Here is a 57,671-nt window from a genome sequence, read left to right as displayed (position 1 = left end):
CCATCTGGCCGTTCTTCTGCATGTGCGTGAGCGGCTCCCCGTCGGCCCAGATCACCCCCCCGTTAATGCGCTCCAGCGTCATCAGCATGCGCAGCACAGTGGTCTTGCCCGAGCCGGAGGGGCCGATGATGCACACCTTCTCGTTGCGGGCAATGTCGAGATTGAGGTCGTCCAGCACTGTCAGCGTGCCGTAGCGCTTTGCGACGTTCTCGAAACGGACCATGGGTTCGCTCATGATTTTCTCGTTGAGCGCAATGTCGAGATTGAGTTCCTCGAGCACGCTATAGCGCGTCGTGACGTTCTCCAAGCGGACTATGGTTTCGCTCATGGCGGACCTCCTACTGCAGATGGTAACGGCGGCTGAGCCAGAAGCTCACCGACTGCACAATCGCGGAAGCGACCAGGCTGAACACGAGGTAGAAAAGGCCGGCCATGGTGATCGCCTCGACGTAGCGATAATTGTCACTTCCGAAGTTCTTCGCCTGCTGCAGCATCTCGAGGATCGCGATGGCCGCCAGGATTGGCGTGTCCTTGAACATGCCGATGAAGTAGTTGCCCAGGGCGGGCACGATGGGCGGGATCGCCTGCGGCAGAATGATGGCGCGCCAGGACCGCGTCCGCGACAGGTTGAGCGCCGTGCAGGCCTCCCATTGGCCCCCTTCCACGTTCTCGATACCGCCGCGGTAGCACTCCGAGCAATAAGCGGCGTAATGGATGCCGAGCACGCCGATGCCAACTGTCCAGGCAGGGATGACGATGCCGAACTGCGGTCCGACGAAATAGACGAAGAACACCTGCAGCAGCAGCGGCGTGGAGCGGATGAACTCTACGATCTCCGCCATCGCTGTGGAGATGTAGCGGTTCGGCGACTGGCGGATCAGCGCGAAGACCAGGCCCAGCACCAGCGCGATCGCGAAGCCGAGCAGCGTGGCCTCAACCGTGACAATCGCGCCTCGATAGAGATACGGGAACGCCTCCCAGACATAGGACCAGTCCCAGAGGCTCATGCCTGCGCCTCCCGCACGAAGCCACGCGAGAAGCGGCGTTCCAGCCGGCGCACGAAGGGCGTGATGAGGGCGCGCGCGATGACGTAATAGCCGAACAGAGCCACCGCGAAGAACAGCAGGTAGTTGCCGGTGGCGTCGGCTGCCAGCTTGGAGGCGGTGGTGAGCTCGGTAATGGTGATGAAGAAGATAAGCGAGGTACTCTTAAGCAGATCGATCAGCAGGTTGCCCCAGGCGGGCAGCATGGCGCGGATCGCCTGCGGCAGGAAGATACGCCGCATCGCGGTGAGCCGCGGCAAGTTGAGGGCAATGCTCGCTTCATACTGGCCGCGGTCGACGCCCTGGATAGCGGCGCGGACCAGCTCGGCGCCGTAACCGGATACATTCATGCCGATACCGAAGATTGCGACGGTCCAGGGTGACAACGCGACCCCGAAGATAGGCAGCACAAAGAACCACCAGTAGACCTGCACCAGCATCGACGTTCCGCGGAAGAATTCGATATAGGCGATGCCGAACCAGCGCAGCGGCCAAAGTGGCGAGATCCGGATCAGGCCGACGATCAGCCCCAGGACGATCGCTACCAGAGATGCCGCGAGGGTCACGACGAGGGTGATCATGACGCCCTTGGCGAGCGCCGCCACGCTGAAGCCGAGCGCGACGTCGCTCATGTCCTTCCCCCGCTGGGCGCTCCCCGGCCAGGGCCGGGGAGGTGGTGAGGCGCATGGATGGCAATTCCCGGCCTGGCTTCAACGCTTGCAGAGCTCGGCGGCCGTGGTGCCGTCCGGGAGGGTGGCTTTGGTGTAGCCGTATTTGCCGACCGATGCCATCATCTCGTCCGAACCGATATAGTCTTTCAGCACGGCATTAAAGGCGTCGACCTCCGCCTGCTGGTTGGGCAGGAAGGCGAGACCCGAATAATAGCTGTTACCTGCCGGGACCAGCTCGACGCTGTCGTCTTTGTCAGTGAACTCCTTCATAGTGAAGTAAGCGCCCGAACCCGCTGCCGCGCGGCCGGCCTTCACCGCCTGCAGGATTTCCGCCGGGCCGGCGACCTGCATGATCTTGTCGTCGGGGACGCCGAGTTTGCGCATGAGCTCGATTTCGCTGTAGCCCGCGCCGGTGACGAAGGTGAGGCCCTTGTCGTGTACATCCTGATAGGAGTGCAGTCCTTCCGGATTGCCAGCCGGAACAATCAGCGCGTCGGTGGCCTTCACGATTGGTTCGGTGAACAGCACGTTCCGACAGCGCTCCGGCAGGATGTACATGCCGCCCGTGATGATGTCGAAGCGACCAGCTTGCAGGCCGGGGATGAGCGAGCCCCATTCGGTGACGACCGGCTCGACCTTGGTCGTGCCCAGCTTCTTCAGTATATCGATCGTCATCGCATTGACAAAGCCGAGCGGCTCATTGTTTTCGCCAGGATAGGCCCAGGGAACCTCGTTGGAGAAGCCGATCCGGACCGCCTCTCCGTTCTTGATCTTATCCAGCAGCGACTGCGCCGAAGCCGACCCGGCAAACGAGGCGATTGCCATCGCTGTTATGCCGAGTGCGGCAATTCCCCTCAGGATTGCACGTCCATTCCTGTTTTTGAGGTGTTTCCACTTGTCCATCTGTAGTTCCTCCCAGCTCACGTTCTTGTTTCGCCGCTAGTCCCACGAGTATCTGAGACGACATTCAGCTCCACGCGCTCGCATAAATCATGATGCGGCAGTTCCACTTGTCATGCGGTTTCGGATTCGCGCCGCGATAACCCTTGAGGTTCCAGCCCAATGTTGATACGGGCCGCCCAGTGCCCGCTTCGTGAAGGTAGCATCATAAATCGGCTGCTTTTCGCGAACTATCCCCTCCGAACGCATAAAACCGGCGTTTTCTTGCTGTGGGCGCATAAGGCCGACCATTGGCGGGAGTGGGAGATTGCACTCTACGGTAATCAACGAAAATTGTGAGATATCTGCTTGGCACACCTCAAGCCACGAGCGTGTTCTCTACCAACTTGATCCAGAACGATGTCCCGTACTGGATCGCGTCGTCGTTGAAATTATAGGCAGGATGATGCAAGCCGGCGCTGTCCCCATTCCCGCACCAGACGAAGGCACCCGGTCGCGCCTGCGCCATGTAGGAGAAATCTTCCCCACCCAATACGGGCGGCGTCTCAAACACGTTGTCTTCACCGGCCACGTCCTTCGCCGCTCTGATCGCAAGCTCGGTCTGCATGGCATGATTGAAAACAACGGCATCGCTGGTTTGGATAGTAAGGTCGATCTTGGCGCCGGTTACCTGGGCGATGCCCGCGACCACCTCGCGCATCCGCCTTTTGACAAGCTGACGCACCTCCGGCCTCAGCGTGCGCATGCTGCCTCGCAGCTCCGCTGTCTGCGCAATTACTCTCTGCGTGGTGCCGGAATGGAATTCGTGGAACGAAATCCCCGCCGATTCCAAGGGATCGACATTCTGCGCCACGATTTGCTGTAGGGCCGTGATAAGCTGCGCGGCGACTAGGATCGAGTCGATGCATTGATGCGGCGTCCCGGGATGGCCACCGCGGCCTTCGATTCTGATCTCGATGCCGTCCGTCGCCGCCAGCACCGGGCCTTGCCGGATCCCAAAGGAACCAATCGGCAAGCCTGGAAGAGTGTGCATGCCATAGACCTGTTCGATTCCGAAGCGCTCCATCAGGCCATCCTCGATCATCGCGACCGCGCCCGTACCGACCTCTTCCGCAGGTTGGAAGATCAGGACTGCCGTGCCAGCAACATTCCGAGTTTCGGCAAGGTAGCGCGCCGCGCCCAACAGCATCGCGGTGTGGCCATCATGACCGCAGGCATGCATGACGCCCTTGTTCTTGGAGGCATAGGGCAAATCGGTTGCTTCCTCGATCGGCAGCGCATCCATGTCAGCGCGCAAACCGATGACCTTGAGGTTGCCGTTGCTCACGGCCCGCTTGCCCCTGATGACGCCGACTACGCCGGTCTTGCCAACGCCGGTCACGATCTGGTCGCAGCCAAATTCGCGCAGGCGCTCCGCCACGAAGGCCGAAGTGCGCTGGACGTCAAAGCCCATTTCGGGATGTGCGTGGATGTCGCGGCGCCAGGCCATGATCTCAGGGAGAAGTTCGGCGACGCGACTGACGATGGGCATGGGAGTTTCCTTTCTCGCGGTTGGAATAGGCTTGGTGCTGTCTCGCCTCATCGATGAGCGACCGCGTAGGACGAAAAGTCAATACTGAGAACTGCCTCATCGCCGCAGTCGCGGATGGACGACGCCGACAAAGTCGGCGCTGAGGACGGTGAGCGACACAAGGCCCGGCCACAGCACCAGTTGCGGGTAGGCATGCACATATTCGATCCCGTCATAAAGCAGCCGTCCTCAGGTCGGGAATCCCGCGCAAAGCCGAGCCGAAGAAACGACAACACGCCTTCCATGATAATGGCCGTGGCGATGCCGAGAGTGGTCGAGACCGGGATCGGCGACAGGACGGCTTCCGTCTTCGACCGGGTTCGTACCTGTGGACCAGTGAACTGCACTTTGTAAATCAGACCAAGGGTTTCGAATATGCCGCTCAAGCCCTGGATAAATGCCTTCTTGGCACTCGTGGCAAGGTCGGGCCCGTGCAATGAATGCTTGCAGCATAAATGGACCGCTTTGCGCGAATTATTCCCTATCAACGCAGGAAATCGGCGTGCTCTCGTTCTTTGCGCATATAGCCGACGATTTGCGGGTGGCAGATAGGAGATTCCTCGGTAGTCATTGGAACGATCACTCGCACAGCAAAGGATGCGCTGCCTTGTTGGCAGGCGGCAAGTCGCTTACGTCAATGTTTCTGTTTCGGTTGTATTGGGTCGGGCGATCGATGACCGCAGGCAAGAATGACGGCGCCGCATCTCCGCCGTCATCGCACGCTTGCGGGTTTCTTTATCAAGCACGACCTGCTGGTGCTGCAGTCATTCCCGCGCCGTGGACGGGCCCTTGCCTCAAACGCGTCTGCCCGTTCCTGTTGATCACCGTCGGCCGACGAATCTCCTACTTCCCATCAGCAAATCGTCAGTTTCTGCCGCATGCTATGGGAAAACGCGGTTTCCTGCGTTGATAGGGAATAATTCACGCAAGGCGGCCCATTCATGCTTCTACTTTCGCGAAGCGGGCACTTGAGCGTCCGACCCAAAAATAGCGAAGCCGACATCACGCGGCTAGTCCGGTGAGGAAATAATGATCACTGAACACCGCATATCGGTTGATGGTGTCGCGACATCTTATTGCGAGAACTGAGCCGCTGAGCCAATTGCATTCTCTGCATCTACGCGTGCTCTGCACCGAATAACCCGTGCAGATCATTCTCACACTACTTCTCCCAATCTGGGCTTCAAATAAGATCTGCGGAGCAAATTTTGCAGTACGACTACATCATTGTTGGCGGAGGTTCGTCCGGCTGTGTCCTCGCCAACGGCCTTTCCGCTGGTCACGCGCGGGTGCTGCTTATCGAAGCTGGACCAGACACGCACCCAGGCGACGGCCCACGAATGGGGGCGTGCGATCGGCCCGCTCGGGCATGCCGTCCGGCTCCTGCCGCCGGTCTATGTGAAGCCCTTTGTAAAGCGGCACAAGAACGACGTGGCTGACGCGGAGGCGCAATGCCGGACGATATTCTTGACGGCAATCCGACCCGAGCCTACTTCAACCCCCGATATCAATGGGCGGGCTTGGACGCCGCTCCCGTCGCGGGGGCCGCACCGGCTCTCTATGAGCAGGCGCGGGTAATAGGTGGCGGGTCGAGCATCAATGCAAGGTTGCCAACCGAGGCGCTCCAGCAGACTACGACGAATGGGACGCGGCCGGAGCGACCGGCTGGTCATGGCAGGACGTGCTGCCCTACTTCCGCGAGCTCGAGAGCGATGGCGACTTTGGCGGGGAGCTCCACGGGAAAGAAGGACCGTTACCAAGCTAGCCGAGTGGTCCGGCTTCATTCGTTCCATATGCCGATCGCATGAGACTGTGGGGCTTGTGTTTGGGCCGGATTTCAACGGGGCATACGGCGACGGTATTCTACCGTTCCCTTGACCAACAAGGACGGCCAACGTGTCTCGGCTGCCATGGCCTAACTGACCGGCCAGGAGCGCACACGATCAAATCTGATGGAGTGGATGCCCCCTGCCGACGGCATCGCGATGACTAAGCAGAGAGGGCATCCATGAAGCAAGTACCATCATTGGGATCGATCTCGCAAAGCGCGTCTTCCAGGTTCACGGCCCGGCCAGTGACGGGAAGGTTGTCTTTCGCAAGAAGGTGTCGCGCTCGCAGTTGCTGCCGTTTCTGGCCGGACGGCCCGGTGCACGGTGGCGATCGCGGAAGCGGCCTCCAGGCCGACAATGCGCTTCGTGGCTGTCAAAACCGAGGAGCAACAGGCACGGTTGATGATCTTCCGCACGCGCGCCTCCTGGTGCGCCAGCGCACGGGTTGGTCGTCTCTATCTCCAGCAGATCGCCGTCTACAGCGAGAAGATTGCCGAGCTCGAGGAGACACTCCGTCGCGAGGCCGCGCGGAGCGAGACAACGGCGCGCTTGCAAACCATGCCCGGGGATCGGACCCATCACCGCCATAGCGATCGAGACGTATGCGCCGCCGCCCGAGATCTTTCGACGTGGCCGCGACTTCGCCGCCTAGCTTGGGCTCGTGCCTTTGCAGAATCCACGGGCGGGAAACAGAAGCTGGGTCGAACCTCGAAGACGGGGCAGCGTGACATTCGGCGCCTACTAATCGTGGGGGCGATGGCGGTTGTCCGATGGGCGGCTCGTAAGGGTCCGCCTGAAGGATCATGGCTGGCGCGCATGCTGGGCGCAAACCCCTATGCTGGTAACCATTGCACTTGGCCAACAAGATGGCGCGGTCGGCATGGGCCGCGGACGAAGAGGGAGAACTACCGGGATCCGGCGGTGGCATCAGCTTGATCAACGATCGAGCCGTCGCTCGCCGGTCCGTCGGGATGTGAGGAGGGCAGTGAACAGTAAGGGCAAATGATCGACACGATCTGGACCAGGAAAAGCAGTCAAGCCTAAGGAGCCACGAGCTCGCAAATCTGATCCGCACCTGATCCGCGCATCTCCATACAGGCCCGCGGGATGTGAAGCGCCGCAACAGCGAGGCCTGACACATGACCGCACCCGATGACGTGCCCTCGACGTTCAAAATCCCTTGCATCAACGGGGGCATCAGCGTCCTGCGCATCGTATTCGATGGGCGGAAGGCCACCGGCGTCCGTACTCGCAATGCCGGCGGCGATCCGCATTCTATCGGAAGGGAGATCATCCTTTGTGCTGGAGCCATTCACTCGCCCTCGATCCTGATGCGCTCGGGGTCGGTCCAGCGTAGCATCTGCGCGATCTCGGCATCGCGATCATGGGGGACGCGAAGGGGATCGGCAGCGGCTTGCCGGAGCATCCCGCCGTGCGGTTTCGGCCTATCTTAGGCCGGAGAACCGGATGTAGCCTGACGTTTCCGGTCACATCCAGGTTCATGCACGTTATTCGTCAGGCCACCTGATTGCCCCTCGACCGACATGGCTAGTTCGGAAGTGGCGAAGTCCGCTTGGCATCCTGTGGGCAGGCGCTTGGGTTCTCTTTGGCTTGGGTGAATCGGAGCTACTCTGCGGGCTAGGTCAGGCTAGAGCGGAGTGGCTTTAAGCTGAGTCGAGTAAGGATTCCCAAATCAGGGGAAATTTGATTGAACTAAACCGCTGCCGCCATGGCCCAGATAAGCCCTCTGTGTCAGCGGATGATTGAAGATCTGACGATCCGCAATTTGTCACCGGAGACGCAGCGATCCTACGTGCATCACGTGGCGAAGTTCAGTGGTTTTTGGGACGATCACCCGATCAACTGGGATACGAAGAGGTGCGCGCCTATCAGACCCACTTGGTGGGTCGAAGGGTCTCGTGGGGCGCGTTGAACCAGACGGTTTGCGCCTTGCGTTTCTTCTACGGCGTGACGCCGGGTCGCTCTGATGACCACCTATGCGGTGGGCTTACGCGCCGCGGAGGCGGCGCGTCCGCAGGTGACGGACATCGATAGCAGCCGGAGGGTCATTCGCATCGAGCAGGGCAAGGGCGGCAAGGACCGCTATGTGATGCTGTCGCCGCAGCTGCTGGAGATTTTGCGCGTCTATTGGCGGTTGACCAAGCCGGGGCGATGGCTGTTTCCCTGGCGCGATGGCCGCGTCCCGATCCATCCACAGACTTGGGGATCGCCTGTCGAGCAGCCTGCGAGTTCCTGGGCGTTGAGAAGCGGGTGACGGTGCACACCCTTCGACACAGCTTCGCCACCCACCTTTTGGAAGCCGGCACGGACATAAGGATCATTCAGGTGCTGCTGGGCCATCGCAGCCTGGCGACGAAGCCATGGCCACGCTCGGCCCGATCCCGCGCAAGGCCCTGACCTGGCCAGACACCTCATGACACGCTGCGCACTGACACGCTCGCCCCGGCCATCCCGGCGTCTACTACAGTCGCCGCCGGGCCTTGCGCGCTGTAGTCAAAGTCGCAGCCCGGCTGTCGCCAGCAACGCTGCACCTGTCCTGCATCGCGACAACGGGCGACCGCTCAAGAGCGATCGGCGAGCCCGCTCCGGCGCCTCGGACACAAGGTCGAGCCCTAAATCCACATAGCCCGCCCGCCATCCCGCGGCTCAGTTCAATCAGGCTTCAATGTAGTCGCGACCCGTGCGTGTCCGCCCAATCGCGCCCGCGACTACACAGAACCCTCCAGATTCAAGATGCTTGCTGGAAGGAGGCCAGCATTTGATGAGCAAACCCTATTCGATGGATCTTCGCGAACGCGTGGTTGTGGCTGTTGAGGTTGAGGGCCTGTCGCGCCGGCAGGCGGCGGCGCGCTTTGGCGTCAGTTACAGCGCCGCGATCGCTTGGGTGAAGCGTGTACGCGAGACGGGCAGCGTCAAGCCCAGCCAGATCGGCGGCTATAAGCCGAAGAAGATCTCGGGTGCTTGGCGGGACTGGCTCCTGCAACGGTGTCGGGATCAAGACTTCACCCTGCGCGGACTGGTGGCTGAATTGGCCGAGCGCGGCCTTTTGGTCGACTACCGCTCGGTGTGGGCGTTCGTCCACACCGAGAAGCTCAGTCTCAAAAAAAGACGCTGATCGCCAGCGAACAGGATCGCCCCAACGTGGCGCGCCGACGATCCCAATGGGCGACGTATCAGAACCGGATCGACCCCTGCCGCCTGGTCTTCATCGATGAGAGTGTGCTGCAGAGCAGCGGAAGGAGTTCAACATGAACTAAGACCGGAGCGTAAAGCTGCGTGAATGATGGGGGACGGCCCTCCGGGATCGGCTTTCAGGAGCAGGTCTCAAACCAGTCCAAGCTGCTGCGGTAAAGAGCCGTGGTGGTGAGCGTTGGATGAAAAGTTCGGACGAGATCCGAGCAGGTGGGTGTCCGAAAGACGAACGAAAGTGAACCCTTCGAAGACGCGTCGTTATGAACGTAAGTGTCGCCGAAACCAGGACCGTCTCGTCATCCTGGGACAAGTCCGCCGGGTGCCTGATGACAGGGCGGGTGGCGACGGGCGTTGAGGGGGCGTGAGTCGGACACAGGCATTCGCGCGGAACTGCAGGAACCAGGCTCCTGATGCAAAGGGAGAAGCTCAAGCGGGCCAAACCGCAAGGCGAGAGTACCGATGCAGGAGACTGGGGCGGACCGGCCCGTATGAGCGTTGAAGGCCCTGTAATGGGGCCGGAGCAAAGGGGCCGGATCAGGTGGTCGTATTGTTTGGAACAACTGGAAACAGGATGACTTCGGAAGATACGACAGACAAGCCGTTTCGAATTGCGAAACGACAAGTGTACGAAGCTTACAAAGCGGTCAAAGCCAACCAGGGCGCAGCCGGGGTGGACGGGCAGACCCTGGAGATGTTCGAGAAGGACCTTGCAGGAAACCTCTACAAGGTCTGGAATCGAATGTCCTCAGGGACGTACTTCCCGCCGCCGGTTCGCGCTGTCTCCATTCCGAAGAAGAGTGGGGGCGAAAGGGTTTTGGGTGTGCCCACCGTCAGCGATCGGATCGCACAGATGGTGGTCAAGCAGATGATTGAGCCGGATTTGGACATCCTCTTTCTTCCAGACTCCTACGGCTACAGGCCGGGAAAATCGGCTCTGGATGCAGTTGGCGTCACGCGTCAGCGATGCTGGAAGCATGACTGGGTTCTGGAATTCGACGTCAAAGGGCTGTTTGACAATCTTCCGCACGATCTCCTGCTGAAGGCGGTCAGGAAGCACGTCACATGCAAGTGGGCTCTGCTCTACATCGAAAGATGGCTGGCAGCGCCGATGGAGAAGAACGGGGAAGTCGTCGAGCGCACACGCGGTACCCCGCAAGGGGGCGTTGTCAGCCCGATCTTGTCGAATCTCTTCATGCACTATGCATTTGATCTGTGGATGACCCGGACGCATCCTGACCTTCCATGGTGTCGATATGCGGACGATGGTCTTGTGCATTGCCGGAACGAGCAGCAGGCAGAAGCCCTCAAGGCGGAGCTTGGTGCTCGACTGGCAGCATGCGGGCTTCAAATGCATCCGACAAAGACCAAGATCGTCTATTGCAAAGACCAAAGGCGCAGGGGGGAATACCCGAATGTCGTGTTCGACTTCCTCGGGTATCAGTTCCGGCCGCGACGCGTCGCGAACACACAGCGAGATGAGTTCTTCTGTGGTTACACGCCTGCGGCCAGCCCAACGGCAATGAAGTCGATGCGGGCCACGATCAAAAGCTTGAACATCCCGCGGCAGACGCCGGGGACGCTGGCTGAAATCGCCCAACAGCTCAATCCACTCCTTCGCGGATGGATAGCCTATTATGGCCGCTACAGCCGTTCGGCCCTGTCCACTCTGGCTGATTACGTCAACCGGAAGCTCAGGGCGTGGATCATGCGTAAGTTCAAGCGCTTTCAGTCCCATAAGACGCGTGCCAGCCTCTTCGTGAGAAAGCTGGCGCGGGAAAATCCAGGACTGTTTGTGCACTGGAAGGCGTTCGGAACGAATACGTTTGCCTGATGGGAGCGGTGTGAATCGAGAGGTTCACGCACCGTTCTGCGAGAGGCCGGCAGGTGAAATCCCTCCGGCCTACTCACCCTTGGACCAAGACCAACATGGCGCCGCTCAGGGGATGGGCGCCACGCGGCCAGCGCGTTAAGGCCAAGGTGCCACACTGGAAGACCATGACCTTCCTGGCGGCACTGCGCCATGACCGTGTCGACGCGCCGTGGCTCATCGACGGGCCGATTAACGGCGAGCGCTTCCGGCTCTACGTCGAAGGTTCTCGTCCCCACCCTCAAGCCCGGCGATATCGTCGTCATGGACATGTGTGGACGCCCCCATCGATGCAAGAAGAATCTTCTACAAAGAGATCGGAGCGTGGTCGGGTGCTGACATGTGTCCGGCCTGTGGATGCGACGTTCGACATGCCGCGGGCCCGTATGGGAGTTCGCGGAGCGGGTCCAATTCAATCTCGCGTGCTCAACGCACGTATCCATGATCTGGTTTTCCCGATCCCGTCTCGTTGACCGTTGCGCCATACTCTCCGTTTGACCTTCTCACACTTTCGAGGCCTTCTGGCCGAGCGGAACTAACCCGCCACGGCTGGCGCCCGATAAGTTCCGCCTTTCGCCATCAGTGCCCAGACGATGCGTGCAGTTTTGTTGGCAAGCGCGACGATCACCAACATGGGCGGCTTGCGGCCCAAGATGCGCATGAGCCATGGGTCCGCAGATTTCCCCTTCCGCATTGCCCAGCGTACGGCCGCGCTGGCCCCTATGATCAGCAGCCTGCGTAGCGTTCGCTCGCCCATCCGAGACGTCTCGCCGAGCTTCTGCTTTCCGCCCGTGGAGCGTTGCAGCGGCGTAAGGCCAAGCCAGGCCGCGAAGTCGCGCCCTCTCTTGAAGGTCTGAGCCGACGGAGCCAACGCGGCGAGAGCTGTCGCGGTGATCGGCCCTATACCGGGGATCGTCATCAGTCGCCTGGCTTCCGTGTCTTCCTTGGCGCGCCGGGCGATCTCGCGGTCGAGCAAAGCCATCTTCTCGTCCAACGAGCGCAATTGCTCCACGAGCAGGCGCAGGATCGAGCGGGCGACTTCGGGAACAGCGGAACCCTTGTCCTCTATCGCGGCCAGAAGCTTGGCCACATGGAAGAGGCCTTGCGCGGCCACCATCCCGAATTCGGCAAGATGGCCGCGTATTGCATTGATGGTTTGGGTTCGCTGCCGCACCACGAGATCGCGGACGCGAAAAACAATGGCCGCAGCTTGCTGCTCTTCGCTCTTCACCGCCACGAACCGCATGGTCGGCCTCTGTGCGGCTTCGCAGATCGCCTCCGCGTCAGCCGCATCGTTCTTCTGCCGCTTCACGAAAGGTTTGACGTAGCCCGGCGCGATCAGCCGGACGCTATGCCCAAGGCCTGAAATCTCCCGCGCCCAGTAATGGCTGCTGGCGCAGGCCTCCATCGCAACCGTGCAAGTCGGCTGCTCGGCGAGGAACCGAAGCACCTGATCACGACGCAATTTCTTGCGGAGCAGGGCGATTCCCGATGCATCCGCACCGTGCGCCTGAAAAACGTTCTTCGCTAGATCCAACCCGATTATGTTAACTTCCAACATGGACGCCTCCTTCAAGTGATGATCAACGACACCACTTTGGCACAGCGATGCCGCCAGGGGGCGTCCACCCCATCAATCTCAGCTCGCACAAAGGCAAGGCCGTGCGCCGCGCCATCCGGTCAGCCGGCGCGAGGCTGTTCTTCCTGCCAAAATACTCACGCGACCTCAACCGGATCGAGAAGCTGTTCGCCAAGCTCAAGCATTGGCTGCGTAAAGCGGCCAGGCGGACCGTCGACGCCGTTTGCGACGCAATCGGTCAAACCCTCGAAACTGTCACTTCAAGCGAATGTCAAGCGAATGCCGAAATTACTTCATTGAGGCCGGGTATGACCGAACCTAAAATCATCCCGCTCTCTAAAGGACCACCGACCTGAGATCGAGCCGGAAGTGTGTTTCAACTGGTTCAGCGATAAGCGTGATATGGCGCGACTGAAGAATGGCATGGATTTTCTGGTGCGCATCCTTACTTCAGAACCGCTGGATGTTGCGATCGATCCTTTCCCTTCGGGCTGGAATGCGCGCACCAAGCGGATCAGCAAGATTTCGCGCCTGAATTATTGTATCACCGCGGCCGCCGATTGACGGCCCTGCCTTGCTCGCCGCGGCCTGATAGACAGTTTCATCACGCGAGGCAGCGGCTCGTCGACTTGGTCGCCGACGATCGTGCCCTGGAGAAGTACATCCGTAACCGGGAACTGGCACCCAACATCCACATGCCGCATGGGCGCCGCCGACGATCCGAGCAGCGTCACCAGCCCCGATGGCCGTGTCCACTCTGTCGACGACCCGCGTTGCCGACGCTTCCGTCATGCCGTTCTGCCCGAGAGCGAACACGAAAATTCCCACAATCATGGTCGCGGAAAAGATGGCGGATTCGATCTTGCGCCAGACATGACTAAACAGCACGGGGCCGATGGCTCTGCCGCAGGCACCGAACCAGCGCTGGGCGGACTTCGTGTCGGACATTCTGGCCGACGGCCGCCGTTCCATGTTCTGGTGGTCGTAGATGACTTCACCCGCGAATACCTGGCGGGTGGCACGTCGTATCAGCATGCGGGCGGTGCGGAAGCCCAATAGCCACGCCAAGCAGGAGACAGCCGCTGATGATCGTCTCCAGACACCGTCGCCTGCAATGGCGGAGACAACCGGGACTGCATCGCACCAGGCGAGCCGACCCAAAACGGCTCGCGGAGAGCCTGCCCCGAGCTCAGCGACGGATGCGTCGACGAGCATCTGTTCCGCGGGCTGGACACGGCACGGCATATCTTCAAGAATGCAGGATTGACTACAATCAGCCCGGCTGCATAGGAGCTTGCGAACAAGTTTGCAAACCGGCTAAAACGGCCACATGACAGAGTCTAGCTGTGAACGAGGGCTGAATAGGGCAGCCTCAGTGAGGCTCGCGGGAGGGCTGAACCAACGTATCTGGCCGATCCAGTGTATCAACATCGGGCGAAGCATCCACCGCTTCGCACAGGGATAGCCGATTTTGTGCGCGCGGAGAGCGGGAGATGCCGATCTCCCGCGTCTTTGTGGACAATTCGCGCAAACTGCTCATTCTACGCTGTTATATTTTAACAAGCGGCACTGAGCGTGCGACTCCGCATGTATAAGTGGCATGACGCGGTTTCAGGCTGCCAAAATCGAAGGAGTAGCACAGAGTGACCTGCTGAGGCGCAACTATCCGGAACGGAAGGACGTCAGGCACGAAGAACAATCCACACCGCACCAACAATCCACACCGCACCCACGTGCGGCGGATACTCAAGCGGCCCCGCGGTCGAACCCATGGACGTTGAGCAGGTCGAGCGGATTCCGAGGCTTGGGGCCTATCGCAAGATGTGGCGGGTGCGATCGGAGGTCTGGTTGTCGAGCTCGTCAGGACCATTCCGCGAAGATCGAGTACTGCGCCCGAGATTCGGTTGCGGCCACAAGGATGTTCCGGAGAAGTAGCTTGCGGCTGGGAAAGGGGATCATTCAGGACTTATCCCAAAGGGTCCGACTTACGCCACCTCCCGAGGCGTACCCAGCCCGGCAGCGAGCTTAGTCTCCTGCCGGGCTGGTTTCACTGAGTGGGGAACTCCTCGCTGTACAGCGATGTGACAAATCGAACATCAGCAAGGATCAGATTGAATGAGCAGTGTCGCGGGCGGAGACGCGGATCCAGCGGCCCTTGCGCCGCTCAACAATCGAACCTTTCGTTCGATCTGGCTCGCCACGCAGGTTTCGAGTCTCGCCTGGTTGATGCAGACTGTTGCCGTCAGCTGGCTGATGGCGACGATCTCGACTTCCGATCTGATGGTCGCCCTGGTGCCGGCTTCATCGACGTTGCCCGCTCATTTTGTCCGTGTTTGCCGGGGCTCGCCGACAATTTCAGCCGTCGCCGGGTTATGTTCGCCGGCCGGCGCCTAATGGCGATAGCATCTGCGATGCTGACCGCATTTGTGGCGATGGGCTTTGTCGATCCGTGGATGATCCTCGGCTTCAGCTTTTTGATCGCATGCGGCTCCGCTCTCAACGATCCTGCCTGGCCAGCCTCGGTTGGCGATATCGTGGACCGACGCGATGTTCCCGCTGCCGTTACTCTCCTCTCCGTCGGCTTCAACTCTGTCCGGACCGTGGGCCCGGCGCTCGGCGGCATCGTAGTAGCCTCGTTGGGCTTTTGATGGCTTTCGCCGTGACCACGCTGAGCTACCTGGTACCTCTGGGCCACTATATGGTGCTGGAAATGCAAGGTTCGCTCCTCACCTTTTCCGCGCGAGTCGATGACCACGGCGATCTATGACGGGCTGCGCTTCACGGCGATGTTTTCGGAAATCAAGGCTGCGATCGCTCGCGGAACCCTCTTTGGCCTGGCGAGCATCGCCAAACTCGCACTGCTGCCCCTGCTTCGCGATCAGCTGGAAGGAGGACCGCTCGCCTATAGCACGCTCATGGCCGGCTTCGGAATAGGGGCCGCGGCATCGGCAATAGTATGTTCAGACGGAGCTTGTCTCAAGAACGACTGATGTCGCTCGCCTGCTTCGCCTGCGCGGCATGCTCCCTCTCCCTGGCGCTGACCTCTTCGATTGCAGTGGCGGCAATAGCACTCGCCCCGGGCGGCGTGGGTTGGGTCACTGCCTGGTCCGGGCTTGACGTGAGTGTACAGCTGGCGAGCCCGCGATGGGTCGTGGGGCGAAGACGCGCCGATGCGCCCGCGCGGCGCGGAAGCCGCTCGATATAGACCTGTTCGATCAAGCCGCACGCAACGAACTCGGCCTGTCCGACGACTGCTCGCCAATGGCGTAGCCGGGGCCGAAAACCGGCCATGCTCCCGTCGTGAAACTGTTCGATCCGACCGGGCAGGAGACTTAGCTTCTCACGGAACTGCTTCTCACTGAACTCAGCCGACGGCGACACGCTTTTCATCCGGACGAGGATGGCACGGCCGCTGGTGGCGATGGCGACGCCTTTGCTACGACGAGCGTCCTCGCTCACTTGCTGGCGCTTTCCGACGACGATAGCTCGCGCGTTCTCATCGGCGTCATGGATTTTTCTCCATGCTGTCCTGCACCGCGCTGATGCTATCGCGAATGATTGACAGACCACGGCGCAGGTCAGCCTCAGTGATAGTGAGAGCGACAAGGAACTTGAGTACCTCGCTCCGCCCGCCACAGGTCTCGATCACCAAGCCGCGACGAAGAGCTTCCTGGGCGATTTGGACCGCCAATGAATGATGCTTTTGTGGTACAAGACCATACATCAGTCCGCGACCCCTTACAGTCAGGCCAAGGCTGGCGAAATCCTTTGCGATTGACTTGAGTTCCTCTGCTAGGATCGCGGACTTGCGAGCGATTTCCTCCTCGAATTTGGAGTCGGCCCAATAGGTCTCAAGAGCCGCGCGCGCAGTGACGAAAGCAAGGTTGTTGCCTCTGAACGTACCGCTGTGCGCGCCAGGCGACCAAATATCCAGTTCGGGCTTCAAAAGAACCAGCGACATCGGCGTTCCGATTGCCGACAAGGACTTTGACAAAGTCACAATGTCAGGAACAATCTTGGCAGCTTCAAAACTGAAGAATTGTCCCGTGCGGCCGATACCTGCCTGGATGTCATCGAGGATCATCAGGATCCCATGTTTTGCGGTGAGGTCACGCAGCCTTTTCAGCCATTTGAAGCTTGCAGGATTGATGCCCCCTTCCCCTTGAACTGCCTCCAGAATCACCGCGGCAGGCTTATCGAGGCCACTGCTTGGATCGTTCAGCAGCTTCTCGAAGTAATCGAGCGTGTCAACGGAAGCGCCAAGGTATCCATCGTAAGGTAAAAACGTCACGTGCGCGACCGGGAAACCTGCAGCACTGCGGTACTTCTTGTTTCCAGTCGCAGCCAACGATCCAGCGCTAACGCCATGGAACGCATTGGTAAATGCGACGATATTCGCCCTCCCGGTTACTAGGCGCGCCAGCTTCAGCGCCGCCTCGACCGCATTCGTACCTGTGGGACCCGTGAACTGCAATTTGTAAGACAGACCACGCGGCTTCAGAATATACTGCTCAAAAGCTTCGATAAATGCCTTCTTGGCACTCGTGGCAAGGTCAAGCCCGTGCACGATGCCGTCGCGCTCGATGTAATCCAGCAACGGCTTCCTGAAGGCGGGGTTATTATGGCCGTAATTAAGGGCGCCTGCCCCGGCGAAAAAATCAAGATATTCACGCCCGTCTGCACCTATGAGGGTAGTGCCAACCGCGCGATCAAAGAGGATTGGAAAGGACCGGATGTAGCCCCGCACCTCGGACTCGAGGCGCTCGAAAATTGCGATGCTTGCGTCGTTCCCAGGCGCGAATTTCTTGTTCATAGTGGAAATCTCCTTGTTCACAGGGGCGATCTCTGTCGAAGGCAGCCTGCGGCCGTGTCAGGTATGAGGGGCGGTCGGATGAGTGCCCGCTTCCTGAATGTAGCAGCGTCAGATGGACGGAGATCGAGTGGGCAACTATCACGAGTAGTGCCTCGTGGGAGCATGATCTCCTAAAAAGTGCGTTCGTTGAGTTAAAGATCCGAGATTTTCTGTAACAGTATTGTTTCAGGCGATCTGAGGGTACTTCAATTGGAGGGACGGCCATTGCACGCTGATGTTTCTGAAGTCACCACACCGAAGGAAGTTGCATACCTTGACGGGCGTTGTGGGTCGGCTTGCCCGAGTGTTGTCGGGATCGACTGCCGCAATCCGCAGGAACCCTAGTGGATGGAACCTAGCATTTGGTGCCCGCGTTTGACGGCAGCGATGATCTTGTCTGGATCGGCGGTCCAAGTGAAGGGTTTAGGTTGCTGGTTGTGCTCTGCAACGAAGCGGTTGATCGCCGCCTGAAGGTCGACGACGGAGTGGAAGACGCCGCGCCTGAGACGATGCTTCGACAGTTTTGCGAAGAAGCCCTCAACCGCGTTGAGCCACGAGCATGAGGTCGGTGTGAAGTGGAAGGTGAAGCGCTGATGGCGGCCGAGCCAGGCACGCACCTTGGGGTGCTTGTGAGCGGCGTAGTTGTCGAGGACGACGTGGATGGCCTTGCTGGCCGGCACCTCGGCATCGATAGCGTTGAGGAAGCGGATGAATTCCTGGTGACGATGGCGCTGCATGTTCCTGCCCTGCCAGCGCCACACGCAGGTCTTGGACTTACCAGTTTGCCGCATGATCTCGACGGTGCCCACGCCGTCGCTGCTCAACAGAATGATCTCGGCGCGCCAAACGTGCTTCTGCGGCGCATTGCGATCTCTGATCAGCGCGCCCAGACGCTGACGATCAATCGAAGAATCGGTGAGCAATATTCCTGTGCGCATGCGCCAGACTCGCATGCGCACTCACAAATTGCGAGGCGATCAGTCAGCCGCCAGCGCCGTTCCATGCCACGCCACGCGGCTTCATCGGCCCTCATCTGCTGGCGACTACAAGTTCTGCATAGCCCTCTTAACCGCTGGTTCAAATTCGAGGGCATCGAGCGTTCGACCTCGACGCTGGCCGACCTGGTCGGCTTTGGGACCAACCTGTGTGAACGCGTTGATTTGGTAAACTGATTCCCGATGAGCGAGGGGGAGTCGGGATGAAGCGGTTTGTCGAGGGCGAGGATCGCCGGCAAGCGACACTGCTTCCCGAGTGCTTGGCCGATTACGTGATGCAGGACAATCCGGTTTGCCGGGTCGTGCCGGAAGCGACCGGGCGGCCTGCCTATCATCCCGCGACGCTGCTGAAGATCTATCTCTTCGGCTATCTAAACCGGATCCAGTCGAGCCGCGGGGCTCGAGCGGCAGTCTTGGCGCGTGCCCGGCATCTCGGAACGTGAGGCGCTGCGGTAAGTTTAAAATAGTTTCGTAGAACTTTTGCAGTTGGCAGTCCGCGGACGGTGTAAAAGAGTAATTGCTCCGCTGCAACGTCGAAGGAAAGGCGAACAACTTGGTAGCGCATTTTCGCTTTGGCCAACTGCACAGAATACACATCAAACCCGTCATTTAGCCATACATGGAGGAATCCGTGACGCACCCTCAGCCCTTTCCCATAGGCGAATTCCGCTCCCGCCTCGCAGCATTGCGGGCCGTGATGGCCGAGCGACAAGTGGACTTCCTTATTGTCGATCAATTTGAACACGTGAAATATTTCGGAGGTCACTGGCCCACAGCGGCCATGTACCAAGCCTTGCTCATACCCCTTGATAGCGAGCCGGTCGCGGTAATCCGTGCTCTCGACGCTGCGGTTTTCAGCGAAATGAGTTGGCTCACTGATTACGTGGCAATCGGTGACAGCGACAATCCACTAAAGGTCGTTGCCGATACAATTCTAGCCCGCGGACACGGAGCGTCGGCTGTAGGCCTCGAGCGCGATAGCCATTTTTTGACTGTGAACCGGGCACTTGAGCTCCAAACACTGCTGCCCGGTGCCAAAATGGTCGATTTCTCTGGCATTATGTGGGAAATGCGGCAGGTCAAATCACCACTTGAGCTCGCCTGTCTCGAGGTAGCGGCGGAGATTTGCGACCGAGCCGCCGCCGAAGGTTTGAGCGCGGCTCTGGCCGGCGTTAATGAACGCGAGGTTCTCGCAGCTATAACTGTCGAAGCGTTGCGCAGTGGTGCGGACAATGCGGGCTTGGGTGTCGTGGTGTCGGGCCCGCGCTCAGCAGCCTTGCACGGGGAGTTAGGCCACCGCACACTGGCTAAGGGGGATATCCTGCATATCGAAATGGTGCCGCAGTTTCGCGGCTACGGGTCGCGGATAATGCGCCCGAAATCTATCGGTGAGCCAACCGATGAACAAATACAGACCGCAGAAACGATGATCCGGATCCAAGAGGAGCAGTTCCACGCCATGAAGCCCGGGGCGGAGGCAAAGGAGGTCGACCGCATCCTGCGAGAGGGCATATTGGCGGCTGGATTGCGCGACAGCTATACAAACGTCACGGGCTATACGCTCGGCCTCCTCTCCGTCCCGCGCGGCACGGATTTCACCCGTGCCTTCCTCGCCGACAGCGAATGGCAGTTGCAGCAGAACCAAGTTTTCCACATGTATACCTGGGCGGGTGGCATGGCCTTCAGCGAAACCGTCGTTGTCAAATCGGAAGGTGGGAAGCGCCTGACCAAGATGGACCGAAGGCTATTCTATTGAGTACGCCCGAACGTAACCAACAGAAGAGTATTGTTACCTACCACATACAATTCTTTCGATATCGCCCGATCGATCCTGAATTTCGTAGGCGACACGCTGTTTAGAGCAGACGATCCGGGATAGCCCATTTTGCTGCCTTGGACTAACGTCCCGTTTTGAAATTCAAGGATGAGCGTTTCGGCGGACGAGGTTTGCGCCCATTGCGGCGAGGATCACTGCGTGAGAGACGTCGATGCGCTGCTCGTAATCGCGCATAGGCGGCGCCGTCGGGTCGTCCAGGGTCCGCCCGACGACCCAGCGTCAGGCAAGACTTCGAAGCCCTTCTGGTCATCGGATCGACGGATGATCTCAACCAAGAAGTGCAGATAGGCGGCCTTGTCCATGAGCTTTAGCCGATCTTAGGCTCCGTCGGCGAACAGATGCTTACCCAGGGCCAGCGCTGGCGGATACCATCCAGGATCGCCTGAGCGCCGGAACGGAAATATCGGCCGGCGTCAGGTTGACCACCACCAGCCGCCCATCCGTATCGACTGCGATATGGCCGCTAGCGTCCGACTTTCCGGCGTCGTAACGCCTTGTTCCAGCTTGCGGAGCCTTGACCGATTGGCTGTCGATCACCGCCGCCGTCGGGCTCGCCTCGCGTCCGGCCCGCTCAAGTCCAGCATCGCGCCACGTCGTGGGAGGATTGGAACAGAAACGGCCGCGCCAGCTCTCGAAACCAGCCATAGACCGTCTGCCAGGTCCAAAGTGGATAGGCAGCATCCGCCAGCCGCAGGTAGCGCACCGTATTGATCAATCAACCTCGCGCGGACGGCCGCGACGCCCAGACTTGGGCATCAGCGGCGCGAACTGCTCCCACTCTTGTATCTGGACGGGAGGTTTTTGTGCGATGAAAGCGCTGTGCCTCGGGACGGATGGCCATCCGGCGCGAGGCATGGCGAAGTCGCCGTTACCCCTCCGGTTACACCGTGGATGAGCTTGGGATCTTCGCCAACGTCACGCACGACCGAATAGTCGCATGGCTCCAATCGTACGCACAAGGCAGATTACCGTGACCAAGACCATCTGTGGAATAGATATTTCGAAGGCCTGGCTCGACGCACATGTCGTGCCGAGCGGCGCGTGGGGCCGTTTCGGCAATGACGCGGCAGGCATAGCCGAGCTTGTCGCCTTCTGCCGGTCTCACGGCGTCGAGCTCGTGGTCATGGAGGCGAGCGGCGGCTACGAGCGTCTTGCCTACCTGCTTCTGTGGAGATGGATCAGCCCTGCGGCATCGTCAACGCGCGCAGCGTGCGCCGCTTCGCTGAGGCGATGGGCTATCTGGAGAAGACCGACAGGATCGACGCCGCCGTCATTGCCGATTATGCGCAGGTCAAACGGCTGCAGCCGACGCCGCCGCCGAGTGCGGCCCAGCAGCGGCTCAAGGCACTGGTCGCCCCGCTTTGCCAGGTCACGGACGATCTCACCGTTCAGAAGCAGCGCAAGAGCGCTGCCCCCGATGCCGAGACCATTGCCAGCCTCGATGAGGTCATTGCCGTGCTCAAGCGCCAGGGCCGCCGGCTTGAGGGCGAGATCGCCTCGCTGATCGACGACGATCCACTGTGGGCATGCCTCGACCAGGCGTTCCGCTCGCTCAAGGGCGTGGCCTCCCGCACCGTGCCGAGGCTGATGGCCGCACTGCCCGAGATCGGTCTGCTCTCCAACATCGCCAAGCTGGCCGGCCTGGCGCCGATCGCCAACGACAGCAGCAAGCGCAGCGGTCGAAGGCCGGTGCGGGGCGGGCGCGCAGGATCGCGCTCCATCCTATTCTTCATTGCCCGAATCGTTGCCCGCTAGATCCTCACCTTGGCGCCTTCAACCAATGGGTTGTAGGCATCACCGAAACGTCTAACCCGGCATGATGCTTCATGCTGCGCTTCCTTTCCTGATGATTGCGGCTGTTCCTGAACAGACCACGTCACTCATAAACTCGAAGCGCAGCGCTGCATCATCGACGAAACCAGGCGCTTGTTGTAAACTTGGGTAAAGCGGAGAATGTGTTCGGCGACGTCCTCGCGCCATTCCGGTCTTCTTAGCCAGAGCGCGCCCAACATTCGAGGCGCAGCAATGGTGATACTGTGCGCCGTGGGGTTGCGCGTGTAGGAATCGCAGCGCGTGCCGATCACGTGATCAACAGCACCGCCAAAACTGATCGAAGCCGTACCGGTCGAGGGTTGTCATAAGTGATCGTAGATTCGGGCGAAGATAGGAAAGTTGACAAGAGGTAGCCACCAAGCGCGACATGGGTGCCGTTCAGCGCGCGGGTCTTGCCGCTGCAGAGCCGTTCGTTCAGGTCAAGCAAGTTGGAGAGGGAGGTCTCCGACCTGCGCACCTTCGGAATCAATCGATCGTCGCCAACTCAGCGCCGAGGGCCACCATGGCGCCGGTTTGTGCCTTGATGCGGATGCGGCCCCCCTTCGGTGCAAGCACGCGTGTCTCCATCTTCATCGCTTCCAGGAGTGCGACAGCCTCGCGCTCTCTGACTTCCGCGCCATCCTCTATCAACCACTTTTGAAGGTTGCCCGCGATTGGCGCGGTCACAGCGTTACCACTTGCGGGCGCGGCGGCGCCAACCGCTTGCGGAGCGGCAACGGAAAACAGCGCGGCCGGCAAGCCGACCACGTGGCGTTTGCCGTCGATCTCGATGAAGCTCCGAATGAGCCGGCCTTCGACCGGATCGACGCGCGGCGCGCACTCGACGCCCCGGAAGGCGGTTTCGATCCAACTGGTGTAGACGCGGAAGCCGTCTTCCCCAGTGAAGTCGCGCTCGTTGAGCACCGCCCGATGGAACGGCAGTACAGAGGCGACGCCCTCGATCTGGAATTCGGCAAGCGCGCGGCGGGCCCGGATCAGCGCCTCCTCGCGTGTTACGCCGATGACGATCAGCTTGGCCATCATAGAATCGTATAGGCCGGGGATCTCCGAGCCGGTTTCAACTCCGGAGTCGAGCCGGATGCCTGGACCGGATGGTGCGCGGAAACGGGTGATAAGACCAGGCGTCGGAAGGAATCCGCGACCCGGATCCTCGGCATTGATGCGAAACTCAAGGGCATGACAATGCGGTATGGGTGTGTCCTTGACTGAAAGCGGGAGGCCATCTGCAATTCGCAACTGCTCGACAACGATATCGACGCCAGTCGTTTCCTCTGTCACAGGATGCTCAACTTGAAGGCGCGTATTGACCTCTAAAAAAGAAATGACGCCGTTATCCGAGAGCAGGAACTCTACAGTGCCGGCACTATCATAACCTGCCTCGGCGCAGATCGCGCGCGCGGAATCATGGATAAGAGTTCGCTGCTCTTCAGTGATGAACGGAGCAGGGGCCTCCTCGACGAGCTTCTGATTACGCCTCTGCAGGGAGCAGTCCCGCGTGCCGAGCACGACGGTGTTACCCTGGCCGTCGGCGATGACCTGCGCCTCGATGTGGCGCGGCTTATCCAGGAACTGCTCGGCATAGCATTCACCGCGTCCGAAGGCCTCTGTTGCCTCACGGACGGCGGAATCGAACAGTTCGCCGACCTCATCCAGGTTGCGGGCAACCTTCATGCCGCGTCCACCGCCACCGAAGGCGGCCTTGATGGCAAGCGGCAAGCCGGCTTGCTTGGCAAAGGCGACGGCCTCGGCCGCGGAGGCAAGCGGACCGTCCGAACCCTTGACCAGGGGCGCGCCGACCTTGGCTGCGAGGCGGCGCGCTTCGACTTTGTCTCCGAGCGCGGTGATGACGTGGGGCGCGGGGCCAACCCAGGTGAGGCCGGCATCGAGCACTGCTTGCGCAAACTCAGCGCGCTCCGAGAGAAACCCATAACCGGGATGGATGGCATCCGCGCTGGCCTTGCGGGCGACATCCAATACCTTTTCGATGTTCAGATAGGTATCGGCCGGGCGACCCGGGCCGAGGCCAAAGGCTTCGTCGGCAAGTTCGACATAGAGCGAACCCGCATCGGCATCGGCATAGACCGCAACTGAGGCGATACCGTAGTCGCGGGCGGCGCGAGCGATACGGATGGCGATCTCGCCGCGATTGGCGATCAGAAGTTTCTTCATCGTTCGGGTTCCCTGGTGAGCGGGTCGAAAGCAGAGATAGCGTTAAATCGGATCTTGGCGCCAATCGGGACCTGGCTGGCGAGGTCGAGGTGATAACGAGCGACGACACCGATCACCGGATAGCCGCCGGTCAACGGGTGATCCTTAAGGAAAAGCACCGGCTGCCCGCTATGCAGTACCTGGATGGCGCCGAACGGTGTGCCTTCGGATGGTAGTTCGGACGTCTCCACTCTTTCCAGCGGCCGATCGCCCGCTAGGCGTACGCCGATGCGGCTTGACTCCGCCGTCACCTGCCATTCCTGTGCGAGCAGCGTTGCAAGTGCTTCCTTTGTGAACCAGTCCGTGCGTGGTCCGAGCACCACGTCGAGGGTCACCGTGTTATCTGCCTTCGGCAACTTCCGTGGCGCCGACCGCCTCGAGTCGACAGCGAAGGCCTGTTCATTCGCCGGCGCCAGCACATCACCTGCGACGATCGGTGCCGGTCCGACCTTCGCCAAAGTGTCTGTAGCCGCCGAACCGAGAACGCTCTCGACGGCGAAACCACCGCGCAACGCCAGATAGCTGCGCGTGCCTTCCGGCGGAAACTCGAGCGTTAGTTCGTCACCGGCATCGAGCGCAAAGGGTTGGCCGAACGGGCCAGCAAGGCTGCGTCCATCGACTGTGCGGATAATTATCGGCGCAGGTGCACCCGTGACGGCCAGCGTCATCGGTCGATCAGCCTTCACGGCGAAGCCGCCATAAGCGATCTCCACGGCAGCGGAGTTGCGCGGATTGCCGACGCAAAGATTGGCTTCGACGAAACTCGCATGATCAAGAGCACCGGATTCACCCACACCCTGGCCGGCTTGGCCGGGACGGCCAAGGTCCTGATAGAAGGCAGGGCGGTCGGTACGGGTCACGATCAGGCCGGTGGGGCTGCTGACAGTTTCGGTCCCCTCGTCCGGAAATGCGGACACCGGCACGGTAGAGCCTTTCGTCATATCGCGAAAACGGACACGGTCACCGGGAGCAAGCAGGGCCGCCCGGGTACGGCGCCTATCCCACATCTTCAGCGGCGTGCGTCCGAGAAGCTGCCAGCCGCCGGGGCTGTCTGAGGGATAAATACCGCCGAACTTGCCCCCGAGGGCGACCGAGCCGGCCGGGATGCGCAAGCGCGGACTCTTTCGGCGCGGCACGTCGAACGCGGGGTCATCGCAGGTCATGTAGGCAAAGCCCGGCGCGAAACCGGTAAATGCTACCTTATAGGTTGCCTCGGCATGGCGGCGGATGACCTCTTCCACCGACGACCCGAGAATGGCGGCGATATCGTGCAAGTCCTCACCGTCATAGATGACGGGTATATCGAAGGCTTCGCCTTCTCTGTCACTGCGAAGGGAGAGATCAATGCAGGAGATGCTTTCGATCAGTGCGGCACGAGCGGTGACCAGCGGGTCGAAGCGTATCAAAAGCGTGCGGGCAGCAGGCACAAGCTCGATGACGCCCTCCGGACGATCGGCACGTAAGGCGTCGAGCAGCGTCAGCGTCGTTTCCAGATCATCAAGCTCGACAAGGACACCGTCGCTACCGGTGGGCAGGAAGCGGAGACGTTCAGCCATCGATGAAGCTCTTCAGTTCAACGCCGCGGCTGACGAGCGTGTTGCGCAGGTTACGAGCGACCGCAACGGCTGCTGGTGTGTCGCCGTGCACGCAGATCGACTGCGCTCCCAGCTCAATCTCTGTCCCACAGATCGCGGTGATGCGGCCATCCTTGACGAGACGCAGCATTTGCGCTGCAACGACCTCCGGGTCATGAATAACAGCGCCTGGCAGTCGGCGGCTGACCAAGCTGCCGTCGGCATGATAAGCCCTGTCAGCGAAGGCTTCGCAGACGACTATCAAGCCCGCCGCGCGCGCCTGCTCAACGATCGGGGCGCCCGACAAAGCCATCAGAACGAGCGACGGATCGACAGCCTTGATAGCGGCGATGACATCGGCAGCCTGACGGGCGTCGTGTGCAATCGTGTTGTAGAGCGCGCCATGCGGCTTGACGTAGCGCACTGTCGTCCCAGCAGCTTTGGCCAGCGCCTGCAAAGCACCGATCTGGTAGATGGTGTCACCTATCAGTTGTTCGCTGGTCGGGTCCATATTGCGGCGGCCAAAGCCGACCAGGTCGCGATAGCCGACATGCGCGCCGACCGAGACGCCCAGTCTCGCAGCCTCCTTCAAGTTCGAAAGGATGCCGGCCGGATCTCCGGCATGAAAGCCGCAGGCAAGGTTGGCGCTGGTGACGACCGAAAGCATCGATACGTCGTCGCCCATTGGCCAAGGGCCAAAACTTTCGCTGAGATCGCTATTGAGGTCGATGCATGCCATGTCGTATTTTGCCCACCTGGATAAAACGCTGTTGGATAACATGGATGGAATTGTTCAACAATATGAGTTTTGATGATGACTGCTGGCGAGAAAAACGTCAAAAAAGATGACCTGTCCCTAGCGGAGTCGGCATCAACTCAGATGCGAGAGATGCTGATTGCCGGTGAGTTCGCGCCGGGACAGAAGCTCTCAGAGCATCAGGTGGCCGCTCAGTTCGGCATCTCGCGCAACACGCTGCGCGAGGTCTTTCGATTGCTCACAAGCCAAAGGCTGCTCACCTACATTCCTAACCGCGGTGTATTTGTCGCAGCACCCGAAGAAGCAGCGGTTATTGATATTTACCGAGTACGTCTCCTTATCCAAAAGGGTGCCGTGCAGGCGGTCACAAAGGGACATCCCGCGCTTGTTCGCATGCGGAAACTGGCAGAGCAGGGGAGGGAACTGAGCCGAGCTGGCAATTGGCGACAGGTTGGAACGATCAACATGGAATTCCACAGAGCGATGGTCGAACTGTGCGATAGCCCTCGGCTCAGCGCTTGCTTTGACTTGGTTCTTGCCGAGCTTCGGCTCGTCTTTGGACAGTTGGAAGACGCGGCGCATTTCCACGAGCCTTATACCGAATTGAATTCATCCCTTGGCGGTGTGCTCGAAAAGGGGGACATCAGTGCCGCTGTTTCACAGTTAGAAACGTATTTGTTGAAGTCCCAGTGCGGAGTACTTGCGGCGCTACAACGGGCAAGGAAATATGGGACCAAGGCAGGCAACGCGACGCACTAGCGCGTCCCTTACTCCTGCTACGCGCCCCGGGCCGCCTTAAGGTCGGTTCATCACTTAGGGCAGCCCAGCAGATTTGATCAACGCGATGACCATTCGACACAGAACTGTGATGTCGTAGACTGGCAGGTTCTGAGCCGGCGAATCGCCGGTGCGACTACTGGGAACCCGACACATTCGAAAAGGATAGCTGCAATCTCCGGATGGACAGCTCTCAGGACGGCCCGTTGCGTTTGCCGTCATGTGCTCCTCGTCGCTCCAAGCGCATCATACAATGAGGCTTACTTTCGGCGTCGTCCACGGATAACTACGTTGGAAGCAGGGCGCTCGCCTCAATCAAACTATGGCTGCCCTTTCTCCAGGAAGCCTAGTCTAGCCTAGTCCCTATGATTGCTGGGCCTGAGGGCGGCCCGTCATCCGATATGCAACGGTACGAGGGTTAAGCCGGCTAGCCGGCGCAGAGCCTCATGCATAGGAGACGGGCCATATGGACCATATCAGATTTGTCGGTTTGGATATTACAAGGAACGGATCTCGGTCGCGGTGGCGGAGAGCGGACGCTCCGGCGCGGTGGACTATCTCGGCGAGATTGCCAATGATGCTGATGCCATCAGCAAGCTTGTGCGATCGTCTCAGGCGGTCCGGCAAGCCACTGGCGTTTTGCTATGAGGCCGGCCCGTGCGGCTATGGCGTTCATCGCCAACTCACGGGCCTCGGCCATCGGTGCGACGTGGTGGCGCCATCGCTGATTCCGCGGAAGCCTGGCGATCGGGTGAAGACGAACCGTCGGGACGCCACCATGCTCGCCCGCCTTCATCGGGCCGGAGAGTTGACCCCCGTCTGGGTGCCCGACGCCGATCATGGAGCCATGCGCGACCTGATCCGGCTGCGCAGCGTCGTGCGACAGGTGGTGACGCGAGCGCGCCAACATCTTCAAGGATTTCTGCTGCGTCACGGGCGCAAGCATGAGCGTGGGACAGCCTGGCGAAAGGCTTACCGGCGATGGCTTTCGACCTTGGCCTTCGATCATCCCGCGCAGCAGATCGCTTTTCAGGACTACGTCGATGCCGTCATGGATGCGCAACGGCGCCTGCAGCAGGTCGAGGAACAGATACTCAGCCTGCTCCCGGAATGGAACCAGCGCCCGGTCGTTGACGCCTTGCAGGCGATGCGCGGCATCGCGCTGATTAATGCCCTGGTGCTGGTCGCGGAGGTCGGTGACTTCACACGCTTCTCAAGCCCACGCCAGCTCATGGCCTATTTCGGCCTGGTCCCCGGAGAACAATCGAGTGGCGAGACCGTCTGGCGCGGCGGCATCACCAAGACCACCCATGCCCGGCGCGCGCTGGTCGAAGGCGCCTGGGCTTACCGGATGAGAGCGCGCATCGGTCGGCACAAGGTCGACCGGATAGAGGCGCTGCCGAAAGTCGTTCGCGATATCGGGTGGAAAGCGCAGGTTCGACTGTGCACCCGATATCGTCAGCTGAGCGCGCGAGGCAAGAATGCGAACGTCGTCAATGTCGCCATCGCACGCGAGATGGTGGGCTTCATCTGGTTGATCGCCTGCACGGTTCAATCCCACTATTTGACAGACAGCCAGCAGAGGAGATCGCAAAAACCCAAACATCAGCCTCGGCGCGATATGCGGCGCTGGAGGCGGGACAATGCCGGGGAGCCCTAGTCTTCACTATGAGCCTCGACGCTCGCCACCTAGACAGAGGCAGGCCCAAACGAAACCAGGTCATGCGGCTCGACCCGCGGATGAGAGATTGTTGACCGACGTTCAAGTCCCGCCTCTTGCACCTCATATCCGCCGTACAAGTGCCTCGACCGCCGATCGGATCGGCGGGCCGCAGCTTATGTCAGAGGCCATGGTCAGCAATCATGAGAGTGGATGGAATCTAGCATTTGGTGCCCGCGTTTGACGGCAGCGATGATCTTGTCTGGATCGGCGGTCCAAGTGAAGGGTTTAGGTTGCTGGTTGTGCTCTGCAACGAAGCGGTTGATCGCCGCCTGAAGGTCGACGACGGAGTGGAAGACGCCGCGCCTGAGACGATGCTTCGACAGTTTTGCGAAGAAGCCCTCAACCGCGTTGAGCCACGAGCATGAGGTCGGTGTGAAGTGGAAGGTGAAGCGCTGATGGCGGCCGAGCCAGGCACGCACCTTGGGGTGCTTGTGAGCGGCGTAGTTGTCGAGGACGACGTGGATGGCCTTGCTGGCCGGCACCTCGGCATCGATAGCGTTGAGGAAGCGGATGAATTCCTGGTGACGATGGCGCTGCATGTTCCTGCCGATGACGGTGCCGTCGAGCACGTTGAGGCGCGGCAAACAGGGTGGTCGTGCCGTTGCGCTTGTAGTCGTGGGTCATGGTGCCGAGCCTACCCCTCTTTATGGGCAGGCCGGGCTGGGTGCGGTCGAGCGCCTGGATCTGGCTCTTCTCATCGACCGACAGCACGATGGCGTGAGCCGGCGGATCAACATAGAGGCCGACGACGTTGCGCAGTTTGTCGACGAACTGCGGATCGTTGGAGAGCTTGAACTGGCGCCAGCGGTTGGGCTGCAGCCCGTGCGCCTTCCGGATGCGGCGCACCGCGCTGGCGCTGATGCCGGCCGCGGCCGCCATCATGTCGGCGGTCCAGTGCGTCGTCTCGCCAGGCGGGTCCTGCAACGCCAGTGCCACCACGCGCTCGGCGACTTCAGGTCCGAGTGGGACAATGCGCCAGGGGCGCGTCTTGTCGCGCAACTGTCCCTCGAAGCCTTCCTCGGCGAAGCGCTCCTGCCAGCGCCACACGCAGGTCTTGGACTTACCAGTTTGCCGCATGAATGTCGACGGTGCCCACGCCGTCGCTGCTCAACAGAATGATCTCGGCGCGCCAAACGTGCTTCTGCGGCGCATTGCGATCTCTGATCAGCGCGCCCAGACGCTGACGATCAATCGAAGAATCGGTGAGCAATATTCCTGTGCGCATGCGCCAGACTCGCATGCGCACTCACAAAAGGGAATCCCCAGCCGGACTCTTATGTCAGGCGTAAACCACTAGCTGACCGATGCCATAAGCAGAGCTGCGTTGGTTGCCGTATCATAAACTGGCAATCCTGTAGCCCTTCGTATTCGATGAGATGTCCGCGAAAACATTGTACATTCGCATAGAATAGCTGCAATGTCTTGGTGCTGACGGACACGATTAACGATGTGGTCCATGTCGGCTAGGAAGTGGTCGACGTCTATCTCACCATTCTCGGCCCACATGTAGCCGTAGGTCGCTGTACCCTCAAGCCCTTCGACGATCAATCGCGATTGTTCTGTAATACCCAGCATAGCCATGATGCCGTCATCCAGAGCCCGCGAGTCAGCAGTTAGGACTGCAATCTTCTTACTTGCAGGTGCGGTCGATAGAAGCATCGGAAGCAATAAAAGGCTTGACATCGACACAGGTACCGGCACCGCTTCTGCAATCGCCTGCTGGTATCGCACGCTAAAACCACAGTAACCGGTAATCGCGTCGGCTCCTTCGTGCACAAGCTCTTGGGCAGCCTTGATATAGGCATTTTCTAAAGTAGGAGCACCCGGTACAACGTTTCTGGCCCAAGCTCCCGGGACTTGCTTTGCTATTGGGGAGGATTCGTAGCGGCACGGGTCACCAGCCGATGGGCCTAGATCACCATTAAAGCCACTCAACCGGTCCAGACTTCCCACGTTATTTATGTCTAGAAATCCTAAGGTTTTCATTTTCTCTCCTTTATAGATCTGCTGCCGATCGTCTTGCTTGCTCAAGGATGCAAGGTAAAGATCAGTAGTTTAAGGGGGAAGGATCCGGTCGCGATTCAACGCCTATTCGCCCTCGGAAGGCCGATTCCGAAATACCTCGTCTGGGCTACATCCAGAATTCGATTGACCAAACTCGAAAAGCTGTATCCGGCGGTCGTCGCAGCCTGGACATATGCGCTACCCATACTGAGCGTCGGCAGGGAGTTGATCTCTAGGACGAAGGGGTTGCCCGAACGGTCGATCCGGAGATCGACGCGGGCATAGTCCTGGCATTGGCAGAGACGGAAAGCCGTAATCGAGATATTCCGCACCATCGCAGCAAGTCTGCTCCCAATTTGTGCCGGGCAAACCGTCTGCGGTTTCGCAACGACCATGTTCATCTTGTCTTCCCAGGTGAAAAGACGCGTTTCGCGTTCACCGAAGTCCTGCTCCACCAGGGGTAACACTTCAGGCACTCCGTTTCCGAGCAGGGCCGCATAGATTTCCCGCCCATCTATGTATTCTTCCACGAGGGCATCCTGCCCATACTGCGTGACGATCCTTTCCACGGCCTGCTTCAAGTGAGCAGGCTCATGTACGAGTTGCAATCCCAAGCTCATAGTTTCTCGGCATGGCTTCACCACTAAGGGGAAGCGCAGGTCGCCGATACTCTCGGTCCCGCTACGCATATCGCAGAAGCTTGGGCTCGGCACGCCGCCAGCGCGCATGAGCCTTTTGGCGACTGCCTTGTCGAGCGCCAATCCATGCCCGAGCGGGCTCGATCCGGTGTAAGGAACGCCGGCCATCTCAAGCATGGCCGGAACATGGGTATAACGGTACTCGCCCTGAATTCCGTATGCCATGTTGAAGACCATTCCGGAGGGGCGGGCTCGCGGATCGGGAGGCAGAAGCTGCCCGAGCGTGGCGAGCAGTCTTTTATCGCCTTCGCACATAAGTGTCTCGTGGCCGCCCTCTCGTAGTGCCGCCCTTACGCCTTCAACGGCGTCGCGATCGTATTCCTCCGGACAAGGCTGACCAAACCGGTTGATCACGCCCGTACGATCATGGTTCTGTACGACAACTATTCGCATGAGCTCTCTCCCAGTGTTTGCCGCCTCGGCTGAAATTGCACGAGTGCTATCGTCATTCCCCTGCAATCGCCGTGCCACCGATAGGGGGCGAACGAAGGACCCGAAACCATGTGTTTCGCGCCACTCCAGCGGAATGCTTGGACCTCAACGTGTCAGGTCCCGAACATGGACGGTCTTGACTGGACGCCGAACACGGCAGCACGGACGTCAAATGACGGAAGTCGTATTTGAGGCTTGTGTACTTGATGAACATCAAGCTTGACCTGCGGTGACTGCCGTCTCCCTGCGAGCCAACTGGCCGCCTCCTCCTCGTCCACGTTGGCGCTGCGCACGCTTGACATGGCTGCACGCATGGTCAACTTCGCGGTCGCGCTGCTCGACCAGTGTGGTGATCATGCGGCAGGGGAGGGCACTGATGGATATCGGCCTCCATTCCCTTCTTCTCGTGGTCGCCCTATTCGAGCTGCTGCTCAGCGGCCTGTTGGTCGGTTTCGCGCTGATGGCGGTAATTCACGCGCGCGGCGGTGCTCCATGTTTCAACCATGCGAGCGTGGGATGCCGGAAAGCACGATGGGAAGCCCCTTCGTCCTTTCATGCATGGTGGCTGAGCACCTGCTCTAGATCTGGAGCCTCGTTGAGCCAGCCATGGCCCATCCCCTGCGCCTCCCCTCTGCTCGATGGACGAAGATACCGCACTGCGTCGCGTTCGCACGCTTTCGCCGGTTGTCAGTCGTTGTCTCCCTTTTGAGTTGGAAGGATGATCTTTCCGGTGACAAGCAGCGGTCAAACAGCGCAGTTCCCGCCGCACGGCGGTTGAGGAGAAGCTTCAGCGCTAATCCCCCGTCACCAAGCAAGGGGAAGGTTCCCGACCCGCTTCGGCCATGTCTTCGCCATCCCAAGACCGCGTTCTAGTCCGCATGATTTGCTTGGCCTGAGCGGCCCGTATCCGATAGATATACATTTATCCAACGGTACGAGGGTTAGCCGGCTGGCCGGCCTCATGCATAGGAGACGGGCCTCATGGAACAGGGCTTGAACATCAACAATCTTGCGTCAGCGGGTCGGACCGCATGACTTTGTACGTTTGGGGCTGCCCCTATCTAGGTGGCGAGCAGCAAGGCTCATAGTGGACACGAGGGCTCCCGGCATTGTCGCGCCTCCAGCGTCGCACATCGCGTCGAGGCTGATCCTATGTTGTGGTCTCCTCTGCTGGCTGCAGCGCCTCGATCCGGCCGACCTTGTGCCGGCCGGTGCGCGGCCATCATGCACCCAGGCGCCCTCTACCAGCGCGTGCCGTGCATGGGTGTTGCCGGCCTTTGGTGATGCCGCCGAGCCAGACGGTCTCGCCACGCAATTGCTCAGCAGCGACCAGGCCGAAATAGGCCGTGAGCCGTCGTGGATTGGAGAAGCGCGTGAAGTCGCCGACCTCCCCGATTAGCACCATCGCATTGATCTGGCTCGGTGCGGCGCAATCATCCGTTGCGCCGAATTCGGACGATGTGAATGTGGCGCTGGCGGCATTGGAGCGGGACTTGGCGGCGCTGTATTCGCCGATGGGGCGCCCTTCGATCCCGCCGGAAAAGCTGCTGCGAGCGATACTGCTGCAGGCGTTCTACTCGATCCTATCGGAGCGGCTTTTGATGGAGCGGCTGGAATACGACCTTCTGTTCCGCTGGTTTGTCGGCATCGACGTCGAATGACGCGGCTTGGAACCATTCGGTGTTCTCAAAGAACCGCGACCGGTTGCTGGAAGGTGACATCGCGGCCAACTTCTTAGGCGCGGTGCTGGCGCAGCCCAAGGTGAAGAAAGCTTCTGTCACGGACCAATTCTCGTCGATGGCACACTGATCGAGGCGTGGGCGTCGATGAAGAGCGTCAAAGGAAGGACGGCTCGGGCGAGCCGCTGGCTGGCGGTTGGCGAAACGCAAACCGGACTTCCATGGCCATAAGCACTCGAACGACACACATGCCTTGACTAGCGATCCCGATGCCCGGCTTTATCGGAAGGGCAAAGGCAAGGAAACCAAGTTGTGCTTCATGGGTCTGGAGAACCGCCATGGCTTGCTGGTCGACGCCTGCCTGACACTGGCTGACGGGCATGCCGAACGGGTAGCCGCACTGCACATGATCGGGCCCCGCGCCGGCCACAGGTGATCACGCTCGGCGCTGACAAAGCCTACCACGCGGAAGACTTCGTCAATAAGCTGCGCTCGATGAGGGTGACGCCGCACGTGGCGCAGAACATAACCGGCCGCAGTTCGGCGACCGACGGGCGCACGACGCGGCATAGCGGCTACGCCGTCAGCCAGCGCAGCGCATCGATGGGGCATTCTGTTGGATCAAAGTCGTGGCCGGCCAGCACAAGACCAGATTCCGCAGCTGCGACCGTGTGCGATAGGCCTTCACATTCGCAGCCGCTGCCTACAATCTGGTGGGACTGCCAAAAGCTCGTGGCGGCGGCTGATGGCCAAGGTTCGGCTTCCCAAGGCTTTTGCCGGCCGCTGGCGCGAGATGTATGTTTGGGATAACGACTTCCTCGATTTCGTTGAGGAAGCGCATCTGACATTCAAGGGTTCGGCGAACGGCGAGATCGCCTTCGGCGCACTCAGGGCTTTCTCGATGTCCGATATGGCACCCGCGATGGCTCAGCCTGCGCGGAGTGCTCGTGGGAGAGGCATGATGAGAACGACCCAGCCTGTGGCTGCGGCTGGGTTGTCTTCGGCACTGCAGGCCGCCTTGTCAGCCACTTGTACATCCACAACGCTGACGATCCAGGCTTTGTTTGCAAAATAGCCTGACTTCTTCAACAGCATGCTAGACCTGCTGCAGGCGCGTTCCGCATCCATGACTATCGACGTAGTCCCGGAAATGCGATCTGCTGGGCGGGATGCCCGTAGGGCCAGGGCGGAAAGCCATTGCCGGTAGGCCAACCGCCACGCCGTCCCACGCTCATGGTTGCGCCCGTGACGCAGCAGAAATCCTTGAAGATGTTGACGTGCTCGGGTGGCTCACCTTGAAGCTAAAAAATCTTGCACTCGCCATCCGCAGTCGTTGCCATATGCGCGCATGTCCAAAAACGATGAATTCCTGCGTCAAAAAGCAATAATTAGTGCAAAGCAGCTGATTAACGTTGGTACATGAGGCAGAGGCTGCATTGTCGGCCCACGAAAGAAACACGATGAGGAAGATCCAAGGGAGGATCGTATGAACAAGTTCGTGACGATGATAGCAGTTGCAGCCTCGACCGCAGTTGCGTCTGTGGCGTTGTCAGTCAACGCAAATGCCGGCGCAGTACTCGATCGAGTGCTCGCGACAAAGACGCTGACGGTGGCGGCCTTTACAAACTGGGGCAGGAATTCGTTCTTGAACGACAAACATGAATTCGATGGCTACGACATTGACGTCGCCAAGGGCGTCGCGAAATACTTGGGCGTGCAGACTAAATTCGTGACGCCGGCCTGGGATATCATCGTCGCAGGCACTTGGCAGGGCCGTTGGGATCTTGCCTTGGGCCAGATGACTCCGACCCAGGCGCGCGCCGAAAAGTTTGATTTCCCGGCCGTGTACTCCTACACGCGGGAGGTCGCGGTAGTTCACAAGGATAGTAAGGCAACCAAGCCTTCCGACCTCGACGGAAAGGTGGTCGGCGTCCCAGCAGGCGATACGGCAGAGTCCTATGCCAATCACAACTACACACCGGACTGGATCGGCGCTGAGCCGGTACAATACAAATTTACCCCGGGTGAGGTGAGGACCTACTCAGGCGACGGCATTAGTCCGTACGACGATCTTCGGCTTGGTGATGGTGTTCGGCTTGATGCGGTCATACACGACGAACCGACTGCGCTCGACGCAATCAAGGCTGGCAGCCCCTTTAGAGTACTCGGCGAGCCCTTGTTCTCCGCGCCAGGGGCTCTCGTAATCGAAAAGGGAGATAAGGCGTTCTCTGACAAGATCGCAGCCGCCATCAAGACACTGAGGGATGATGGAACGCTCTCTCGGCTGTCGATGAAGTGGTATGGGGTGGATATCTCCGTTCCTAAATAGAGGTCGCGAAACTCCAGCGGCCCCGGCTAGCAGGGCGCGGCTTCTTTGAAAGGACTGCTCATGATCTATCAGGACACAGTTGATTCCGATGTGCTGGTCCATAATCCGTGGTTCATCGGCTCTGTATTTGCATTTGTGCTTGCAGTTGTCCTTATGATCAATCTCACGGGCACCTTCATGGGGGAGCTCATTCGGCCGGTCATCGGCGATCCGCTGGAGGCCGGCTTTTACGGGCGCCTCGCGATTGCCTTTGTGATTTCTGTCATGTTCTGCCTTAACCTTGTGCTCATCGGTTTTGCGCCGCTGAAAGCACAAATTGGCATCGTATGGTTCGAGCTGCTGCTTGTTTTCCTCGCTTGCTTCATGCTATTTGACTTAAGTCTATCTTTCATCTGGAAGAATTTACCCTACTTGATCACGCAGGGTGTGGTGACGACAGTCTATGTTTCAGCGCTTTCACTCATATTCGCATCGCTTATCGGGATTGTTGCCGCTCTTGCAAAACTATCTAGCAACGGCTTCGCTGTCGGGATTGCTAACTTTTACACTTCATTCTTTCGCGGTTCTCCGCTTCTGGTACAGCTTTACCTTATATACCTAGGCTTGCCCCAGTTGGGTTACGTCATTGATGCCGTCACAGCAGGCGTGCTGGCGCTTTCGCTTTGCGTTGGGGCATACATGACGGAAATCTTCCGCTCCGGCATCCAAAGCATCGACCGCGGGCAGTGGGAGGCATCCCGGTCCATGGGTTTCGGATTTGGGCTCACGATGCGCAAGATCATAATGCCGCAGGCGCTTCCCGTGATCATTCCCCCAATGGGAAACTCGTTCATCTCAATGCTGAAGGACAGCTCGCTCGTGTCGGTCTTGGGCGTGTGGGAACTGACGTTTCTAGCTCGCCAGCTCGGCACGCCGACCTTTCATGTTATGGAGATGTTGGTAGCGGCGGCATTGATTTATTGGATTCTGTCCTGCTGCCTCGAGCTGGTTCAATCCCGAATTGAGCGCTATTTTTCCAGGAGCAGGACGCGATGAGCGCCAATGACATCCATCAAGTGAAGGACGGTCTAAACTGGTACGACCCTTCTAAGGCTCCTACGGATGTGCCATCGAGCCAGAGGCGAGCGGCAGTGAGCGACATAGTCATCAAAGCAAAGAACGTCTCGAAGTGGTACGGCGCCTTCAGAGCGTTAACAGACATAAACCTCACTGTCCGCAAAGGCGAACGCATCGTCATCTGCGGGCCCTCCGGATCGGGGAAGTCGACGCTGATCCGTTGCTTCAATCGTCTCGAAGCACATCAGGAGGGCGAGATCACCGTCAATGGGATTAGGTTGCACAACAAAATGCGCAACGTGGCTGAGGTTCGCAAGAACGTCGGCATGGTGTTCCAGCACTTCAATCTCTTCCCGCACCTGACCGTGCTGATGAACTGCATGGCAGCCCCGATGTGGATCAAGGGTGTCCCAGACGCCGAGGCAAGGAAGATCGCGCTAAAATTCCTCGAGCGCGTGCGCATACCGGAGCAGGCAAACAAATATCCGGCTCAGCTCTCCGGAGGACAGCAGCAGCGCGTCGCTATTGCCCGTTCCCTCTGTATGGAGCCTGCCGTCATGCTTTTCGACGAGCCGACCTCGTCGCTCGATCCGGAAATGGTCGCTGAAGTCCTCGAGACAATGACCAGTCTCGCGCGCGACGGTATGACAATGGTTTGCGTCACGCATGAGATGGGATTCGCACGCGCCGTCGCTGACCGCGTGATCTTCATGGATGCTGGCCAGATCGTCGAAGAGGGGAGGCCGCACGAGTTCTTCACAAGTCCGCAGAACGGAAGAACGAAGCTGTTTCTCCGCCAGGTCCTCTCGCACTGACCGCCAGGCCGTCTTCACGGGATACCGTCTGGCTTGTGTTAAAAGTTAACAATTTATTAGCTTACCGAGACGCGGACTGCATCGGTCTCAATCGGCGGCCCCCGATGCGGCTTTAACCGAGCTGAAAACTGCCCAAGGATGAAAGTCGAGTTGCGTCGTTGGGACAGGTCGCAGAGGTATTGTTGGCGTGCTGCCAGCCGGCGATGATCTTCTCGCGAGCATTCAATCTAACCACCTCGCCAGTAGAAAGATTTCTTTGAATGAAACTCAGCGAATACACAGATTGCGATGCAACCGGTTTGGCCTCGCTCGTGAAGGCGGGCGAAGTGACGCCGTCGGAGTTGACGCGGCTGGCCCGGGCGGCAAACGACGAGGTCAACCCCGTCATCAATGCGGTCGTCGAGTTCTACGAAGATGCTGACGCTGTTGCAGGCGCGGACACAGGCATCTTTCATGGCGTACCGTTCCTTCGCAAGGATATCGGCGCTACGGAAGCTGGCCGGCTTCAGGAAAAAGGGAGTCGTCTGTTTAAAGGCTATCGTCCCGAGACCGACAGCTACTATGTTTGCCGCGCGCGTGATGCAGGGCTCCGTACAATCGGAAGAACAACACTCCCGGAGCTTGGTACCTCAGGAATGAGTGAATCAATTCTCAATGGCGTCACTGGCAATCCATGGAATTTAGAACGATCCGCAGGAGGCTCGTCCTCGGGAGCTGCCGCAGCGGTCGCGGCCGGCATCACTCCTATTGCTCATGCCAGCGACGGCGGCGGGTCCATCCGCGTTCCCGCCTCCTGGTGCGGCCTTGTCGGATTGAACCCGTCCCGTGGACGCGTTTCCGGCGGCCCGAACAATCAGGACGCATCATTTGGTTCCAGCCGCACGTTTGTTTTATGTCGAACAGTGCGCGACATGGCGGCCGCGTTGGATGTCTTTTCTGGTCCTCATCCCGGCGATCCATTTATCATCGTCCAGCCGAGCCGTCCTTATGCGGACGAGCTTTCTCAGCCTACCGGCACTCTCCGGGTCGGAGTCGCGCGAACCAAATGGGGCGCCGTTGATCTCGACGGGGAAGTCCTGCAAGCAGTTGATATAACTGCCTCGCTTCTGGAGGAAATGGGCCATACGGTTACGGAGATCGACCCGCCGTATGAGCCCGCAGCGAAAACGCGGATAGCGCTCGGCGGCGGCACTCTCTTTGCAGATTCACTTGATGATGCGGCCCGGGCAATGGGCAGGACTATCAACGTGGACACGTTGGAGCCGGGCAATCTCAAGTATTATGAGTATAGCCGAAATTCTCCACCTGCTTCCTTCGGGGACCTGCTTGAGAATATCCGGAAATTCCGGTTCCGCGTGGGCGAGGCGATCGATCGCTTCGATATTTTGCTAACGCCCACCATGCCCATCTTGGCCCCGCCGCACGGAGGCATCTACTGTTCGATCAATCCGACACTTTCTGCAGTGGAATTTGCGGAAGCTGATACCGCGCTTTATCAGTACTTGGGTGTGTTCAATGTCACCGGACATCCATCGGTGTCGCTACCGTTGGCCCATAGCGCCAACGGGTTGCCAATCGGCCTTCAGATCGTTGGCCGTTTCGGTGACGAAGCAACCTTGGTGCGTGTCTCGCGCGATCTAGAGGAGGCATGCCCATGGCGCAGCCGAAGACCAAGCGTGCGAGCGGGGTATCAGGGCTGATGATCAGCATGATCGTGGGGGGCCAATTAATTGGGAACGGCGTGCGCGGATCTCATCATGGCTTGGCTGCAACGGCGATCGCGAGAGGCCGGATACAGTATGCAACTGGAATCGGCATTTGCGATGTCGCGAACCCTTGCACGGACGGGTCAGACCATACATTTTTTTGACAGAAGCTCGCGAAGTGCCGAGGCTTCGAGCATCTGGTCGGCCAGCAGCTTCTTCAGCTTTGCGTTCTCGTCCTCCAGAGCCTTCGGGCGCTTGGCGTCGGAAAGGTCTATCCCGCCATACTTCGCCTTCCGGTTATACAGCGTCGCCTCGGATATCCCGTGCTTGCGAGGCAGATCGGACCTGAAAGACGTGCTTGGCGACATCTAGACCGATTGTGCTAATGAACCGCGCCGGGTTGATCGGAGGCTCCAACTCCTGAGAAGGTGGAGCCATGACAAGCAAGACGACCAACAAGTTCTCTCCCGAGGTCCGAACCCGCGCGGTTCGGCTGGTTCTGAATCACGAAGCCGAGCATGCCTCGCGGTGGGCGGCGGTTTCGTCGAGAAGGCCGAGCGCGGCAGCGGCGTGCGTGCCGGTGTGCCTACGGATGTGGCGACGAAACTCAAGGCTTGGAACGCGAGAATCGCGAGCTTCGGCAGGCCAACGAGATCCTGCGCAAGGCGAGCGCGTATTTTGCCCAGGCGGAGCTCGACCGCCGGTTCAAGCCATGATCGCGTTCATCGACGATCACCGCGAGGCGCATGGGGTCGAGCCGATCTGCAAGGTGTTGCCGATCGCCCCGTCGACCTACCACGACCATGTCGCCAAGCGTATCGATCCCTCCCGGCTGTCGGCTCGGGCAAAGCGGGATGAAGCTTTGAAGGATGAGGTCCGACGCGTGTTCGAGGCGAAAGTTCCGCGTTTACGGCGTTCGCAAGGTTTGGCGGCAGTTGCAGCGCGAGGGCTTCGACGTCGCCCGCTGCACGGTTGCCCGCTTGATGAAGGCCATGGGCCTCGAAGGCATCGTCCGCCGATCCGCACTACGGTGAGCGACAAGGCGGCACCATGTCCTCGGGACCATGTCAATCGCCAGTTCCATGCGCCGAGGCCGAACATGCTGTGGGTCTCCGACTTCACCTACGTCGCGACCTGGACCGGCTTCGTCTATGTCGCCTTGTCATCGACACCTATGCCCGCCGAATCGTCGGCTGGCGGGTGAGCCGGACGGCGCATGCCAGCTTCGTTCTGGACGCTCTGGAACAGGCTCTCCATGACAGGCGGCCGGTGCAGGGCAACGGGCTCGTGCACCACAGCGATAGAGGCAGCCAAGGCGGACTCAACCGGTCGTCGCAACACCGGCATCATACTGTCCCCCAAGGAGCTGGTCGAGGACTTCGGCAGGTGTTTTACAGCCGAGCGTTTTGCGCGGTCTTGTGTTGATAGCATGGGCGACTGCGTCCAGTTCCCGGGCTGTGTGCCGACTGAGATCCGTGCCCTTTGATGCGCAGGTCGGCGTGCTGCGCCATTTCCGCTCCCTCGTCCAAGTCAGCGACTGACGCAGTTGCCCGGGAAGTTTGTCCATGGATCGGGCTATGGCTCTGCGGACTGCTTCAGCGCCGTGGCCGGCAAGTGGTGGACCGTTCTTGATGCGCAGGCTCTGCTGATAGCCATGCATGCGCGGCAGTGAAGCAGCATTGTGAGCGTGAACTTCGTTCCACGAGCGTGCCGATGCCGAGCTTCCGAGGCCAAGGGTGAGGTCGCCTTCCCAATGTCCGGGGACAGCCCGATCGGCAATTTCGGCCGGACGGTCGCTTATCATAACGGCGTCTCCAATGAAGGACTTGTTGCGCACTCGGGACCGTTCGCGCGGTACGCGCAGCGCTCGGCCTGAACGCAGACATGCGGTCAGTTCTCGGCGCAATGCTCCGCGTCCTTGAATGTACAAGGACCGATAGATCGTCTCGTGGCTGATCCGCATGGTTTGATCCTCTGGGTAATCGATCTGAAGCCGATGAGCGATCTGCTCGGGGCTCCAGGCTGTCGACCACCGCCGGCTCTGCCGGTGAACAGCCCTTCGCTTTTTCCATACCACCGTGGGGCCCTCGAATGAGGCGCCATGCGGGTTGGTGACTTTGCTGGCCAAGCGCTCCTCCACATATTCACGCAGAGCCGGATTGACCACCAGCTTGCCAGGAGGCCGCCGGGACGCACGATCGGCGTGCCATCGGGCGGCACTGGCCCCGTAATCCAGATTGCCGCTGCGCGTCGCGGCTCCTGCACTCCGGGTTGTGTGCGTCAAGTTCTGCAAAATGGGGCAGCCATGATGCTGGTCATGATGCTGGTCATGCGGCTTGGCGCAGAGCGAGCTTCTTGTGCTCGCGCAGGTCGTCCATGTTGATGTATCGGTTGGCCTCCATCCAGTTTTCATTGGTCTCGACGGCCAAGGCCCTGACCAGGCGCAGGCAGCTTTCGGTGTTGGGGAAGATGCGCACGACATAGGTGCGCCGGCGGATTTCCTCGTTGAGCCGCTCCAGCATGTTGGTGGATTTGAGATGCTTGTGGTGCTGTCTCGGCAGCCTGAAGAAGGTCAGGGTTTGTTCGATGGCATCCTCGGCCCAGCCTGTCAGGCGCGGATAGCGTGCCGACCATTTGGCAAGCCATGCGGCAAGATCAGCCCTGGCCTCTGCGAGATCGCGCCGGTCGTAGAGCCAGCGCAATTCCTGCAGGCAGTCGTCGCCGTGCTTCCTCGGCAGATGATCGAGCGCGTTCCTGAGGAAGTGCACGTAGCAGCGTTGCCAGGCGGCTTCGGGGATCACCTCGCCGATCGCTGCCACCAGGCCGGCGTGATCGTCGGACACGACCAACTCGACGCCCTTGAGGCCGCGCGCCTTGAGGCCGACGAGGAAGTCCCTCCAGGCCGAGCGGCTCTCGCGATTGGCCATCTCCACGGCCAGGATCTGCCGGCGCCCGTCCCAGTCGATACCGACCGCGATCAGCACCGCCTGGCTCATGACAACACCGGCTTCACGCACCTTCTGGTAGCGCGCATCGAGGATGAGGTAAGGAAACGGCTCTTGAAGGGGGCGCCTGGCAAAGGCAGCGAGGCTCTCGTCCAGCCGCTTGTTGATGGCCGAGATCGACGAGGCCGAGAAGGCATGGCCGCACAGTTCTTCCGTGATCGCCTTCACCTTGCGGGTCGACACGCCCTGCACATACATCTCCGCCAGTGTCGCCACCAAGGCCCGCTCGGAACGCTGGTAGCGCTCGAACAGCTCGGTGGAGAAGCGCCCGGCCCGGTCCTGCGGAACCCGCAGCTCGAGCTTGCCGACCCGCGTCACAAGGGTACGGCCGTAATAGCCCGAGCGATAGCCAAGCCGTTCGGGCGTGCGCTCGCTCTTCGAGGCACCCAGCGCCTCGTCCATCTCGGCCTCAAGCACCTCCTGCATCACCGCACGGAGCACTTCGTGCAATTCATCCGGGTTCGAAAGCAAAATGTCTTTGACGGCAGCGCTGGCGGTCTGAACTTCAGTCTTGGTCATGGTGGCGTTCCTTCGCGGGAATCAGGTGACGTGAACAATCACCAGCCTGCCAAGACCGCCCCCTCTCAGCGAATTTGCAGAACTCTCAGCACACTACCGCACTCCGAAACCAGCGCGGACCAAGAGGCGTTGATATACCGGCATCCAGTGCGGCCTCCTCGCTCGAACGTCCCAAGGCAATAGCTTGCCAGAACCGGAGGCGATTCTCACGCTGCCAGGCAGGCGGACGCCCGGGCAAATCTAGCTTCTTTCGAGTGCACCGATCTGAAGCGCGTTGGTGAACCGTCATTGCAACCTCCAATCCCTTGGTGTTGCGACGGCCGGTTGAATCCGCCCAATACGTCTTTATCAGATACGCCGAGCGCCTGGCTGAGGCCGGCGTCGAGCCGTCCGTGGGCAGTATCGGCGACTCTTTCGATAATGCTCTCGCCGAAACGATCAACGGTCTTACAAGGCCGAGATGATCCATCGACGCGGACCCTGGCGCTCATTCGAGGCCGTCGAGTTCGCCACGCTCGAATGGGTCGACTGGTTCAACAATTGCCGGCTGCTGGAGGATCGGGAACATCCCGCCGGCCGAAGCCGAGGAACGCTACTACGCCATGCTGGATGTACCAGCCATAGCCGCGTGACTCAACGAAACGGCCTCCGGAAAACCCGGCGCGGTTCATAACCTTCTCCACGGACGTTCTCCCTCATGTGACTTTCGACAGCCACACCTTGGCACGCGATACCGGGAGCGGAGGCCGTCCACCACATCAGGTCAATCCCGTGGTGGCAACAGCGATCCTCGATCGCCTGCTTCCTCATTCGACAGTGATCACCGTCCGCGGTGACAGCTATCGGCTTCGCGAAAAGCGTCCTTCCGGCGTGCTGCAGAAGGCCGGAACGACGCTCAAGACCAACGCATCCGCAGGACAATTGAGAGGGCCAAATCTCCAGTTCGCTCAAGCGGACTAATCCCACTTCTCCTCACAACATATGGGGAAATTGTGCGCAGAAGCTCAAAAAAAGCCGAGTTTCTTCTGTATGAAGCCATACTTTGCGTTAAATGCCGCTATGCCCTTGCTACCGTTGCAGAGGCATGCGGACCGGTACACAGCAATGCCGGTCGCCTGAAAATGAGGAGAACAACGAGCTTGGGCAGTGCGGTTTCGGCGTATCGCGCTGCGATCGGCTACGCAATCGCGCGGTAGCCCTGCCGGGCTTCCGGGCCGTTATCCGCCTGGTTTGAGTAGTCTCTCGCGGCACTGGCCTTGTCCTACCCGACCCGAAAATCAAACGCTCACACTAGAAGGAGATGAAAATGCAGTTTGATCGCAGCGAAATGCAATCCCGCGTGGAACGGCTGCGCGCCGAACTGTGCGCTCGCAACCTTGATGCCTTGCTCATAGACGATTTCGAAGCCACGGCTTATTACTTCAACTACGAGACGGGTCTGAGCTTTTACCGTGCCGGCCTTATCCCCACAGAAGGCGAGGCATTTTTTGTACTGAGGTCGGTGGATGTCGCTCCGTTGCGTGAAAGGACTTGGGTCGAGGACATCGTCGGCTTTCCGGACTGGGTAGACGCGCACACAGCCATTGTTGAGAAAATTCACCAGCGCGGCCTGGATCGAGCACGTATCGGCGTTGACCTGAGGAGCCATGCGCTCACGGTCCAAACGTTCGAGGCCCTGAAGCGCGAGTTGCCTCACGTCAACTTCGTCGATGTGGACAATTTGCCTTGGAAGTTGCGCAAGCTTAAGTCAAAGGCTGAGATTGATAAACTCCGTAAGGCCAGCGACATTAATGATGCCACGATGCGGGAGATTGTGGAAGCCGCGAAGCCAGGCTTCACGGAACGGGAAGCTGCCCGCATGGCTGCCGAAGGCCACGTCCGCCACGGAGGCGACCCCGTTCACCCTGGCATCATGACTGCCGCCAAAGGATGGGACTTTCTGCACGGTCACGTTCACGACACGCCTCTCCAACAAGGTGACGTGCTCCACATCGAACTCATTCCTTGCTTCCAAGGCTACAGCTCGCGCATGATGCGGTGCGTTGTCTTGGGAGATGTCGCGCCGGAAATGGAAGTTATCTCTAGGACGATGATCGAACTTCAGGACAAGCAGATTGCTGCGATGAAACCTGGAGCGGTCGCCAAAGACGTCGACCGGATAATGCGGCAGGGAGCACTAGATGCAGGCCTCCGAGAGAATTATACCAATATTACCGGTTACACGCTTGGGTATTATTCGGAGAGGCATACAGGTAGCGACTTCACTTGGGTATTTTTGCCAAATTCCGAATGGGTCCTCGAGGAAGGCATGGTCTTCCATATGTATACGTCGGGCGGAGGCATCGCCATCAGCGAGACGGTCCTAGTCAGTCCAAATGGCGGCGAAAGGCTATCAAAGATGGAACGCCGGTTGTTCTCTAGTGATGACAGTGTAAGGCTGCTAGGAGCCGCGGCATAACGGACCGCTTATTGTGGGCGGAATTAACTACTTTAACGATCCTGTAGGAACTCGACCACAGCAGCCACTGGCAGTCATCACGAACAGCCGGAAGTTGAGCGAGCGTAATCGAGATCGCACTGGGCCGATGGTCGTCTAAGGTTAAGCTTCGCGGCAGATCTATAAAGGAGAGAAAATGAAAACCTTAGGATTTCTAGACATAAATAACGTGGGAAGTCTGGACCGGTTGAGTGGCTTTAATGGTGATCTAGGCCCATCGGCTGGTGATCCGTGCCGCTACGAATCCTCCCCAATAGTAAAGCAAGTCCCGGGAGCTTGGGCCAGAAACGTTGTACCGGGTGCTCCTACTTTAGAAAATGCCTATATCAAGGCTGCCCAAGAGCTTGTGCACGAAGGAGCCGACGCGATTACCGGTTACTGTGGTTTTAGCGTGCGATACCAGCAGGCGATTGCAGAAGCGGTGCCGGTACCTGTGTCGATGTCAAGCCTTTTATTGCTTCCGATGCTTCTATCGACCGCACCTGCAAGTAAGAAGATTGCAGTCCTAACTGCTGACTCGCGGGCTCTGGATGACGGCATCATGGCTATGCTGGGTATTACAGAACAATCGCGATTGATCGTCGAAGGGCTTGAGGGTACAGCGACCTATGGCTACATGTGGGCCGAGAATGGTGAGATAGACGTCGACCACTTCCTAGCCGACATGGACCACATCGTTAATCGTGTCCGTCAGCACCAAGACATTGCAGCTATTCTATGCGAATGTACAATGTTTTCGCGGACATCTCATCGAATACGAAGGGCTACAGGATTGCCAGTTTATGATACGGCAACCAACGCAGCTCTGCTTATGGCATCGGTCAGCTAATTTAGATAGCACTAATTGGCAGAGTTTAACGATGGGGGCATTTTGAGGATTCCCAAGAGATAGTGTCGAGCCAACCTTTCAGACAGGAGAACCCCCAGATGGCCCAGATAAGCCCTCTGTGTCAGCGGATGATTGAAGATCTGACGATCCGCAATTTGTCACCGGAGACGCAGCGATCCTACGTGCATCACGTGGCGAAGTTCAGTGGTTTTTGGGACGATCACCCGATCAACTGGGATACGAAGAGGTGCGCGCCTATCAGACCCACTTGGTGGGTCGAAGGGTCTCGTGGGGCGCGTTGAACCAGACGGTTTGCGCCTTGCGTTTCTTCTACGGCGTGACGCCGGGTCGCTCTGATGACCACCTATGCGGTGGGCTTACGCGCCGCGGAGGCGGCGCGTCCGCAGGTGACGGACATCGATAGCAGCCGGATGGTCATTCGCATCGAGCAGGGCAAGGGCGGCAAGGACCGCTATGTGATGCTGTCGCCGCCGCTGCTGGAGATTTTGCGCGTCTATTGGCGGTTGACCAAGCCGGGGCGATGGCTGTTTCCCCGGCGCGACGACTGGAAGGTTGAAGGCCTTCCTCGAGCGGCCGATCGAGGGCGATTGGCCATACCTGTGGATCGACGCCACTTACCTGAAGGTCCGCCGCGGTGGGCGGATCGTCTCGGTCGCCGTTATCATCGCCGTCGGCGTCAACGCGGACGGCCGGCGCGAGGTACTGGGCATGGAGGTCGGCACCTCGGAGGCCGAGCCGATCTGGACAGAGTTCCTGCGCAAGCTGACACGTCGCGGCCTGCGCGGCGTCAAGCTCGTCGTCTCCGATGCTCACGAAGGCCTCAAGGCGGCCGTCACCAAGGTGCTGTGCGCGACATGGCAGAGGTGCCGCGTCCACTTCATGAGGAACGTGCTGGCCCATGCCGGCAAGAGCGGCCGCAGGGTCGTCTCAGCCTTCATCGCCACCGCTTTCGCCCAGGAAACGCCCGAGGCCGCGTCCGTACAATGGCGCGCCGTCGCCGACCAGATCCGGCCGAAGGTGCCGAAGCTGGCGACAATCATGGACGACGCCGAGCCCGACGTGCTGGCCTACATGACCTTCCCCAAGGGACATCGCGCCAAGCTCCACTCGACGAATCCGATCGAACGTCTCAACGGCGAGATCAAGCGGCGCACCGAGGTCGTCGGAATTTTCCCGAACGACGATGCGATCGTGCGCCTCGTCGGCGCAATCCTGCTCGAACAGAACGATGAATGGGCAGTGCAGCGGGCCAGATATATGACTCTGGAAACGATCAGCCAGATGAGCGATGATCCCCTGATCAGCCTGCCAGCCGTGGCGCGCTGATCAGCCCTCCCATGCCGGAGAGCACGGCGACTAAAGCCGCCAGCTACACCACGCCGCGGGACACGATCTTGGCCTAGCGTCGAGTGCCTTCGCCGAGGGTTATAGACGCGCTAGGTGTAATCGAACACATCCGCCCTCGCGTCATCTCTCGTCCTGTAGACCTTGCGGGCTGTCCGCTCGGTCCTTGAGCGACGAGAAGAAGCTCTCCATCGCAGCGTTGTCCAGACGTAGCCCGACCGGCTCATTGAACAAGTGATGCCGTGGTCGACCATCAGTCGCTGGAACTGCTCGCTCGTATATTGCGATCCCCTGGTCGGAGTGGTGCAGCAGGCTGTCGTGCTTGCCTCTTCTCCAGATCGCCATGATGAGCGCACCGGTGACGAGCTGGGCCGTCATCTCGGCCTTCATCGCTCAGCCGACGACACGCCTGGAGAACAGATCAACGACGGCGGCAACGTAGAGCCATCCTTCGACGGTCCAGATGTAGGTGAAGTCCGCAATCCACTTCTGGTTCGGGGCCGATGCCTCGAAGGCGCGGTCGAGTAGAGTCCCCGACACCGCCGCTCGCTCTCCGGTGTCCTTCGGCAGTCCGCGGCGCCGAGGCCGGGCCCGCAACCCGCTCTCCCGCATCAGACGCTCGACAGGATGCAAGCCGCAAGAGAGACCCTCGGCCAGTACGTCGTGCCACACGCGGCGAGAACCATAGGTGCCGTCGCTGCTCTTGAAGCTACGGTCGATAACGCCGAGCAGCACCTCGTAGGTCGGCACTGGTCGCTGGGCTGCGGTTGGACCACGTACGGAAGCCTGAACGGGAGACATCCAGCGCGTCGCATAGCCATGCCACCGGCCAGATGTTCCGGCGCGATGAAAGCGAACTCACGTCACTTCCCTCGCGAAGTAGGCTGCGGCCTTTTTTAAGGATGTCGCGCTCCGCCTTCAGTTGGCGACTTCCTTGCGCAGCCGGTCGATCTCGAGCTGCTCCGGCTTCATCTGCCCATAACGGGAAAGGCATGCTGCGGATCAACGCTCGTCTCGCGGATCCCTTGCGCAGCACATTCTCACGGAGATCAAGATCACAGGCAGCCTGCGCAACCGCGACGCCCCGATCCTTCACCAACCTCACTGCCGCGAGCTTCAACTCGCGGCTGAACTTCCTTCTCTGCATTTCCACTCTCCAGTTCCGTTAAACACCTTATCTCGGCGAAACCGGCAGCAGGCCACTGAACGCGCTCCAGTTGAGATTGTTCCTAACGACGCACGGTCGGAAACGGTGTGATCGACCAATTGATCAGATCGACGGCACGCTGAAGTATTGCCTCGGTCTGAGCACAGCTGGGTGAAACAGCGATGACATGTCCTAAAGAGTCCCGGTAGTCGCCTTTCCTGACGATCGGCTTCTTTGGTTCAACATGCAATTTGACTTCGGCGACACCTGGCACTGCAGCCGCCAGGCAGTCGCCATCGATCCAATCGAGGATGCCATCGCGATCAGGGAGTAGGGACCGCCAGGCCGCACTGAGCGAATGCCTTCTGAGCAAATTCCATTCCTCGCCGATGACAAGCTTGATGTGCTCGGTGATGAGATCGACACCGTAAGCCAGCTGAATCGGTTCAGGACCGGCACCAAGGCGCGGATTGACTTCAATGACGACTGGGCCACGCTTCGTCCACCGTAGCTCAATGCACGCTGGCCCCCAGCCAAGACCCAGAGCTCGCAAACAGCTCAGCGAAACATGTGCGATACGCTCGTGCTCGTCATCATCCAGCGGTGCCGGAAAGATGCCTTCACGAAAGACAAAATGCGGTGGGGGCCCGAACTCAGCCGTCTCAATCCCAATGACCTCAATTCCCATAGTATGGGCGATATAATGGGGGCCTTGTGCGAATTCTTCGACCAGTATCTTCGGGGAGGACAGCCAAATGTGCTCCCCGCCCAACAGATAGGTCGTATGTTCGGCTAACTCATCGACATTGCGGCACAATCGGACACCGCTGCTCCCGATGCCTACGGCTGGCTTAAGAATCACCGGCAGGCCGATCTCCGCGGCAGCGCTTTCTACGTCCGTCGCGTTCGCGGCCAAGCGATAAGCAGGGATTGGAGCGCCGGCCGTCGCGAGGAGCTGACGTTGGGTGAATTTGTCGCAGCATCGTTCAATCGATATCGGGTTCGGTCCCGGTAGATCGAAATGCCGGCAGAGCTTGCCAACCGTCGCACAGACTGCCTCCTTAGCGCTTGTAATGCCAGCAATGTCATAGGTCGTAATTAGCCGGGAGCATTCACGGATCAGCGCGTCCAGATTATCTGTATCGACACTTATTGCCTCAATGTTTTCCGCCGAAAGATAGTCGTACAGAGCTGGATCAGCTGATAGGGTAATTGGATGAAGGCCAAGTCGCTGGGCTGCTTCCACGTATAGCGGACCATTGCTCCTTGTGCCTTCAACTAAAATGAGCGCTTTTTTTTTCGGCATTGTTGCTAGCTCCGTCTTTGCGTGCTGGGCGACTATTTGAGTTAGATCGGCCTCAGCTTTTCATTGTCTGAGCTCAGAAGGTAGCATTGTCAGCGATTAGCAGTTGCAAAGATTCTGTAAATTTTGGTTGAAGGGTCTGTTGCAACGGACTGGTAGCAGGCGGTGTTCTCGTCTTCCGGAGATCGCGTCGGGCTGGATCTCTGCCGTGCGATCAACAGTGTTGGCGGCACGGTCGACTGATTCTTCGGCGAGCACCGTGACCCGGCCAACCGGGAAGGCACCTTACCCTTGAGAATGCCGCAGGGTAGTCACGACGGAGGCCGAAAACCGATCCGCATTTGCACCAGCAAAGAACAATCGATTCGAGCAGGATCATCGTCGCATCAAGCTTCGGGCTGGACCAACTATCGGCCGGCAGCGAAACGGTTCACATGATGCAGAGGCGGCAGGGGCTCTGGATCCGATCTTGGCTAGGGCATGCCTGTCAATGACGGGGAGATCCCCCGGCGAGGAGGCCTTCGATAATCCAGCTTATTACGCCCGACTGCTACGACGACTTTGCCGACGAACTGCGTGCAATGCTTGTGCAATCTCACGATCCTAACGGCGGGCTTTTCTCCATGCAGTCATGCACCGCGCCAATGCTGTTGCGAACGATTGACAGACCACGACGCAGGTCAGCCTCGGCAATGGTGAGAGCAACAAGGAACTTGAGCACCTCATTCCGCCCGCCGCAGGTCTCGATGACTAAGCCGCGTCGAAGAGCTTCCCCTGAGATTTGGACCGGCAATGAGTGGTGCTTTTGAAATAGGAGTCCGTACATCAATCCTCGGCCCCGTACACTCAGGCCAAGGTTGGGGAAATCGTTTGCGATTGACTTGAGTTAAGCAGCCAGGATCGAGGACTTGCGAGCGATCTCTTCCTCAAACTTGGAGTCGGCCCAGTAGGTCTCAAGAGCCGTTCGAGCAGTAACGAAAGCAAGGTTGTTGCCTCTGAACGTACCGCTGTGCGCGCCAGGCGACCAAACATTAAGTTCAGGCTTCAGAAGAACGAGGGACATCGGCGTCCCGATTGCCGACAAGGATTCTGAGAGAGTAACGATGTCCGGCACGATCTCAGCAGCTTCAAAACTGAAAAATTTGCCTGTGCGACCGATACCAGCCTGAATGTCATCGAGGATCATCACAATCCCGTGTCGCGAGGTCAAATCTCGCAGCCGCTGCAGCCATTCAAAACTGGCAGGATTGATGCCCCCTTCACCTTGGACTGCTTCCAAAATGACCGCGGCAGGCTTATCGAGGCCGCTGCTAGGATCGTCGAGCAGCTTTTCGAAGTAATCGAGCGTATCAACGGAAGGGCCGAGATAACCATCGTAGGGCAATGAGGTGACGTGCGCGAGGCCGTACCCCGCCGCAGTCCGGTACTTCTTGTTTCCGGTCGCTGCCAACGCTCCAGCGCTGACGCCATGAAACGCATTGGTAAAGCCACGACGTTTGATCTTTTTGTCACCTGACGGGCAATCTTGAGTGCGGCCTCGACCGCGTTGGTGCCTGTGGGACCAGTGAACTGCAGTTTGTAAGTCAGACCACGTGGCTTCAAAATATACCGCTCGAAGGCCTCAATAAATGCCTTCTTGGCGCTGGTAGCAAGGTCGAGCCCATGCGCGCTCGATATAATCCAGCAACGGCTTCTTGAAGGCGGGATTATTGTGGCCGTAGTTGAGGGCGCCTGCCCCCGCGAAAAAGTCAAGATATTCACGACCGTCTGCATCTATCAGCGTAGTGCCAAGCCCGCGATCGAATAGGATGGGGAAAGACCGGATGTAGCCACGCACCTCAGACTCGAGGCGCTCAAAAATCGCGATGCTCGCATCGTTCGTAGGCGAGAATTTCTTATTCACAGCGACAATCTCCTTGTTCATAGAAGCGAGTTCCTTCGAGTCGGCAGGCTGCACCCGCCAAGCGCGGGCAGTGTTAGATCGTGCGGTTGGGCAACTTAGTGCCCGTTTCGTGAATCTAGCAGCATCAGATGGACGGAAATCGAGTGGGCAACTATCACGAGTGGCACTCAAAACAGATGTGGGACCATGATCTCCCGAAAGGCGCTTTTGTTGAGTTAAAGGTCTGAGATTTTATGTAAAAGTCTTGTTTCCGGCGCTCTGAAGGTACTTCAAATTGGAGGAGCGGCGATTGCACGCTGATGTTACTCAAGTCACCACACCCAAGGAGGTTGAATGCCTTGACTGGGCGTTGTCGGTCGGCTTGCCCGGCAGCCAGAAGTCGAGGAGGACGCCCTTGGTGTAGGACCAGATCGGTTCGTGCTAATTTCCAGCCCGAGCACGTCAGATGGGGTCGGTGTCACTCGGCCGGAGATGAAGCCCAACTGGTTGAGGCCTACGCCAACATCCGCATGGGGACGAGCTTTCGGCAAGGTCTACCGCATGGCCACCAGATGGCGGTCATCAAATGAGCTGCTCCCGTCTTAGCGGCCGGGTCCACCGTCCCGGCAAGGGACGTCGTAACGGCGGACGTGGTGTCGATGCCCGCCGTGTTCCTCCTTATCCTTATCCTCTCATCGAACGCTTCACGACACGACTGCCTCAGGACGGCCTGTCGGCAGAAAGCGCTCAGTGCTGCGCATCATCTGGTGCAGGACCACCGCCAGCTTGCGCGCAAGTGCAACCTTGGCCATTTCATCCCGGCCCACTTCGCCACCGCGAGGCAATACGACTCTCACCTTGATTGTCGCCGCGCAATCGGCGGCCTTGGGGATCTCGACGCGTGGGCCGTAGCCGTAGCGTCCATCCCAGTGCATGACAAAGCGGAATCCGAGGAACTCGAACCCGCTTGTCATGGCCGTGACCTTCGTCTACTCCGGCGACAACTCAAGGCCTGTGGCCCGGCGCAAGTAGTCCGCCAGCGCGGTCTTCTCCGCGAGGGGAATCCTCCTGCGTACCGGACACCAGCACCACAAAATCGTCGGCGTAGCGCACCGCAGGAACACACAGCGACCAGCCATGCGATCCCAGTAGCGCGCTCTGCCTGCCGCGGTTCTCCGGTCACATTGACGGTCGGCATGAGCCTTGGTGCGCTGATACACCCACCGTTCGTACCGCACTTCGATCGCGCTGAGCGCGACCTTGGCAAGCAGTGGTGAGATAATCCCGCCCTGAGGGGTTCGGCCTCTGTACGAAGGAACTGATTCTCGGAGAGAACACCGGCTTTCAGGAACTGCCCGATCAGCCTCGTCACCCTCCGGTCAGCGACGCGCTTGCGTAGCTTTTCTAATAGATGATGATGGCTGATGTTGTCGAAGCAGCCCTTGACCGCTGGCCTCGATGAAGTGCGATGCGACGGGCTGATCAAACGAACGCGTGAGCGCATTTGAGTCGCGCGGCCTCTCTCGCCTCGGGATCGTCTGTTTCGTGCACCTCGCCTCTGCCGGCTACCGCACCGGTCAGTTCGTTGGGGTCGTCTTCAGCTCAAGCGCTCCCTGCCACCTCAAGACCCTGAAATGTCCCGCCCTAGGTCAGAAGCACCAGATGATCCGGGCCATCTTTGTTGACGAACGCGACAGCACGACTTTGTAGGGCCGCCGCTTCGAAGACCATTTTCAGCCATTTCGGCGTATTGCGTTGCCTCCGCATATGCCGCAGAACAGAAGTCGCACTGAGCACCAGCAGGGAGCGAAGCTCCGGATCGCCCATCTTCGATATTCCTCCCAGGCGCTCTTTGCCTCCGCTGGAATGAGACTTCGGCGATGGAGCTGCCGTGATTGCTCCGACACCTGGTATCGAGCCATCCGCCGCATATCCTCGTCACATTTTGCCTCGCGAACAATCTCCCGCTCGAGACTATCGATCCGTCGCATCAGCGCCTCGATCTGATCTGCGATGGCCGATAAAGCCAAACGGACAGCTTTCGGCAACCGAGCATCGGTCTCATTGCGCACGATATCGATCAACCCCGCAACTTTCGCCAGCTGATGCCGGCGATGATGCCCAATTCCGATTAATGAGCGCGCAGCGCATTGATCACCTGAGTTCGCTGACGAACAGAGAAGACCGCGTGTCTTCAGCACCAGTCGCGACCGCCTGCTGCTCGGCCGTTTAGACCGGAACGAAGCGCATCGTCTTGCGGATCACGGCCTCGCGGATCGCGTCGGCGTCGGCGGCGTCCGTCTTGCCCCGGTTGACGAACGGCTTGACATAAGCCGGCGGGATCATCCGCACGTCATGACAAAGTTCTGCGATCTCGCGCGCCCAGTAATGCGAACCGCCGCAGGCCGCAAGCCCGACCAGACACGCAGGCTGCTTCTCGAAAAACCGCAGCACATCGGCGCGGCGGAGCTTCCGGTTGACGATTGGAGAACCCTCGGCGTCAGCGCCGTGAATATGAATAACTGCTTGGCCAAATCCACCCCGATGCGTGGTAATATGCTTCACGGAACGGCTCCTACCTTGTGGTGTTAAATAACACTACGTTTTAGCACTCTGATGCTGCATAGCGCGCCGTTCCACCTCATCAATCGAAACGGCTCGGGGAACCCGGCGCGGTTCGCAACCGAAGCGTAAGGCGGTCAAAGCAATCGTTCCACTGCTTTCCTGGTTTCCCTTTCCCAACCCGTGACCTACTGGGCTGCAGTCATTCCCGCGCCCTGGGACTCGATGGCCCTTGCTCCAGGGTGTCCGGCCGATCCCTTGGATCACCGTAGAGTGAAGAACCTCCACTCCCGCCAGCAATCGTCGGCTTAGTGCGTGCGCAGCGATTAAAACGCAGATTGGCTGCGTTCAAAAACGATAACTCGCTCAAAGCGACCCATTTGACGCTGCTACATTCACGAAGCGGGCGCTCTGAGCGGTCCCTGGCTGTAACCTGTGGCGCGCTTGACTGCTTGGCTTGGCTTGGCCTGGCGAGGTGCGCAAAGGACCGGCCTAAGTCTTGTCTGCAGGCCACTGAAAGGGGGATGGTAGATGCGAGACACCTAACTTTTCTTGTTGCTGTGTAGCGCAGCACGGCGGCGATGTTCTGTTAGCGCCTTGCCACCAAATAATGTTGCGACGCAGCAGGATCACAATTTTTAGGATTCAAAATGAAGATCGTGACAGACTTCCCACGAAAAGTGCGTGAGATTGAGAACGTGTTCATCCCCCTCTCGGACGGCACACGGCTAGCCGCGCGTGTCTGGCTTCCGGAGGACGCAGAGAATGATCCTGTGCCAGCGATCCTCGAATACATCCCGTATGGCAAGCGGACATCCGCGCGAGACGCAGGTACATATCAGTACTATGCAGGTCATGGCTATGCCGGCGTGCGCGTTGACCTGAGAGGCACGGGCGAGTCGGGCGGGTTGATGTTCGACGAGTATACAAAGCAGGAGCAGGATGACTGCCTCGAAGTTTTGGCCTGGCTGGCAAAGCAGCCTTGGTGCAGCGGGGCATGTGGTATGATCGGTATTTCATGGGGCGGGTTCAACGGATTGCAGGTTGCTGCGAGGCAGCCCCCGGAATTGAAGGCTGTAGTTACGCTGTGCTCAACCGACGATCGTTATCGGGACGACATTCACTATATCGGCGGATGTCTGCTGCTTCGGAATATAACGTGGGCAGAGGAGATGGCTGCGGTATTGTCCTACGCGCCCGATCCGGAGTTGGTGGGAGAGCGCTGGCGAGAGATGTGGCTTAAGCGATTGGAGAACCAACCGCTGATGCTCGATAGTTGGCTAGAGCATCAGCGTCGTGATGCATACTGGAAGCACGGCTCGGTTTGTGAGGACTATTCTAGCATCCTCTGTCCGATTTACGCGGTGAGCGGCTGGACTGATGGATACACCAACACGGTGCCGCGGCTGCTATCAAAGCTGAGTGTACCACGTAAAGGGCTGATGGGCCCCTGGGGCCATTGTTATCCGCATTCGCCTGGGGCCTATCCGGGGCCGCAAATAGGGTTCCTGCAGGAATGCCTAAGATGGTGGGATCACTGGCTGAAGGGCAAGGATACGGGCATCATGGATGAACCGATGTATCGCGTCTGGATGTGTGAACCTGCGCAACCGAAGACTTTCTACAGCGAGCGTCCAGGTCGCTGGGTCGCCGAACCCTCTTGGCCTAGTCCGCATATTGAGCCGCAATATTTGATGCTCAATGTAGGTACGCTTTCTACAGTGCCAGGACCAGAAACAGAACTGAAAATCCGCTCACCTCTTCATACGGGCGCAGCTGCCGGCCGTTTTAGCGCGTGGGGCATTCCTGGCGACATGCCGGCGGACCAGCGCGAGGACGACGGCAAGTCCTTGTGCTTCGATAGTGAGCCGCTCGCTCTCAGATTAGAGATTCTCGGCGCTCCTGTCCTCGAGCTGGAAATATCGAGCGACAAACCTGTGGCACAGATCTGTGTGCGCTTAAACGATGTCGCGCCGGATGGTGCTTCCACGCGGGTCAGCTACGGCTTGCTCAATCTTACACATCGCGACAGCCATGAAACGCCGACTACGCTTGAACCCGGGAAGCGGTACAGGGTGCGTGTCCAGTTAAAGGATTCGGCTTATGCCTTTCCACCCGGAAACCGAATTCGTGTGGCTGTGAGTTCAGTTTATTGGCCGCTGGTCTGGCCAAGTCCGGAACTAGTCACAGTCAGTGTTATTGCTGGCGCAAGCAAATTGGAATTGCCCACGCGAGCTCCGCGTTCAGAAGACGAGCATTTGAAACCGTTCTTGCCTGCCGAAGCCGGTCCGTCGGAGCAAGCTACGATCCATCGGGACTTCTCAACACGAGAAACAACCACACGTGATCTAGTGACGGGGGAAACGACGTATGTTCTTGCCAGGGACTACGGATCTAAGACCATCGAGCAAATAGGATTGGTGATAGAAGGCGGAAAGCTTGAGACATTCCGCACCGGAGAGGATGACCCGCTATCTGCGACGATTGAGATTGAGAACTGGCACCGGCAGGGACGAGGTGATTGGCAGGCCTATGCCAAGTCTCATACCTTTTTCCGGGCCACTGAGACCGAATTCATCATCGAGGCTCGGCTAGACGCTTTTGAGGGTGACAAG

32 protein-coding genes, 26 pseudogenes and 1 other annotated feature (2 of these 59 running past the window's edge) are annotated in these 57,671 nt (G+C 59.3%); of the genes and pseudogenes, 32 read left to right on the top strand and 26 right to left on the bottom strand.

What is annotated here, in order from left to right:
* The 5 genes from ehuA to NKL06_RS11510 all read right to left on the bottom strand — a co-directional run.
* Positions 1 to 235 carry the beginning of an ectoine/hydroxyectoine ABC transporter ATP-binding protein EhuA gene (gene ehuA / locus NKL06_RS11530; RefSeq protein ID WP_032999122.1) on the bottom strand. The gene continues 542 nt to the left of window position 1, outside the view, so the window shows 235 of its 777 coding nt (coding positions 1–235); it begins with the start codon at positions 233 to 235; the stop codon falls past the left edge of the window.
* Positions 236 to 338: 103 nt separating this feature from the next.
* A complete protein-coding gene (ehuD, locus tag NKL06_RS11525) occupies positions 339 to 1,007 on the bottom strand; it encodes an ectoine/hydroxyectoine ABC transporter permease subunit EhuD (RefSeq protein ID WP_023695054.1) in 669 nt (222 codons plus the stop codon).
* Complete coding sequence (ehuC, locus tag NKL06_RS11520; RefSeq protein WP_031210846.1) at positions 1,004 to 1,675, bottom strand: ectoine/hydroxyectoine ABC transporter permease subunit EhuC; 672 nt, start codon at positions 1,673 to 1,675, stop codon at positions 1,004 to 1,006. Before ehuC ends, ehuD begins: the two co-directional genes overlap by 4 nt.
* Before the next feature lie 78 nt (positions 1,676 to 1,753).
* Entirely contained in the window at positions 1,754 to 2,617 is an 864-nt protein-coding gene (ehuB, locus tag NKL06_RS11515; protein WP_352580291.1) for an ectoine/hydroxyectoine ABC transporter substrate-binding protein EhuB, read from the bottom strand.
* Between the two features lie 355 nt (positions 2,618 to 2,972).
* Positions 2,973 to 4,145, bottom strand: coding sequence for an amidohydrolase (locus NKL06_RS11510; protein WP_023694938.1), 1,173 nt, complete (start codon positions 4,143 to 4,145; stop codon positions 2,973 to 2,975).
* Between the two features lie 1,247 nt (positions 4,146 to 5,392).
* Between NKL06_RS11510 and NKL06_RS32735 the strand changes: the two are divergent.
* The 8 genes and pseudogenes from NKL06_RS32735 to NKL06_RS11470 all read left to right on the top strand — a co-directional run.
* Positions 5,393 to 5,509: pseudogene (locus tag NKL06_RS32735) on the top strand (NAD(P)-binding protein); the annotation flags it as partial.
* 1 nt (position 5,510) lies between these two features.
* A pseudogene (locus NKL06_RS11500) lies at positions 5,511 to 5,669 on the top strand (IS110 family transposase); the annotation flags it as partial.
* A 519-nt stretch (positions 5,670 to 6,188) separates the two neighbouring features.
* Positions 6,189 to 6,949: pseudogene (locus tag NKL06_RS11495) on the top strand (transposase).
* Positions 6,950 to 7,152: 203 nt separating this feature from the next.
* Positions 7,153 to 7,467: a GMC family oxidoreductase N-terminal domain-containing protein gene (locus NKL06_RS11490; RefSeq protein WP_084567763.1), complete on the top strand. Its 315-nt coding sequence runs from the start codon at positions 7,153 to 7,155 to the stop codon at positions 7,465 to 7,467.
* A 275-nt stretch (positions 7,468 to 7,742) separates the two neighbouring features.
* Positions 7,743 to 8,389, top strand: a pseudogene (locus NKL06_RS11485) (site-specific integrase); the annotation flags it as partial.
* 406 nt (positions 8,390 to 8,795) lie between these two features.
* A pseudogene (locus NKL06_RS11480) lies at positions 8,796 to 9,253 on the top strand (helix-turn-helix domain-containing protein); the annotation flags it as partial.
* A 544-nt stretch (positions 9,254 to 9,797) separates the two neighbouring features.
* On the top strand, positions 9,798 to 11,057 hold the full coding sequence (ltrA, locus tag NKL06_RS11475; RefSeq protein WP_023694945.1) for a group II intron reverse transcriptase/maturase: 1,260 nt from the start codon (positions 9,798 to 9,800) through the stop codon (positions 11,055 to 11,057).
* An 80-nt stretch (positions 11,058 to 11,137) separates the two neighbouring features.
* Positions 11,138 to 11,372, top strand: a pseudogene (locus NKL06_RS11470) (transposase); the annotation flags it as partial.
* Between the two features lie 256 nt (positions 11,373 to 11,628).
* On the opposite strand, the gene NKL06_RS11465 reads toward NKL06_RS11470, so the two are convergent.
* A complete protein-coding gene (locus NKL06_RS11465) occupies positions 11,629 to 12,654 on the bottom strand; it encodes an IS110 family RNA-guided transposase (RefSeq protein ID WP_031210816.1) in 1,026 nt (341 codons plus the stop codon).
* Between the two features lie 74 nt (positions 12,655 to 12,728).
* Between NKL06_RS11465 and NKL06_RS11460 the strand changes: the two are divergent.
* The 4 genes and pseudogenes from NKL06_RS11460 to NKL06_RS11440 form a co-directional block, all read left to right on the top strand.
* Positions 12,729 to 12,994 (top strand): annotated as a pseudogene (locus tag NKL06_RS11460) (transposase); the annotation flags it as partial.
* Between the two features lie 101 nt (positions 12,995 to 13,095).
* Positions 13,096 to 13,236: a hypothetical protein gene (locus NKL06_RS11455; protein ID WP_156939192.1), complete on the top strand. Its 141-nt coding sequence runs from the start codon at positions 13,096 to 13,098 to the stop codon at positions 13,234 to 13,236.
* A 138-nt stretch (positions 13,237 to 13,374) separates the two neighbouring features.
* A complete protein-coding gene (locus tag NKL06_RS32730; RefSeq protein ID WP_084567764.1) occupies positions 13,375 to 13,731 on the top strand; it encodes a hypothetical protein in 357 nt (118 codons plus the stop codon).
* Positions 13,732 to 14,787: 1,056 nt separating this feature from the next.
* A pseudogene (locus tag NKL06_RS11440) lies at positions 14,788 to 15,877 on the top strand (MFS transporter).
* Between the two features lie 300 nt (positions 15,878 to 16,177).
* Here NKL06_RS11440 and ectB read toward each other — a convergent pair.
* Entirely contained in the window at positions 16,178 to 17,485 is a 1,308-nt protein-coding gene (ectB, locus tag NKL06_RS11435; protein ID WP_352580288.1) for a diaminobutyrate--2-oxoglutarate transaminase, read from the bottom strand.
* Positions 17,486 to 17,865: 380 nt separating this feature from the next.
* Positions 17,866 to 18,462, bottom strand: a complete 597-nt coding sequence (locus tag NKL06_RS11430) for an IS630 family transposase (RefSeq protein WP_352580286.1) — start codon at positions 18,460 to 18,462, stop codon at positions 17,866 to 17,868.
* A 26-nt stretch (positions 18,463 to 18,488) separates the two neighbouring features.
* On the opposite strand from NKL06_RS11430, the pseudogene NKL06_RS11425 reads away from it, so the two are divergent.
* The 3 genes and pseudogenes from NKL06_RS11425 to NKL06_RS11415 form a co-directional block, all read left to right on the top strand.
* Positions 18,489 to 18,663, top strand: a pseudogene (locus NKL06_RS11425) (IS66 family transposase); the annotation flags it as partial.
* A 59-nt stretch (positions 18,664 to 18,722) separates the two neighbouring features.
* Positions 18,723 to 18,962, top strand: coding sequence for an IS1182 family transposase (locus NKL06_RS11420; RefSeq protein ID WP_023694959.1), 240 nt, complete (start codon positions 18,723 to 18,725; stop codon positions 18,960 to 18,962).
* A gap of 188 nt (positions 18,963 to 19,150) precedes the next feature.
* Complete coding sequence (locus tag NKL06_RS11415) at positions 19,151 to 20,275, top strand: M24 family metallopeptidase (protein ID WP_198027114.1); 1,125 nt, start codon at positions 19,151 to 19,153, stop codon at positions 20,273 to 20,275.
* A 162-nt stretch (positions 20,276 to 20,437) separates the two neighbouring features.
* On the opposite strand, the pseudogene NKL06_RS11410 reads toward NKL06_RS11415, so the two are convergent.
* Positions 20,438 to 21,139 (bottom strand): annotated as a pseudogene (locus NKL06_RS11410) (transposase); the annotation flags it as partial.
* A gap of 187 nt (positions 21,140 to 21,326) precedes the next feature.
* Between NKL06_RS11410 and NKL06_RS11405 the strand changes: the two are divergent.
* Positions 21,327 to 22,137: pseudogene (locus tag NKL06_RS11405) on the top strand (IS110 family RNA-guided transposase); the annotation flags it as partial.
* Positions 22,138 to 22,654: 517 nt separating this feature from the next.
* Here NKL06_RS11405 and NKL06_RS11400 read toward each other — a convergent pair.
* The 3 genes from NKL06_RS11400 to NKL06_RS11390 are packed head-to-tail and all read right to left on the bottom strand — an operon-like array spanning position 22,655 to position 26,710.
* Positions 22,655 to 24,358 (bottom strand): acetyl/propionyl/methylcrotonyl-CoA carboxylase subunit alpha, encoded by a 1,704-nt coding sequence (locus tag NKL06_RS11400; protein ID WP_023694964.1) that lies wholly within the window; start codon positions 24,356 to 24,358, stop codon positions 22,655 to 22,657.
* Positions 24,355 to 25,953 (bottom strand): 5-oxoprolinase subunit B/C family protein, encoded by a 1,599-nt coding sequence (locus NKL06_RS11395; protein WP_023694965.1) that lies wholly within the window; start codon positions 25,951 to 25,953, stop codon positions 24,355 to 24,357. The genes NKL06_RS11400 and NKL06_RS11395 overlap by 4 nt, the downstream gene beginning before the upstream one ends.
* Positions 25,946 to 26,710 carry a LamB/YcsF family protein gene (locus tag NKL06_RS11390; RefSeq protein WP_031210820.1) on the bottom strand — a complete coding sequence of 255 codons (765 nt, stop codon included), beginning with the start codon at positions 26,708 to 26,710 and terminating at the stop codon, positions 25,946 to 25,948. The genes NKL06_RS11395 and NKL06_RS11390 overlap by 8 nt, the downstream gene beginning before the upstream one ends.
* A 72-nt stretch (positions 26,711 to 26,782) precedes the next feature.
* Here NKL06_RS11390 and NKL06_RS11385 point away from each other — a divergent pair, with 72 nt between their 5' ends.
* Positions 26,783 to 27,487, top strand: a complete 705-nt coding sequence (locus NKL06_RS11385; RefSeq protein ID WP_023694967.1) for a GntR family transcriptional regulator — start codon at positions 26,783 to 26,785, stop codon at positions 27,485 to 27,487.
* Between the two features lie 484 nt (positions 27,488 to 27,971).
* A pseudogene (locus NKL06_RS11380) lies at positions 27,972 to 29,048 on the top strand (IS110 family RNA-guided transposase); the annotation flags it as partial.
* 311 nt (positions 29,049 to 29,359) lie between these two features.
* On the opposite strand, the pseudogene NKL06_RS11375 reads toward NKL06_RS11380, so the two are convergent.
* From NKL06_RS11375 to NKL06_RS11360, 4 genes and pseudogenes are all read right to left on the bottom strand, one after another.
* Positions 29,360 to 30,453 (bottom strand): annotated as a pseudogene (locus NKL06_RS11375) (IS630 family transposase).
* Positions 30,454 to 30,521: 68 nt separating this feature from the next.
* Positions 30,522 to 31,214 (bottom strand): aspartate/glutamate racemase family protein, encoded by a 693-nt coding sequence (locus tag NKL06_RS11370; RefSeq protein WP_352580282.1) that lies wholly within the window; start codon positions 31,212 to 31,214, stop codon positions 30,522 to 30,524.
* Between the two features lie 95 nt (positions 31,215 to 31,309).
* Positions 31,310 to 32,323, bottom strand: coding sequence for a D-alanine--D-alanine ligase family protein (locus tag NKL06_RS11365; protein ID WP_023694989.1), 1,014 nt, complete (start codon positions 32,321 to 32,323; stop codon positions 31,310 to 31,312).
* A 1,261-nt stretch (positions 32,324 to 33,584) separates the two neighbouring features.
* Entirely contained in the window at positions 33,585 to 33,767 is a 183-nt protein-coding gene (locus tag NKL06_RS11360) for a transposase (protein WP_023694991.1), read from the bottom strand.
* A gap of 17 nt (positions 33,768 to 33,784) precedes the next feature.
* On the opposite strand from NKL06_RS11360, the pseudogene NKL06_RS11355 reads away from it, so the two are divergent.
* The 6 genes and pseudogenes from NKL06_RS11355 (at position 33,785) to NKL06_RS11330 (ending at position 39,941) form a co-directional block, all read left to right on the top strand.
* Positions 33,785 to 34,787 (top strand): annotated as a pseudogene (locus NKL06_RS11355) (IS5 family transposase).
* A pseudogene (locus tag NKL06_RS11350) lies at positions 34,787 to 35,121 on the top strand (hypothetical protein). Before NKL06_RS11355 ends, NKL06_RS11350 begins: the two co-directional pseudogenes overlap by 1 nt.
* A 406-nt stretch (positions 35,122 to 35,527) precedes the next feature.
* Positions 35,528 to 36,370: a transporter substrate-binding domain-containing protein gene (locus NKL06_RS11345; protein ID WP_023694995.1), complete on the top strand. Its 843-nt coding sequence runs from the start codon at positions 35,528 to 35,530 to the stop codon at positions 36,368 to 36,370.
* A gap of 60 nt (positions 36,371 to 36,430) precedes the next feature.
* Positions 36,431 to 37,405: an amino acid ABC transporter permease gene (locus NKL06_RS11340; RefSeq protein WP_023694996.1), complete on the top strand. Its 975-nt coding sequence runs from the start codon at positions 36,431 to 36,433 to the stop codon at positions 37,403 to 37,405.
* A gap of 95 nt (positions 37,406 to 37,500) precedes the next feature.
* Positions 37,501 to 38,241, top strand: coding sequence for an amino acid ABC transporter ATP-binding protein (locus NKL06_RS11335; RefSeq protein WP_023694997.1), 741 nt, complete (start codon positions 37,501 to 37,503; stop codon positions 38,239 to 38,241).
* A gap of 260 nt (positions 38,242 to 38,501) precedes the next feature.
* Entirely contained in the window at positions 38,502 to 39,941 is a 1,440-nt protein-coding gene (locus NKL06_RS11330; protein ID WP_023694998.1) for an amidase, read from the top strand.
* Between the two features lie 161 nt (positions 39,942 to 40,102).
* On the opposite strand, the pseudogene NKL06_RS11325 reads toward NKL06_RS11330, so the two are convergent.
* Positions 40,103 to 40,291, bottom strand: a pseudogene (locus tag NKL06_RS11325) (transposase); the annotation flags it as partial.
* 92 nt (positions 40,292 to 40,383) lie between these two features.
* Here NKL06_RS11325 and NKL06_RS11320 point away from each other — a divergent pair.
* Positions 40,384 to 41,261: pseudogene (locus tag NKL06_RS11320) on the top strand (IS3 family transposase); the annotation flags it as partial.
* Positions 40,618 to 40,734, top strand: a sequence feature (AL1L pseudoknot). It overlaps the preceding pseudogene by 117 nt.
* A gap of 7 nt (positions 41,262 to 41,268) precedes the next feature.
* On the opposite strand, the pseudogene NKL06_RS11315 reads toward NKL06_RS11320, so the two are convergent.
* The 3 genes and pseudogenes from NKL06_RS11315 to NKL06_RS32725 form a co-directional block, all read right to left on the bottom strand.
* Positions 41,269 to 42,204: pseudogene (locus NKL06_RS11315) on the bottom strand (IS30 family transposase); the annotation flags it as partial.
* A 70-nt stretch (positions 42,205 to 42,274) separates the two neighbouring features.
* Positions 42,275 to 43,471 (bottom strand): IS256 family transposase, encoded by a 1,197-nt coding sequence (locus tag NKL06_RS11310; RefSeq protein WP_352580280.1) that lies wholly within the window; start codon positions 43,469 to 43,471, stop codon positions 42,275 to 42,277.
* A gap of 97 nt (positions 43,472 to 43,568) precedes the next feature.
* Positions 43,569 to 43,760 (bottom strand): annotated as a pseudogene (locus tag NKL06_RS32725) (IS30 family transposase); the annotation flags it as partial.
* 43 nt (positions 43,761 to 43,803) lie between these two features.
* Between NKL06_RS32725 and NKL06_RS11305 the strand changes: the two are divergent.
* The 6 genes and pseudogenes from NKL06_RS11305 to NKL06_RS11280 form a co-directional block, all read left to right on the top strand.
* A pseudogene (locus NKL06_RS11305) lies at positions 43,804 to 44,103 on the top strand (integrase core domain-containing protein); the annotation flags it as partial.
* Between the two features lie 139 nt (positions 44,104 to 44,242).
* A pseudogene (locus NKL06_RS11300) lies at positions 44,243 to 44,431 on the top strand (ATP-binding protein); the annotation flags it as partial.
* A gap of 346 nt (positions 44,432 to 44,777) precedes the next feature.
* Positions 44,778 to 45,929 carry a M24 family metallopeptidase gene (locus tag NKL06_RS11295; RefSeq protein ID WP_198027131.1) on the top strand — a complete coding sequence of 384 codons (1,152 nt, stop codon included), beginning with the start codon at positions 44,778 to 44,780 and terminating at the stop codon, positions 45,927 to 45,929.
* A 175-nt stretch (positions 45,930 to 46,104) separates the two neighbouring features.
* Positions 46,105 to 46,797, top strand: coding sequence for an aspartate/glutamate racemase family protein (locus NKL06_RS11290; protein ID WP_156939205.1), 693 nt, complete (start codon positions 46,105 to 46,107; stop codon positions 46,795 to 46,797).
* Between the two features lie 98 nt (positions 46,798 to 46,895).
* Positions 46,896 to 47,375, top strand: a pseudogene (locus tag NKL06_RS11285) (site-specific integrase); the annotation flags it as partial.
* Positions 47,368 to 48,144 (top strand): annotated as a pseudogene (locus NKL06_RS11280) (IS256 family transposase); the annotation flags it as partial. The pseudogenes NKL06_RS11285 and NKL06_RS11280, both read left to right, overlap by 8 nt.
* A gap of 110 nt (positions 48,145 to 48,254) precedes the next feature.
* Here the strand turns inward: NKL06_RS11280 and NKL06_RS11275 are convergent.
* The 6 genes and pseudogenes from NKL06_RS11275 to NKL06_RS32720 form a co-directional block, all read right to left on the bottom strand.
* Positions 48,255 to 49,309: pseudogene (locus NKL06_RS11275) on the bottom strand (IS3 family transposase).
* Between the two features lie 82 nt (positions 49,310 to 49,391).
* Complete coding sequence (locus NKL06_RS11270; RefSeq protein WP_352580277.1) at positions 49,392 to 50,615, bottom strand: ATP-grasp domain-containing protein; 1,224 nt, start codon at positions 50,613 to 50,615, stop codon at positions 49,392 to 49,394.
* 883 nt (positions 50,616 to 51,498) lie between these two features.
* Positions 51,499 to 52,188, bottom strand: a pseudogene (locus NKL06_RS11265) (aminotransferase class III-fold pyridoxal phosphate-dependent enzyme); the annotation flags it as partial.
* Between the two features lie 45 nt (positions 52,189 to 52,233).
* Complete coding sequence (locus NKL06_RS11260) at positions 52,234 to 52,536, bottom strand: hypothetical protein (protein ID WP_245267141.1); 303 nt, start codon at positions 52,534 to 52,536, stop codon at positions 52,234 to 52,236.
* Between the two features lie 662 nt (positions 52,537 to 53,198).
* Entirely contained in the window at positions 53,199 to 53,468 is a 270-nt protein-coding gene (locus NKL06_RS11255) for a hypothetical protein (protein WP_023693491.1), read from the bottom strand.
* Between the two features lie 675 nt (positions 53,469 to 54,143).
* Positions 54,144 to 55,052 (bottom strand): annotated as a pseudogene (locus tag NKL06_RS32720) (IS110 family RNA-guided transposase).
* Between the two features lie 654 nt (positions 55,053 to 55,706).
* Here NKL06_RS32720 and NKL06_RS11240 point away from each other — a divergent pair.
* Positions 55,707 to 57,671 carry the 5' portion of a CocE/NonD family hydrolase gene (locus tag NKL06_RS11240; protein WP_023693488.1) on the top strand. 51 nt of this gene lie beyond the right edge of the window, so the window shows 1,965 of its 2,016 coding nt (coding positions 1–1,965); the start codon lies at positions 55,707 to 55,709; its stop codon lies beyond the right edge, outside the window.

The sequence above is a fragment of the Mesorhizobium sp. C268A genome (assembly GCF_040324475.1).
In the GTDB taxonomy this organism is placed as follows: Bacteria; Pseudomonadota; Alphaproteobacteria; order Rhizobiales; family Rhizobiaceae; genus Mesorhizobium.
This window is presented reverse-complemented; position numbering and strand designations above follow the sequence as displayed.

What these genes read in the sequence shown, in the direction of transcription:
- ehuD (WP_023695054.1), bottom strand. Translation starts at nt 1,007, where the DNA reads ATGAGCCTCTGGGACTGGTCCTATGTCTGGGAGGCGTTCCCGTATCTC.
- ehuC (WP_031210846.1), bottom strand. Translation starts at nt 1,675, where the DNA reads ATGAGCGACGTCGCGCTCGGCTTCAGCGTGGCGGCGCTCGCCAAGGGC.
- ehuB (WP_352580291.1), bottom strand. Translation starts at nt 2,617, where the DNA reads ATGGACAAGTGGAAACACCTCAAAAACAGGAATGGACGTGCAATCCTG.
- NKL06_RS11510 (WP_023694938.1), bottom strand. Translation starts at nt 4,145, where the DNA reads ATGCCCATCGTCAGTCGCGTCGCCGAACTTCTCCCTGAGATCATGGCC.
- NKL06_RS11490 (WP_084567763.1), top strand. Translation starts at nt 7,153, where the DNA reads ATGACCGCACCCGATGACGTGCCCTCGACGTTCAAAATCCCTTGCATC.
- ltrA (WP_023694945.1), top strand. Translation starts at nt 9,798, where the DNA reads ATGACTTCGGAAGATACGACAGACAAGCCGTTTCGAATTGCGAAACGA.
- NKL06_RS11465 (WP_031210816.1), bottom strand. Translation starts at nt 12,654, where the DNA reads ATGTTGGAAGTTAACATAATCGGGTTGGATCTAGCGAAGAACGTTTTT.
- NKL06_RS11455 (WP_156939192.1), top strand. Translation starts at nt 13,096, where the DNA reads ATGGATTTTCTGGTGCGCATCCTTACTTCAGAACCGCTGGATGTTGCG.
- NKL06_RS32730 (WP_084567764.1), top strand. Translation starts at nt 13,375, where the DNA reads ATGGGCGCCGCCGACGATCCGAGCAGCGTCACCAGCCCCGATGGCCGT.
- ectB (WP_352580288.1), bottom strand. Translation starts at nt 17,485, where the DNA reads ATGAACAAGAAATTCGCGCCTGGGAACGACGCAAGCATCGCAATTTTC.
- NKL06_RS11430 (WP_352580286.1), bottom strand. Translation starts at nt 18,462, where the DNA reads ATGCGCACAGGAATATTGCTCACCGATTCTTCGATTGATCGTCAGCGT.
- NKL06_RS11420 (WP_023694959.1), top strand. Translation starts at nt 18,723, where the DNA reads ATGAAGCGGTTTGTCGAGGGCGAGGATCGCCGGCAAGCGACACTGCTT.
- NKL06_RS11400 (WP_023694964.1), bottom strand. Translation starts at nt 24,358, where the DNA reads ATGAAGAAACTTCTGATCGCCAATCGCGGCGAGATCGCCATCCGTATC.
- NKL06_RS11395 (WP_023694965.1), bottom strand. Translation starts at nt 25,953, where the DNA reads ATGGCTGAACGTCTCCGCTTCCTGCCCACCGGTAGCGACGGTGTCCTT.
- NKL06_RS11390 (WP_031210820.1), bottom strand. Translation starts at nt 26,710, where the DNA reads ATGGCATGCATCGACCTCAATAGCGATCTCAGCGAAAGTTTTGGCCCT.
- NKL06_RS11385 (WP_023694967.1), top strand. Translation starts at nt 26,783, where the DNA reads ATGATGACTGCTGGCGAGAAAAACGTCAAAAAAGATGACCTGTCCCTA.
- NKL06_RS11370 (WP_352580282.1), bottom strand. Translation starts at nt 31,214, where the DNA reads ATGAAAACCTTAGGATTTCTAGACATAAATAACGTGGGAAGTCTGGAC.
- NKL06_RS11365 (WP_023694989.1), bottom strand. Translation starts at nt 32,323, where the DNA reads ATGCGAATAGTTGTCGTACAGAACCATGATCGTACGGGCGTGATCAAC.
- NKL06_RS11360 (WP_023694991.1), bottom strand. Translation starts at nt 33,767, where the DNA reads ATGGTGCTAATCGGGGAGGTCGGCGACTTCACGCGCTTCTCCAATCCA.
- NKL06_RS11345 (WP_023694995.1), top strand. Translation starts at nt 35,528, where the DNA reads ATGAACAAGTTCGTGACGATGATAGCAGTTGCAGCCTCGACCGCAGTT.
- NKL06_RS11340 (WP_023694996.1), top strand. Translation starts at nt 36,431, where the DNA reads ATGATCTATCAGGACACAGTTGATTCCGATGTGCTGGTCCATAATCCG.
- NKL06_RS11330 (WP_023694998.1), top strand. Translation starts at nt 38,502, where the DNA reads ATGAAACTCAGCGAATACACAGATTGCGATGCAACCGGTTTGGCCTCG.
- NKL06_RS11310 (WP_352580280.1), bottom strand. Translation starts at nt 43,471, where the DNA reads ATGACCAAGACTGAAGTTCAGACCGCCAGCGCTGCCGTCAAAGACATT.
- NKL06_RS11295 (WP_198027131.1), top strand. Translation starts at nt 44,778, where the DNA reads ATGCAGTTTGATCGCAGCGAAATGCAATCCCGCGTGGAACGGCTGCGC.
- NKL06_RS11290 (WP_156939205.1), top strand. Translation starts at nt 46,105, where the DNA reads ATGAAAACCTTAGGATTTCTAGACATAAATAACGTGGGAAGTCTGGAC.
- NKL06_RS11270 (WP_352580277.1), bottom strand. Translation starts at nt 50,615, where the DNA reads ATGCCGAAAAAAAAAGCGCTCATTTTAGTTGAAGGCACAAGGAGCAAT.
- NKL06_RS11260 (WP_245267141.1), bottom strand. Translation starts at nt 52,536, where the DNA reads ATGAACAAGGAGATTGTCGCTGTGAATAAGAAATTCTCGCCTACGAAC.
- NKL06_RS11255 (WP_023693491.1), bottom strand. Translation starts at nt 53,468, where the DNA reads ATGACAAGCGGGTTCGAGTTCCTCGGATTCCGCTTTGTCATGCACTGG.